This is a genomic window from Roseobacter sp. OBYS 0001, assembly GCF_019654895.1.
GTDB classification, from domain to species: Bacteria; Pseudomonadota; Alphaproteobacteria; order Rhodobacterales; family Rhodobacteraceae; genus Roseobacter; species Roseobacter litoralis.
On sequence record NZ_BPES01000003.1, the window covers coordinates 343,571 to 399,564 of the forward strand.

Here is a 55,994-nt window from a genome sequence, read left to right on the forward strand (position 1 = left end):
GCGTTCGTTGGTGCGCTCTTGCCGGATCTGTCGCTGTACCTGATGGCGGGGGTGTCCCTGTTTCTTCTGAGTATTCCGCCACAGATCGTTTTTGACGAGTTGTATTTTTCCGATGCATGGCAGACCGTTTTCGCAATCGATAACTCGTTCATCTTGTGGGGGCTTTTGCTGGGCGGCGCCATTTGGAGGCGCGCGCCTTGGGCTGTGGCCTTGACGGGTGCTGCGTTCTTACATCTCTGTCTTGATTTTCCGCTTCATCATGATGACGGGCGGCCGCATTTCTGGCCCTTGTCCGGTTGGGTGTTTGAAAGCCCGTTCAGCTATTGGGATCGTGATCACGGTGCAATGTGGCTGGCCCCCATTGAAGGGGCCGCAGCAAGTGCCGCTGCGGTGATCCTCTGGCAACAGCGCCTTGGTGTGGTTTTGGGCGCTTTTGTTGCGATTTTGCTATTGGCGGAGCTTTGGATCGTGCGCCAATGGCTGTTTTTCTTCATTGACGCATAAAAAAACGCGCCCGGGATCAGGCGCGTTTTTTATCAAAGCCAGGGGGGTGCCTAGGCTGCTTCTGCCTGCTGTGCAGCGTTGCGCCGTTCGGATTCTTCGCGGGACAGCGCGACAGATGTCCGAACACCTTTGCCAACAAAGTCCATCAGGCCTTCGACCACCCGTTCGTTGGGGTCGATCCCAGCACAGCTGAGCACTTCGCGTCCGTCACGCGAGCGCGCCCACCGCGCGATTTGTTCAGGGCCATTGCCATATTTCTTGTCGTCGGCAATTGCATCATCCAGTGCAGCGAGTACCACAGCTGCAAAAAGTTTACGCGCACGATTACCTTGCTCGTTATTGAAGGCCGTGCCGTCAACGAAATCTTTCATCCCGTCGTCCTTTCCATTATTCTTGCTCTTGTCTTTTCGGCGTGAAGTCCCTTATGCAGGAACCTAGGTGATTCGGATACCCTGTTTTTGCATACCTTCTATGCAAATTTTGCATGACTTTCCGGTGTTGACCACGACATATCGTTGGCTTGTCACCCTCCAGCCTCCCATATATAGGAGCGGGTAATTATTCATCAACCTTTTACAACGGTTTAGACACATGCCCAAAATCAACGGAAACGAAATCCGGCCCGGAAACGTGCTTGAACATAACGATGGCCTTTGGGCTGCGGTAAAGGTCGATCACGTAAAACCGGGTAAAGGCGGGGCCTTTGCGCAGGTCGAGATGCGCAACCTGCGCAACGGGTCCAAATTGAACGAGCGGTTTCGGTCTGCGGACAAGGTGGAACGCGTGCGGCTGGAACAAAAAGATCAGCAGTTTCTCTATGAGGATTCAGGCATGTTGGTCGTGATGGACACAGAGACATATGAGCAGGTGCAATTGCCTGCGGAGCTTTTGGGCGAGCGGCGGCCTTTCCTGCAGGACGGCATGACCATCGTCGTTGAGTTCTACGATGAAGAAGCGCTCAACGCGACCTTGCCCCAAAAGGTGGTCTGCAAGATCGTTGAGACCGAGGCAGTGGTAAAAGGCCAGACAGCGGCGAAGTCATTCAAGCCGGCCCTGTTGGACAATGGCGTCAAGGTCATGGTGCCGCCTTTCGTCGGGCAGGATGAGGACATCGTCGTCAACACCGAGACCATGGAATACTCCGAACGCGCCTGAGCGTTTTGATACAGTGTACCGTCAGGCGATGCGGTGTAGTTCCGCCGCACCCGCCTGCATCGGCCCCGTTGCACGGTCATAGCGCAGATAGGCCAGTGCCTTATCCCCCGCGCGGCTTTGCAGCACACCGGCTGCTTTCCCGTTCGCAGTGATTTCCGCGCCCGGCTCGGCGGGACCCGTGATCGAAACCTGTGCAAGGCCTTTGCGCAATTCGGTCTTGTGCTTCATGCGCGCGGTGACTTCCTGACCGACGTAACAGCCCTTGCGAAAATCAACGCCCGCGATGCGTTCAAATCCGACTTCTAGGATGAAGCTGTCTGGGGTCAGTTCAATTCCGGTTTCCGGGATCTGATGTGCCACGCGCAGGGCGGTCCAGTCGGTTGTGTCATCTGTCTGCGGCGTGTCAGCATAGCAGCGCCAGCCAAGGGCCGGATGACGCGGATCGGGCAACGCCCCCGCGGGCGGATCGCCGATGCCACGGTGCAGATGCAGATCGGTCATTTCGATGGAGACATCAGCGCGCAATTTATACATGCTCAACCGCTGCGCCAGCATGTCCCCATGGCTTTCGGCGACATCGATCAGAATAGCGTCGCCCGATTTGCAGATAAAGAAATCGGCCAGATACTTCCCCTGTGGCGTCAACATCGCCGCATAAACCAGCCCCGTTTCAACGCCTTTGATATCGTTTGTAATCAGGCCCTGAAGAAACTCGGTAACATCTGTTCCGGTCAGTCTGAGGATGCGACGTTTGGTCATGGGGGCCTCTTTGTTAACGTATGACAGGCATATAACCATGCAGCCGCAAGTTTGAAGAGGTAGCGTAATGCGTGCACCGATTTCGGTGATAATTCCGACGTTAAATGCAGAAACCTGTCTTGGTGCCTGTTTGGCCTCGCTGATGCCGGGGGTGGAAGCGGGATTGATCCGTGAGTTGATCGTGACGGACGGTGGCTCGACAGATGCAACGGTCGAGATTGCCAAGGAATGGGGCGCTGAGGTTCTTGAAGGGTCGGCGTCGCGTGGTGCGCAGCTGGCACGTGGATGTCGGGCGGCGCAAGGGGATTGGTTGTTGGTGCTCCATGCAGACACGCGCCTGAATGAGGCTTGGGTCGGCCCGGTGGCAAAACATCTGCGCAGTCCTGACGCCGCGTGGTTCAGGCTTGCCTTTGAGGATGGTGGCGGGGCAGGGCGCATGGTTGCGGCCTGGGCCAATTTGCGCAGCCGTATGGGGCTGCCTTACGGAGATCAGGGGTTGCTCGTGCCTGCAACGTTGTACGCGCGTGTCGGTGGCTATCCCAGTCAGCCGCTGATGGAGGATGTCGCGATTGCCCGCGCGCTCAAGGGGCATCTGATCGGTCTGGATGTGATCGCAACGACCAGTGCCGCGCGGTATAAGAAACAAGGGTGGCTGCGCCGGGGCGCGCGCAACTTATGGACGCTGATACGCTATTTTGCGGGCACGCCGCCGCAGCAACTCGCTCAAAGCTATCGCGGCTAGTTTGTGAAAAACCCGCCGATCCGCTGAAGAAGGTTCGCCGGTGCGTCCGTTACGGTTTTTTGTTTCTTTTCGGGGCTGATGGAACGTGTGTCCGCAACGAGCTTGCCATCCTGAAACTGGAGGCGATAGAGATCGGCATAGGTGCCGCCCCGGGCAAGCAATTCCTCATGTGTGCCTTCGTCCACGACGCGGCCACGGTCCATCACGATGATTTTGTCGGCATCACGCACCGTGGACAGTCGGTGTGCAATGACCAATGTGGTCCGCCCCGACGCAAGCTTGTCCAATGCTTTTTGCACCACGGATTCAGATTGTGCATCAAGGGCTGAGGTGGCCTCGTCCAACAGCAGGATTGGCGTGTCACGCAGCAGAGCGCGCGCGATTACGACCCGTTGTCGTTGCCCACCCGAAAGGGCAGAGCCACGTGGCCCTACAGGTGTGTCGACACCTTTGGGCATTTGCTTGAGGAAATCACTGACGTGCGCTGCATCAAGGGCTGCGGTCAGTGCCTCTTCACTGACGTTTTTGCGCCCCATCACCACATTTTCCCGGATGGTTTCGTCAAAGAGCAATGCCTCTTGCGTGACCACGGAATACAACCGTCGCAGGTCGGGCAGTGCCATCTCGTTTGTTGCGACACCGCCGACGCGCACCACCCCTTCCGTGGGGTCGATCAACCGCGTCAAAAGGTTAAAGATCGTGGATTTGCCTGCCCCGGATGCCCCAACAAGTGCTGTGGTCTGGCCTGCGGCAGCGGTCAGGGACAATTTATCCAGAACTTCGGTTTCGCCATAGCTCAAGGACACGTTTTCCAGTGTGATGCCGGGGGTGCCGGTTGGAGCAGGCTTCGGGTTCTCGGGAGAGACCAGTTTCACGGGCATTTCCATAAGCTCTTTCAACCGCTCGATTGACGCGGAAGCGATCTGGATCTGGCCACTGATGCTGGCCAACCGCCGCATCGGGTCAAACGCAAAGCCCATGGCCGTGAAAAAACTCATGAACTGACCGACGGTTTTTTCGCCCGAAATAATCTCGCTGCCCCCATAGAGGATTACGGCCATGAAGCCGAAGCCTGACATCACATCGACCATGGCCGGTAAAGCTGCAGAGCCTTTGACCGTGCGCATGTTTGTCTTGATATACTTCTGGGTTGTCTCGCGGTAGCGCCGGCGCTCGTAGTCTTCGGCATTGTTCAGTTTGATCTGCACGATCCCGTGAAACACCTCATCCAGACGGGTGGCCAAACTGGCGGCCAGATCGCGGACCTCACGCGCGCGCCTGCGCACGAAACGTTGTGCGACCACAGCGGGCAGCACGATGATCGGAACCCCGAAACAGGCGAGCAATGCCCATGTAACATCGACATTGATCGCCACGGCCAGCAGTACGAAGAGCCCGATAAAATCACGCCCGGCACCCGTCAGGAGGCTGCGCCAGATCTTGTTCACAGACCCAACATCGCCTTGTACCCGCTGGATCAGGTGGCCCGGCGGATGTGTCTGGTGGAATTCGCCCCCTTGCTTCATCATTTTGGCCAGAAGATCCTGCCGTACCTCAGACGCTGTCAGCATCGCGACCCGTGACAGCAGAATTTTCTGCACGACGCCCGACAGTGCCCTGACGAGGAAGATGCTAATCACCACAGCGGCGATGACATAAAGCATCCGGCCGTCGCCTTCCAAGAAGACATTGTCGAACATCGGCTGCATCATATAGGCGAGCGCGCCCAGCATTGAACCCTCAACGAACATGAAGACCAGCGCCACGGCGATCAGCTTTGCGTGCTTGCGCAAATATCCACGCCAGAGCCATTTGAACAAAATGCCTGAGGATACGCTCTTGCTGCTCATGTAATGCCTATTGTTCCCGAGTTTGACGACGCGTTGTCTATCCACTCATCTATGCCGCGCGACGCTAAGCTGCAAGCACGCTGGCAATTGACGCTTGGTTTCAGACCGCTAGTGTTGCCGAGAAACAAAAAGGGCAGTCTTGATGACCCAAAAAACCAATCTGTCCGCCGGGCGGGGATACCTCGCCATACCGGGGCCTTCTGTCATTCCTGATGCAGTGTTGCAGGCCATGCACCGTGCAGCGCCGAATATTTACGCGGGAGAGTTGCCGGATATGATGCCGGGCATCGTAACTGACCTGCGCCGCGTTGCGCGTACTAAACATGACGTTGTGATCTATATCGGCAATGGGCACGCGGCATGGGAGGCGGCACTGGCCAATGTGATTGGCGAAGGGGATCGGGTGCTGGTCCCTGCCACGGGCAGTTTTGGTCATGGATGGGGGGATATGGCCGCGGGGCTTGGGGCGCTGGTTGAAACGCTCGATTTTGGGAAGTCTTCCGCGATGGATATGGCGCGGATCGGCGAGGCGCTGAAGGCGGATACCGCGCATACGATCAAAGCGATTCTGGCGGTGCATGTGGATACATCAAGTTCGGTGCGCAATGATATTGCAGCCCTGCGCACGGTGATGGATGAGGCGGTGCATCCTGCGCTGCTTATGGTTGATTGCATCGCCTCACTGGGCTGCGACGTGTTCGAGATGGACGACTGGGGTGTGGATGTCATGGTCACTGCCTGTCAAAAAGGGCTGATGGTGCCACCCGGTATGAGCTTCGTCTTTTTCAACGAAAAGGCCGCTGAGGTTCGGCGGCACATGCCACGGGTCAGCTGCTACTGGGATTGGACCCCGCGCGCAGCACCCGAACTGTTTTACCAATACTGGAACGGGACGGCTCCGACGCATCATGTCTATGGGCTGCGTGCCGCGCTCGACATGATCCACGCCGAAGGGATGGAGGCGGTCTGGCGGCGTCATGATGTGCTGGCACATGCGATCTGGGCGGCCTGTCATGCATGGGGTTCCGCCGGCAGTCTGGCCTTTAACGTGGCCGATCCGGACTCGCGAAGCCGGGCCGTCACGTCACTGAGGCTTCAAAGCCCAAATGCCACGGCGCTGCGCGACTGGACCGAAAACCAGCTTGGCTTAACGCTTGGCATAGGGCTGGGCATGGCCGCACCGGGCGATCCTGCGTGGCATGGTTTTTTCCGGCTCGGTCACATGGGGCATGTCAACGGGCATATGATCATGGGGATGCTTGGCGGGATTGATGCAGGGCTGAAAGCGCTGGATATTTCGCACGGGAAAGGCGCGCTTGAAGCCGCGTCCGAGGTCATCGCAACCGGTCAGGTGTCGCCGGACACGTCGCCATAGCGCTGATCGGCAAGCTGTTTGCGATGTTCGAGCCAGGAGACCCAGTGGTTGACCACCAGTCCCAGAAAGATCGCTGCGACAAGGCCATAGACCGCAAAGAGTAATAACAGGATCCATCCCAGATTGACGCCAAACATGACGATGCAGGCGCCTGTGAAATTCGGGGCCCGACCAAGCTTGTGACCTTCCATATCACACCTCGCTGATCACTCTTCCAAAAAGAGTATAGAGCGGACAGGTTTGACGTCAGCCTTTTTCTGCGCGCCGCAGCGCCTCAGGCAAAACCTCGGCCAGAAGGTCAAGGTCTGCCGGTGTGCCGCAACTGATCCTGACGCAGCGGTTCAGGGGGGCGACCATGGGCATGCGCACAAAGATGCCCTGCGCCAGCATCTCTTCCATGACCCGGCTGGCAAAGGCGTTGTCGCGACAGCAATCAATCGCGACGAAGTTTGTGGCTGATTTGATAGGTTTCAACCCGCAGGATGTGGCGATTTTCCCGATCCGCAGCCGGGAAGAGGTGATGCGCGCAACCACCGAGCGCAGCCATGTCTGATCAGACAGCGCCGCCAGTGCGCCCTCCTGAGCGGAGCGGTTCATCCCGAAGTGGTTTCTGACCTTGTTGAACGCGGCGATAACGTCTGCATGACCAATGGCATAACCAACGCGTGCACCTGCCAGTCCATATGCTTTGGAAAAGGTGCGCAGCCGGATCACGCGCGGATCGTCATAGGCGATGGGCACCGCGCTGGTTTCAGGGGCACATTCGAGATAGGCCTCATCCAGCACAAGCAGGGTTCCGGAAGGCAACGCGTCAAGCGCTGCGGCGATGTCGGACCCGCTGTGGACGGTGCCCATGGGGTTGTCGGGGTTGGACAGGTAGACCAGTTTGGCATCCACCTCGCGGGCCTTATCGAACAGGGCGGCGAGATCCTCGAAGTCCTGCTTGTAGGGCACTTTATGTACGATTCCGCCAAAACCGGCGACGTGGTAGTTGAACGTAGGGTAGGCTCCGTCCGATGTGACAACCGCATCGCCCTGAGCCACGAAAAGCCGCACCAGATTGGCGAGCAGGCTATCGATCCCCTCGCCGACCATAATTGTATCGGCAGAGGTGCCAAGATGATGCGCCAGAGCGTGCCGCAAGTCATAGCTTTCGGGATCGCCATACATCCACTGGGGTGTCTCTGCCATGGCGCGCACGGCACTTGGTGAGGGTCCAAACACGCTTTCGTTGGCGCCCAGTCGTGCATCAAAGCGCAAGCCGCGTGCGCGCTCCTGCGTCTCGGGGCCGACAAACGGAACGGTTGCAGGAAGGGATTCAGCGATTTTGGTCAGGCGAAAACGAATCATGCGGCGTGATAGGCCAAGCCATACGTTGTGGGCAAGTCCGCTGTGCCGTAACGTTGCGCTGGTAATAAAATGTGTGTCAGGTTTTCTACAGTTGTCCAAAAAAGGAGATCTGCCGTGTCGCGTGTTCGCGTAACCCATCGGGATCATATCGCCCACGTCATTCTGACCCGTGCGGAAAAGAAAAACGCGATGGATGATGAGATGATAGATGCCATCATCGCAGCGGGTGAAGCTGTTGCGGCGTCTTCGGCCCGTGCTGTGATCTTGTCGGGCGAGGGCAGTTGTTTCTGTGCTGGTATTGATATCTCCGGACTGTCCAAGATGGTTGGGCAGGATATCGAAGAGCTGATCATGCCACGCACCCATGGATTGGGCACAACGAACCGCTGGCAAGAGGTGGCGATGGTCTGGCATCGCCTTGATATTCCAGTGATTGCGGCGCTGCATGGTGTCGTCTTTGGCGCGGGGCTGCAATTGGCGCTGGGGGCGGATATACGTTTTGCCGCACCGGAAACGCAGCTTGCCGTGATGGAGATGAAGTGGGGCCTCATCCCCGATATGGGCGGCATGGTGCTATTGCCACGTCTGGTGCGGGATGATGTGATGAAACGCCTGATTTACACGGCTGCCCCTGTTTCGGCGCAACAGGCCGCAACATGGGGGCTGGTCACCGAGGTTGTCGCTGACCCGCTTGAGGCGGCGCAGCGGCTGGCCTCGGAAATCGCGGGCAAAGGGCCGAACGCCATTCGTGCGGCAAAGAACTTGTGCGCCTTTGCCCATACCGCCGCCCCTGCCGATGTCCTGAAAGAAGAATCGCGGGTGCAGGTGGACTTGTTGGGTAAGCCCGAGCAGATGGAAGTGATCGCGGCGCAGTTTGCCAAGAGGGCGCCCGTGTTCAAATAGCGCCGGGGTTTGGGGCTTATTGCATGAACTTCTGGCGCGCTTCACGGGCGATCTGGTACCGCAGGTCGAGGTCGGCCAGATGCGCCATGGCCTTTTTGCGCGCGGCCTCTGTTGTGCAGGCCGCATAGGCGGCGCGGGCCGCATCCAGTTGCTTTTTCAAAGCAAATTCTTCCGGCAGCACGCCAGCTTCGGCCATAATACGCATGCCTGCGGACAGGGCGGCTGCCTCCTGTGTTTCGACGGGGCGGTCGGGCAGGGGTTTGCCTTGGCCCTCAAGCCCGTCCAGCTTGCCTTCGGCGCGTGCCTTGGCAATCTGGCGTTCTGTGAGGTTTTGCAAACGTCCCATGGCGCGCAGTTTACCCCAGTTCGGCCAATCGCGCGAGCGCCTCGTTCAGCCGGGCTTCTTCCTCTTCGCGCAGGGCGAGATTGGCGCGAGTTTCCTCGACCACTTCGGGCGGGGCGGAGGCTGCGAATTTCGGATTGTTCAACCGCCCGCGCAGCCCACCGAGTTCTTTGGCCAGTTTGCCCAAGGATTTTTCGAGCCGCGATTTTTCCTCAGCGATATCAATGATGTCGGCCAGCGGCAGCCCAAAGGACGCGCCCCGCACGGCAAGCGATACTGTGCCTTTGGGGAAGCTGTCTGCGTGCGCAAGTGCTTCAACGCGGGCGAGGCGTTTGATCATCACTTCGTTGCGGTCCCAAGCGGTCTGTCCGGCGGCGTCGATCTCGGTGACGATCAGCGGGACATATAGGCCTGCGGGCACATGCATTTGTTGGCGGGCAGAGCGGATGGCTTCGATCAGGCTGATGACCCAATTTACCTCTGCGTCAGCAGCTTCATCCACCAGTTCTGCTGTTGTGTATGTGGGCCAGTCGGCGTGCACGAGCATCTTTTCGCGGGTGCCGGTGGCGGCCCAGAGTTCCTCGGTGATGAAGGGCATGACGGGGTGCAGCAGGATCATGCATTGATCGAGCACCCATGCCATCGTGGCGCGTGTCTCGGCGGCGTATTCGGCGTTGGTTTCGTCCTGCAACAGGGGTTTGGACAGTTCCACATACCAGTCACAGACCTTGCCCCAGACAAAGGCATAGGCCGCGTTGGCCGCGTCGTTGAAACGGTAGTTTTCGAGCGCTGCGTCGATCTCTTGCCGGACTTTTGCGGTCTCTCCGATGATCCATTTGTTCACGGCCTGTTCGACGTCGGCAGGAGGTCGGTTTTGCGTCGGTATCACGTCGGTGCGTGCCGCGCGCTGGGCAAAGACTTCGTTCATCTCCGCAAAGCGACATGCGTTCCACAATTTGGTGCCGAAATTGCGGTAGCCTGCGATGCGCTGGGTGGAGAGTTTCAGATCGCGCCCCATGGCGGCCATGGCGGTGAGGGTGAAGCGCACGGCGTCCGCGCCGAACTCGTCGATCATGTCGAGCGGGTCGATGACGTTGCCGAGGGACTTGGACATCTTCTTGCCCTTTTCATCGCGCACGAGCGCGTGGACATAGACGGTCGAGAACGGCTTTTGCCCCGTCACCGCGTATTGCATCATCATCATCCGGGCGACCCAGAAGAAGATGATGTCAAAGCCAGTGATCAGCGTGGAGGTGGGGAAATATTTTTGCAGCGCGTCGTTCTGCGCGTCTGTTTCGGCGTCTCCCGTCCAGCCGAGCGTGCCGATAGGCCAGAGACCGGAGGAGAACCATGTGTCTAGGACGTCGGGATCGCGGCGCAAACGCACTTCCAAAGTCTTTTCGCCCGTATCTTTGTTAAAGTTCGAAGAAAATTGCCAAGTACGCGGGTTTTCGAGACGTGTCTCAGGATATGCGTTTTCTAGTTCCGTACCTACCATCATCTGACGCAATTGCGCATACTCTTCATCACTCGTCGGCCAACTATTTTCAGGCTCCTCCAGTTGCTCACAAACGGTGACCTTGGTGTCCGGGAAAATTGATTGGTAGTGCTCTGTGGCATTTTTTCTTGCTGCTTCAAAGTTAGGGAAGCAAAACTTCTGATCTGGCAACAAGCTACCAACTTTCTTCGAACTAAACCCGGGACCAAACCAAACTGGAATTTGATGCCCCCACCACAATTGCCGCGAGATACACCATGGTTCGATGTTTTCCAGCCAGTTGAAGTAGACCTTCTTGTCCTGCTCGGGGAAGATCGTGACATCGCCATTGCGCACAGCGTCAATCGCGGGCTGCACGATTTTGGAGGTCTCGACGAACCACTGATCGGTCAGCATCGGTTCGATGACGACTTTGGAGCGGTCGCCAAAGGGCTGCATGATCTTTTTGCTCTCGACCAGCGGCTCAAGGAAGGGTTCGTCCACGGGCAAAAACGCGTCTTCGGGGTCGGGGTTGGCGACGGGGACCATGACGGCCAGCCCTTCGGCGGTGATCTGTTTCACGACGGCTTTGCGGGCCTCGAACCGGTCGAGGCCGCGCAACTCATCGGGGACGAGGTTGACCGCGTCGGCTTCGGCCTCGCTGAGCGTGCGCTCGCCTTGGGCCACGGCCATCGCAATCGCGGCAGCCTCGGCGTAGGGCGCGCCGTCGTCGCGCATGGCGGCTTTGGTGTCCATCAGGCGGTAAAGCGGGATGTCGTTGCGTTTGGCCACGGCGTAGTCGTTGAAGTCATGCGCGCCGGTGATCTTGACCGCGCCCGAGCCGAAGGTGGGATCGGGGTATTCATCGGTGATGATCGGGATCAGGCGGCGGTGTTCCTTGGGCCCAACCGGGATTTCGCAGAGCTTTCCGATGATTGGTGCATAACGTTCATCTGACGGATGCACGGCAACCGCGCCGTCGCCCAGCATGGTTTCGGGGCGGGTCGTGGCGATGGAGATATAATCGCGGGTTTCGCGGAGGGTCTCGTTTCCGTCCTCGTCCTTTTCGACGTATTCATAGGTGGCCCCCCCGGCGAGCGGGTATTTGAAGTGCCACATGTGGCCGTCGACTTCGATATTCTCAACCTCGAGGTCCGAGATCGCGGTTTCGAAATGCGGGTCCCAGTTGACCAGCCGCTTGCCGCGATAAATCAGGCCCTTGTTGTACATATCCACGAAGACCTTGATGACCGCGTCGTGGAAATTCGGGCCGTTGCCTGCGTCAGGGTCGCCCGGTGCGCCGCCCATGGTGAAGGCTTCGCGTGACCAGTCACAGGACGCGCCGAGGCGTTTGAGTTGCCCGATGATCGTGCCGCGGGATGCGACCTTTTGCTGCCAGACACGGTCGAGGAACTTTTCGCGCCCCATCTCGCGGCGGGTCGGTTCGCCATTGGCGGCCATTTCGCGTTCAGTGACCATTTGCGTGGCGATGCCTGCGTGATCCGTGCCCGGCTGCCAGAGCGTGTCGAAGCCGCGCATGCGGTGCCAGCGGATCAGGATATCCTGCAGCGTGTTGTTGAAGGCGTGGCCCATGTGCAGCGATCCCGTCACATTGGGCGGGGGGATCATGATCGAAAAGGTTTCAGCAGCTGCCCGGGCATTGGCCCCGGCCTTGAATGCGCCCGCTTGTTCCCAAGCGGCGTAGAGGCGTGCTTCGGCCTCTTTTGCGTCGAATGTCTTGTCCAGCGCCATTACATGCGTCCTTTACCCTTGCTTGCGCGATGATCTAGCCGAGGTCGCCGCAAAGGGAAAGGTCGGGCGTGCGGTTTATGTGCTGATCAGCGGTTCGCGTGCGCCGGGGCGGATGATGGCCGGATGGTAAGGCGTGCGGGCAAAGACGGCGCGCACCCGGTCGACAAAGTGGTCAATCGGCAGGGTGTCATAGGCGGGATCAAAGCTGGACTGGTCCCAGCGTTCGCAAAACTGCGCGCAGTCGTCAAAATAGGCGCTGTCGCGGTAGGCGTCGCGTTTGTGCGGGTTCGCGCCGACGTGGTGGCCGTAGTAAATCATTTGGAAGTCACCGTGTTTTTCCACGACCCACGTGCATTGCTCGCGCACGAAGGGGCGCAGGATGGTGGCGGCGTATTCGTCGTGGTTGTAGGGCGCAAAGATGTCGCCGATGTCATGCAGCAGGGCGGAGACGATCCAATCCGTGTCAGCGCCATCGCGTTCGGCGCGGGTGGCCGATTGCAGCGAGTGGCCAAGGCGGGTGATCTGGTAGCCCGAGAGGCTTTCATCAAGGCTGACCAGCGCCTTGAGCAGGCGGTCGGCGGTGCCTTTAGTATAGGCAGTTTCGTGTTCGGTGAGGAAGTCGTAGTCTTCCTTGGTGCCGTCTTTCATCTGGGTAAAGCTGACGCGGTCGATCATCCGTAGAGGGTTCCTTGTTCCCTGGCGCCGGACATCATCGCCTTGGCCTGTGCGGCGCGGATTTTATCATACTGCGCGAGGGCATCGGGGGCAAAATTCGCCGATGGCGCGGGGAAGCTGGCGAAATGGCCGTGCCTGTCTGCGCCACGGGCGAGGAGGGCATAATCGACCTCGGCCACTTGCTGTTTCACATCCGGCGTGCAGTAGCGGATGACGGCGGCAATGCGGCGATCATCGGTGGTATTGGGGCCGGAGCCGTGGATCGTCAGCCCGTGGTGGAGCGAGATCTGGCCGGGGTGGATTTCGATGGGCACCTTGTCTGCGTCCGCCACATCGACCTGTACTTCCTGCCCGCGCGACAGAAGGTTATTCTCGGCAAAGGTGTCTTCATGCGGCAGGATCGCGTTTTTATGTGAGCCGCGCACGAAATCCATGCACCCGGAGGCAGGCGTCGCAGGCGAGAGCGACAGCCATGCGGTGACCAGCCCGTCAATCGCGCCGAGGCCCCAATAGGTCAGGTCCTGATGCATGGAGACGATCTGGTTGGTGCGGGGTTCCTTGATGAAGAATTCCACCGCGTAGATCATGATGTCGGGGCCGAGGATACCTTCGACGACGTCCAGAATGCGCGGGTCGGACCCGATGCGGTGGGCCATGGGCATCACGCAATGCGAATTGACACGCTTATAGGTGCTGAGCGGCAGGGGCAGGCCCGCATCGAGGTAATCCGCCTCGATCTGTTCAAGCTCGGCGCGCAGGGCGGTCGCCTCACGCGCGGGCATCACCTGCAGCGGGAAGAGATAGCCGTCGCGCCAGTACTGATCTGTCTGGGCTTGCGTCAGTCGGCCCTGTTCCAGTGGCAAGGGGTGGGGCATCTGATCCTCCGGGTCGTGTGGTTGAATGATCGCGCTGGTGCGGGCGGGCTTCTGTTCTGTTTGCGACATCAATCTGCGTGCCGCAAAACGGCGCGTCGGTCCGTTGGTGCCGGCGATCATGTTATGACAGGTCTCAGCACTGGACAAGCGGGTCACCACCGCTACTGTCCCAATGACAGAGGTCGGTATGCAAGGAGGCATCGCATGGAAAAATTTGGCAAATCACAGCCCGTAAAGCGGGTTGAGGATGTTCGTTTTCTCACAGGTGAAGGTCGCTATGTAGATGATATCGCACCTGAGGGTGCGCTCTTTGCTTTTGTGTTTCGCGCGCCTGTGGCCCATGCGGTGATCACCGGTCTGGATGTAGCGGAGGCGCGCACCGCGCCAGGCGTGCACGCGGTGCTGACGGCGGATGATCTGAAGGCTGCCGGGATTACCAAATCGATGTCCGCCCAGACGGTCAAGAACCTCGATGGCAGCATGGGTGCGGCCCCCCGCAGACCGATCCTCGCAGAGGAGCGTTTGCGTTTTGTGGGCGAGCCTGTGTCGTTCATCGTGGCGGAGACGCTCGACCAGGCGCGCGATGCGGCGGAATTGATAGACCTGTCCTATGATGAGTTGCCCGCCAAGATGGATATTCAGGCCGGTGGCGCGCCATTGCACGCCGAGGCCCCTGACAACGTGGCCTTTGACTGGGGCATGGGAGATGAGGCCGCCACGGACGCCGCATTTGCCGCCGCTGCGCACACGGTATCGCTGGAGGTGCCAGACAATCGCATCATCGTCAATTCGCTTGAGCCGCGCGGATGTTATGCCGAATGGAAGGGCGAGCGGGTCCATGTTTCTGTGGGCGGGCAGGGCGTCTGGGCGCAGAAATCAGAGATCGCGGAATTGCTGAACATCGACGCAGAACGCGTGCGGGTCACCAACCCGGATACGGGCGGTGGGTTCGGGATGAAGGGGTTCCCCTATCCGGAATATGCGCTGGCCGCCCATGCCGCCAAAACTGTCGGCAAGCCCGTGCGCTGGATGTCGGAGCGTACCGAGGCGATGTTGACAGATAACGCCGGGCGCGATCTGACGAGCTTTGCCGAATTTGCCTTTGATGAAAACCACAAGATCATCGGATATCGCGTGCATACGCGCTGCAACCTTGGCGCTTACAACAGCATGTATGCGCAGTTCATCCAGAGCCAGCTGTTCAGCCGGGTGCTGATGGGGGTCTATGATGTGCAGGCCACATGGCTGCGGGTCGAGGGGATTTACACCAACACGACCTATGTGGACGCCTATCGTGGCGCAGGGCGACCCGAGGCGATTTACGTGCTGGAGCGGTTGATTGACCGCGCGGCCCGGACCCTCGGTGTGGACCCGCTGGAATTGCGGCGGATCAATTTCATCAAGCCTGATCAGTTCCCCTATCAGAACTCGACCGGTGAATTGTATGACGTCGGCGATTTCGACAAAGTGCTGCGCCGCGCTGAACTTGAGGCCGATCTTGCGGGCTTTGCGGCACGCAAAGAAGCCGACGCGGGCCGGGGTCTGCTGCGCGGACTGGGGCTGTGTTACTATATTGAAAGTATTTTGGGTGATCCTAGTGAAGGCGCAAAGATTGCGTTCAATGAGGATGGCACCGTGAGCATCTATGTCGGCACACAAAGCACAGGACAGGGGCATGAAACCGTCTATGCCCAGTTTCTGAGTGATCAGACCGGGATACCGGCGGATCAGATTTTTGTCGTGCAGGGCGACAGTGATCAGATTGCGCAGGGCGGCGGCACTGGCGGGTCACGCTCCGTCACCGTGCAGAATACGGCGACGCTGGCCACGGTTGAGGTCATGACCACGGCATTCACGGCCTTTCTGGCCGATGAAATGGGCGTGCCAGCATCTGAGATCAGTTTTGACGATGAACGCTTCCGCGCGGATGGCAGCAATATGACGCCGACCATGTTGGAAGTGGCCGAACTGGCCCGTGAAAAGGGCCGCGATGATCTGTTGAGTCACGCGGCACGCGCGACCCTGCCTGCGCGCAGTTTCCCCAATGGCTGCCATGTGTCCGAGGTTGTGATTGACCCCGATACCGGCGTTGTCAGCGTCGATCGCTATACGGTGGTTGATGATTTTGGAAATCTTATCAACCCGATGCTGGCCGAAGGACAGGTGCATGGCGGTGTCGCACAGGGCATCGGGCAGGCGATCAGCGAACATGTGGTTTTTGATGAGCAGGGCCAGTTGCTGACCGCGAGTTTCATGGATTACGCGATGCCGCGGGCGGATGGTGTGCCCAACATCAGCTTTACCTCTGAACCCGTGCCCTCAACGGCGAATATCATGGGGATGAAGGGGTGTGGAGAGGCCGGCACGGTTGGTGCCCTCGCCGCTGTGGCGAATGCAGTTCAGGATGCGCTTTGGGAGCATGGCGTGCGGCAGGCGGATATGCCGTTCACACCGCTGAAGGTTTGGGAGTTGTTAAACAGTGAGGCTATCGCGGCCGAATAGAAAAACGTGGCACTGGCTGCGCCGGGCGATCTGGCGGCGGCCAGCGCAGGATTTTGGGCCCCGCCGCGGGCCGGTCACGCATGTTATTATTCTCGACGGCACGATGTCGTCGCTCAATCCCGGTCAGGAGACGAACGCCGGGATCGCCTATCATCTGTGCCGCGAGATGGGCGCGCAACTGTCGATTTATTATGAACCCGGCCTGCAATGGACTGACTGGCGGTCCGCGCGCGATGTGATGATCGGGCGCGGGATCAATCGGCAGATCAGGCGCGCCTATGGCTACCTAGCATCGCGCTACAGGCCGGGGGATCGCATTTTCCTCATGGGATATTCGCGCGGGGCCTATGCGGTGCGCAGCCTTGCGGGTGTCATTGACATGATGGGGCTGTTGCGCGCTCAGGTCGCGACGGAGCGGAACATTCGTGATGTTTACCGCCATTATCAAGGCAACCCGGAGAGCGACGTGGCACGCGCCTTTTCCCGGGCAAAATGTTTGCAGAACGTCGAGATTGAAATGATTGGTGTGTGGGACACGGTCAAGGCGCTGGGCCTGAATATGCCCGTGCTGTGGCGGTTGAGCGAAAAGGCGCATGCGTTTCACAGCGATGCGCTGAGCCATAATGTCAAGGCGGGGTTTCACGCGGTGGCGCTGGATGAAACCCGCGCGGCCTATGCGCCGGTGATGTGGAACACGCCCGATGGTTTCGAGGGCCGGGTGGAGCAGCTTTGGTTTCCCGGAACCCATGGCGATATCGGCGGGCAGCTGGGCGGGTTCGAGGACGCGCGGCCCCTGTCCAACATCCCGTTGGTCTGGATGCTGGAGCGCGCGCAGCTGGCCGGGTTGCCGCTGCCCGAGGGCTGGGCCAGGCGGTTTCCCTGTGATCCGAACGCCCCGATGCTGGGCACCTTTCGCGGGCGCGGCAAGTGGTTCGTGACGCGCCGTGCGCGTGTGGCGCTGACGGACTCCTCCGAGCGGATGCATGACAGCGTGCATTTGCGCGCGGCCGCGCGTCCCGCACCCCGGCGCAGAATGGCGTTTGGCAGGGCAGTCTAGCATCAGCGTGCGCGGCTATTCGAGCGACCCGGCTTGCAATTCATTGGGAGTAATGATGCGCGGCCACCATCTGCCGCGGCAGATATGCATGAGATCCTGAAGCGTCATGCGAAAAACCTGAATCACGTAACGCTGCCTGAAATCAAAGATTTCAACGCGTTACGTGATACTTGATGTCTCAGGTATTTCGTCAGACGCTTTAAAACGCCGTTGCGGCATTTTTCAAGACGTCGCTCGGCACACCAAATACACCGCGACTGGTCGAAATGCCGCTGCCCCCGACGCAGTAGTCGGCCCTGTCGTAGGATTTGAAATCGTCGATGGAACGATCTGACATCAGCGCGTCAGACACGTTGACCGCCGTCTGAGATCCGCCGCCCCGCCTGATGCGTTCCGCTGAAAGCAGTTCTTTTTCCTCCGCATCGAACCTCTGCGCGGTGTCGCGCCACGCACCGATGGGCGTCAAACGCACCATCGAGACCACGGTGCTGCCTTCCCTTAAGTGGGTCGCTGTCAAATTGATGGTGGCTCTGTGGTGTTTCAGATCGATGAACGCGGTCGTCGCATAGAATGACCAGCCCATTTCGCAAGCTTGCGCCGAAGATCGCGTTTCGATGATCTTGCAGTCTGAGACGGTTATTCTCTTGGTGTCCCAGCTGGATTTCAAGTTTGGATCCTTCGCCGAAAGGGCGCGCTGCACTTCAGCTTCTGCGGCAGCAAGGTTGTAGGTTTTGAAATCCGGCAATTTTACCATGGATTCGACCGTCGCTATTAAAAACGCCCCCAAAACAAAGGCAACTGCGACGAGCACGTATTTAAATGTTGTCCATCTACTCGGTATATCGTCTTTAGCCCGGTTTCATAATGATGCAGGTCGTTGATCCGGTTGCGTAGAGCTTGCCATCCTCGGCGCCGCGAATTTCGCCATGTGCCACGCTGGTGGTGCGGCCTGCGTGATCCACCACGGCATCGCAATGGACGAACATGCCGAGGGGAATGGCGCGGGTGATATTCACCTTATACTCCAGCGTCGTATAGACCGAACCCTGCGGCACTTTGGTCATCACAGCGCAGCCCAGTGCCGAATCGAGCAAGGCCCCATACCAGCCGCCATGGACGGCACCGCTGGGGTTCATGGCGCTGAATTCCGGGGTGCCGCAAAAGCGCACGCGGCCCTCTTCGACCTCAAGCAGGTTGAAATTGAGTGTCGCCGCAATGGGAGCGCCTGCGATCTCTCCTTTGAGCACGCGCTGCATGAAGGTCAGCCCCGACATGCCAAGGATTTCAGAGCGGGGCAGCAAATCGTCAGGGGTTTGGGCAGCGTAGGGCATCTGGTTCTCCGCAATAAGTGTTGTTGAGACACTAAGCGGCTGGTGCGCGGCTTCAAGGTTTACGCGACGTCCATAACACCTGTGACGGCCTGTGTGACACCCAATGCATGACATATTTCGCGCGTCAGTTCCGGGCGGTTGAGGGTATAGAAATGCAAACTGTCGACGCCTTCGTCCACCAGATCCGAGCAGAGTTCGGTGCATAACGCACGGGCCAGCAGGTCGTGTCGGTCATCCCGCAGGGCCGCGTCAAACGCCTGATCGAGCCACGCGGGGATGGATGTCCCGCAGCGCTGCGCGAATTTGCGGGCGTTCGTCCAGTTGGTGATGGGCAGGATGCCGGGTGTGATTGGGACGGAGATGCCCGCGCGCGCGCAATCGTCGCGAAACCGCAGAAAGGTATCCGCCTCAAAGAAGAACTGCGTGATCGCCTCGCAAGCGCCTGCGTCAACCTTGGCCTTGAGCCAGTCGATATTGGCCTGCTGGCTTGCCGCTTCGGGGTGTTTTTCTGGGTATGCACCGACGCGCAGCGTGAATTGACCGCTGCGTGACAGGGCCTCTATCAACTCAACCGAGTTGGCGAACCCGTCCGGATGCGGGGTGAAGCCAGTGCTGCCGTCGGGTGCATCGCCGCGCAGGGCAACGATATCCGTGATCCCGGCCTGGGCGAAGCGTTGCGCGATGGCGAGGGTTTCGGCCTTTGATGCGCCCACGCAGGTCAGATGCGCGGCGACCGGCAGTCCGGATGATTTGTGCAACGTATAGGCCGCATCATGGGTCAGATCGCGTGTCGTGCCGCCCGCGCCGTAGGTGACTGAGAAAAAGCGTGGGGCCAAAGGCGCAAGCGCCTGCGCGGTATCCCAAAGCTTGAAAGACGCATCAATGGAGCGGGGCGGGAAGACTTCGAATGAAACGGCTGGGATGGGCATCAATGTATCCTCGGATTTTTCATGACTTGTGCCACAGAATTAAAAATGAGACAAATTCATAACTTTCATCTTTAACATGAGTTCTGTATGCATATTGAGTTTCGCCATCTGCGCACGATTGAAGCGATCCATGAGGCGGGGGGGTTGGCGCATGCGGCGGACCAGTTGCATATCACGCAATCCGCCTTGAGCCATCAAATCAAGGGCTTGGAGGATCAGGCGGGGGTTGAGCTTTTCGTGCGCCGGTCCAAACCGCTCAAGCTGTCTCCGGCGGGGATGCGTTTGCTGAAACTCGCGCGGCAGGTTTTGCCGCAGGTCAAGGCATTGCAGGATGAATTCACCGGCTTGCGCGCGGGCAGCACGGGGCGGATGCATATCGCCATTGAATGCCACGCCTGTTTTGAGTGGCTGTTTCCCGTGCTGGAACAGTTTCGCAAAGCCTGGGGGGAGGTCGACGTGGACATCCGCCCCGGTTTGGCCTTTGACGCGCTGCCCGCGCTGCTGAAGGAGGAAGTCGATCTGGTGGTGTCGTCTGACCCCGAGGATCTGCCCGGTGTGGAATTTGTCGAACTCTTTGATTATGCACCGGTTTTCGTGGCGGCCAGCACCCATGCCCTGGCCCAGAAACCCTATATCGAGGCGGGCGACTTTCGTGGCGAGACCCTGATCACCTATCCGGTGGAGCGTTCGCGTCTGGACGTGTTCAGCCAGCTGCTGATCCCGGCCAAGGTCGAACCTGCGGCGATCCGGCAGGTGGAACTGACGGCCGTTATTCTGCTGTTGGTGGCGTCCAACCGGGGAGTGGCGGTCTTGCCCGATTGGGTGGTGCGCGAGGTGAAGTATTCATCCGACTACGTCACGCGCCCCCTGACGGCCCAAGGGATCACGCGGCGTCTTTATGCGGCTGTGCGCAGTGATGATCTGGACAAGCCGTTCATGCAGCATTTGCTGGATCTCGCAGGGGCAGAGGCGCGGAAATTGCAGTCGGCGTAAGTATAGCGTGATGGACCCGCCCCATGCCCTTGTCACAAATGTGCACAAGGGTGTGGGGCGGGTATCTGGTCGCCTGTTGGGTCTGATGACAGACCAGAACCATCACGTAACGCTGCCTGAAATCAAAGATTTCAATGCGTTACGTGATGCTTGATGTTTCAGATATTTCGTCAGACGCTCTAGTTGATGTCGGAAATCAGGTCCGGGTTCACGACGAGGTTGCGCACGCCGTGAGCTTCGCCCTCACTGAAAATATTGTCGGACAGCCATGTCTCGACGCTGGTGATGGAGACCTTCATCACCTCAGGTCGCACGCTCCATGAGACCTGCAGGGGCGATCCTTGTTCGTTGAAAGAGGGGCCGGTTGTCGATCCGTTGTAGGCGATCGGGGTGCCGGTGTCGGTGGGAATGTTGACCGCCTGATAAAGGCCATCGACCTGTTCCACTTGGGTCAGGGTCACGAAATCTGCCGCTTCCGGATCGTTGACGAGCACATAGACCTGCGCCTCGACACGCAGCTGGGGGTTGCCGATGGACTCGGCAAGACAAGCGCCCAGCGTTGGGCCCGGCGCGACCTGCGCGGTGGTGTGCACGTAATGCAGTTCGATTGTGTCACCCGGTGCCAGATCGCCGTATTTTCCTGCGCCGATTGTGCGTCCCAAGGGTGTAAGCTCAGCCTCGGACAGGGTGCCATTGTATCTGAACCCCGTTCCTGCGCCCGCCCCATCGCCGTTCCCGGCAAATGCCGTGAATTCGCCGCCACGGTGTTCGGCGTTTTCGTGAAAGTGGATGTTGCACAGGTTCATTTGCGTAAATGCGGGGGCCGTGCCGAAGGCGCGCGCGTTGTTGCCGCTCAGCGTTTCGAGGTCACGCGGGGATTGTGGCCCAAAACCGGCGCCTTGCGTATTTTTGGCCAAGGCCGCCCGTTGTGCGGCGATGACATCATCCCCGACAGCGCCGTGTCCGTCCGCAAGGGTGGATCCGGCGGTGAGCATCAAGACGCCAAAGGCACCGAAGCAAATTCTGGTAGATTTCATATGTCGCGTTTCCCTGTTTTGACATTAAAAAAGGCAGCGTAAACCCGCTGCCTTGCACGTCATAGATGTGCGCGCGGGTGGCTTTATTCAAGATCGCTTTGGTGTGTTTCGTCGGGTGGTAACCGGTCCGGATATCAGGCCGTCACATGGGCTGACCGGTCAGCGGGCCAACCGTGCGGCCCGTCCGCCGCGACGTTTGGTGAGCAGCCCTTGTCTGCTTGGCAATTCGTCCATCACCATGCGCCGCGCGTCGGGTGAGAGTTTGGACCACATCGTGATTTCATCGATGGAGCGCAGGCAGCCCGTGCACAGGCGTGCCTCGGGGTGGATCACGCAGATTTTGATGCAGGGGCTTTCGACTTCGTCCCGCTTCCAGATGTCACTCATTTTTGATCCTGTTCTGCGCGTATCACGCGGATGCGGTCCAACGCGCCTTGCAGGATATACCCTGCGGCGACGTGGTCAATGACCTCTGCGCGACGTTTTCGAGACGTATCCGCCTCAAGCAGGGCGCGTTCGGCAGCCACGGTGGACAGGCGCTCATCCCAAAAGGTGATGGGCAGGTCCGACCCGATGGTTTTTTCCAGATTGCGGGCAAAGGCGCGGGTGGATTGGCAGCGCGGCCCTTCCGAGCCGTCCATATTGCGCGGCAGACCCAGCACAAGCCCGCCAAGCCGCCGTTCGGAAGCGATTTTCACCAGACGGGCGGCGTCCAGCGTGAACTTACGCCGTTTGATGGTTTCCAAAGGCGTGGCCACCGACAGGAACGTATCGCTTACGGCGACACCGATGGTCTGGGTGCCCAGATCAAGGCCCATGAGGCTGCGCATCGGCGCAAGTGCCGCGAGAAAGTCAGCGGTATCTTCAAGGATCATTCGGCCACTTGCGCCCGTTGTCCGGCGCGCAGCAGCAGATCAAGCGCGCGGGTGTCATCGGCAAAGACCTGAATGGCGTTTTCATAGACGCTGCGCGCCGCCCCCGTCTGGCCCAAGACGCCAAGTGCGGTGATCAGCTGTGCCCAATCCTGCACCGGGCCGCCCTCGGTACCAAGCCGGTCTGAAAGGCCCTGCACCATACTCTCGATCATCTCGAGGCGTTCGGACGGGCTCATCTCACCTGCGGCCTCGATGTCGGCAGCGCTCGGGCCGCCGGGAGCGTCAAGACCGGGGCCGATTTCGGGCAGTTGGTAGTTGACGCCAGCCCGGAACGCGAGGTCTTCGATCTGGGCGAGGACAGGTTCGATCCAGGCGGCCTCGCGCGGGCCTTCGCGCAACAGCTGGTCCCAGATGCGGAACGCATTGTCGGGCCGTCCGGTTTGCGCCAGCATCAGGCCGATATAATAGCGCGCCGCCCCATTGGTGGGGTCCAGAGCAAGCACCTGACTCAGCACGCTTTCCGCCTCCGGAGAGACATAGCCACCCGCTGCCAGCACCAGCATATCAGCGTAGTTCGCGTAGTCTTCACTGGTGGCGTCATCGCCGCGCAGCCGCAGAATTTCTCCCTGCGCGCGGGCGGCGGCGCGGAAATTGCCGAGGTTCCCCTCGTTTTGCGCCAGAAGGGTCAGACCCTGAATATCTTCGGGGCGCGCCGCCACGGCTTCGCGCAGCCGTTCCACCAGCGCGACGTAATCGGGGCTGATGTCCGGCGGGGCCACATAGGCGGGCAGGCTGTCTTCGGCTTCTTGCTGGCTGGGGCGATTTTCGCGGGCTTCTTCGGCCAGAACGATGCGATCCTTGAGCGCCAGATCGCCGTAGCCCGGCGCGCCGATGGTCATGTACAGCCACAGGCTGCCACCGATCAGAACCACCGCCAGAATGGCCCCGACAAGACTTGGTGCGCCTTTGTTTGCGTCCGCTTCAAGCGCATCGGTTTGCAAGGCGGCATCAGCCGCGAGGATGCGGCGCGAAATCTCGGCACGGACCCGGTCTGCATCTGCGGGATCCACGACGCCACGCGCCAGATCCTTGTCCACTTCGCGCAACTGATCGCGGTAAACGCGCAGGTCATAAGCCGCCGCTGGTTCGGTTGCGCCGCGTTTTGGCGCGCGCAGGGCAAGGATCAACAAAAGGGCCACAACAATCGCCAGTCCAGCAGAGATAATCCAGAACGTCATAAAGCCCTCTTGCAGCATTGAAGTACTCATGTAGCGATCAAATGGGCCGCGCAAAAGGGGCAAACGATCAAGAGCAGAGGTGTTACATGCGAGATGATGTCGCGCGTGGCCGGTTTACGCATGAAGGCGGTGGGCAGAGCCTTCAGGTCCACCATCCGCTTCTGGCGTACTGCGCGTTTATTCAAGGACTGATCAAGGGTATATTACGCCGCGATGACATACCACGCGCGCCTGCCCCTGCCACCCGCACGGCATGCGTTAGCGTTTTGATAACGTGCGTCTGGCCATCGCGCATGATGAGGGGGGCAGGTACCTGCGACGTGATGACCGTGCGGGCGCGCACCGGAGTTCTGATGGTGCCGAGCTTTTTTTCGCAAATGACTTTCAGCGCTTATTTTGACGCGCCATCCGACTTTTTGTTCTCGCCTGCGGCAGAGCCGAATGCGATCAGATTGCTGACATCTACTTCACGTCCGCCACGCGCTGCTTTGCGTTTGGCGATGCCGCGCCGTTCCAGCACGAGTAAGACGATGGCAATCGCGCCGATGCTGCCAAATCCGAGTACTGCCAACATTTGTTCGCTCATGAAGTTTCTCCGTTCTCTCAGTTCACATTTAGTATAGCGCAAGTTCCCGGACGGGCCAAATGCGCGGTGCTCAGCCGATGGGGTTGGGGCGCAAAGGCTGTCACCCGCCGAAAGCTGTCGGGGATTTCCGCTTATATTGCAGCGCGCCGTGTACCCGTCATCATGAAATTCTCAGAAAAGGAGAGAAGATCATGTCAGACTACTCACAGCACAACCAAGGCATCGGTGGCAAAGGTATTGTTGTCGGATTGCTTCTCATCGGGCTCTTTGTTGCAGGACTTGCGTTTCTCGGCGCAAACGGTTCGGAAGTTGAACCGGGCACAGCCGTCATAGACCCCGCCAATCCGGTAGCTGAGCCTGAACCGGCACCGGCCATCACTGAATAACACCAGAACATCAGGGGCAGACAAATGGGGGCGGGTGTCTTATGGCATCCGCCCCTTTTGCCCGAAATCCAATGCGACCTGGACCGGTTTGTCGCGATTGGCCCCATTTGCAGTGGGACATGTCTTGGTGCCCGCCAATGATAGGCGCCGGACGTGCGTCAATTTCTTCCACCGGTCGTCCAAAGCCTTTTCGGCAGGTCATTTGTTCAGCGTAGCTACGCGCGAGGTTGAAACCACTCTTTGAGCAAACAGAATTTCCCTATCGAACTTTTCGTCTATCTGGCCCAATTGAAACGAGTGGCGCTAGGGCGGTACCTGTTTCTACCTTTTCTTTACGTCAGCTTTCTTCTAACCTCGAGCGTGAGAATTCTATTAAAACAGGTCAATGTAATGAAGAAATTTTTGGTTACCACAGCTGCACTTGCAGCCTTTGCATCCCCGGCCGTGGCACTGGAGTATGTGTGTGACGTTCGAGGGAATGGCGAAGGGTTTGTAAGTAGTGTTGTGGCCCTGCAATTTGAGCCGGGGGCTGGCACCGCTATGGTCTACGACGCTGTCATCGACGCCGTGCACGGCGAACCAATCGAGGTCGACCTGAAAGACCGTGGAAGGGGCAGATATCGCATGACCTACCGCGTCAGTAATATTCCCGCGAGACCACGACCGTTGACTATCCTCTACACGATTAATCTGGATGCCGAAAAGAACACGGTTGTCATTCGGGGGACCATGCCCGGATATTCCAACTTGGTCGGAGGCAAAGGCACCTGCAAGAAACGTTGAGCGGCTGCAGGATCGCTTTTGTCTATATGCTTGGAACTTTTTGCGCGCCCTGATACTTGAACTGCGAGCGTGTAGCGCTTCATTGCACTACACACCGCATTGAATAACCTAGAGGGGGCCCGACAATGGCTTTTGAACTTCCTGATCTTCCTTACGCGCACGATGCTCTGGCTGGCAAAGGCATGTCTGCTGAAACGTTGGAGTACCACCACGACCTGCACCACAACGCCTATGTGACCAATGGCAACAAGGCGATTGAAGGCACCGAATGGGCAGGTAAGTCCATGGAAGACATCATCACGGGCACCTATGACGCCTCTTCCGTGGCGCAGAGTGGCATCTTCAACAACATCAGCCAGTTGTGGAACCACAATCAGTTCTGGGAAATGATGGGCCCGGGTGAGAGCAAGATGCCCGGTGAACTGGAAAAAGCGCTGACCGAGAGTTTCGGGTCTGTTGATGCCTTCAAGGAACAGTTTTCCGTCGCAGGTGCAGGCCAGTTCGGGTCAGGCTGGTGCTGGTTGGTGAAAAACGCTGACGGTTCGCTGTCGGTGACCAAGACGGAAAACGGCGTGAACCCGCTGTGTTTTGGACAGACTGCATTGCTCGGATGCGATGTGTGGGAGCATTCATACTACATTGATTTCCGTAACAAGCGCCCTGCTTATCTGACGAACTTCCTCGACAACCTTGTCAATTGGGAGAACGTCGCGTCCCGCATGTAATCATGTGACTGACGACGATTTAAAGCCCCGTGTCATCCCTGATGGCGCGGGGCTTTTTTTGTACCGTGCGACTGCCAGCGCAGCGCAGTCTACGCCAGCGCGCGGCGCAGCTCTTTTCGGCAGGCTTCGGGATCGGGGACGGTGGTGTAATACCCATGCAGCGTTTCATCGGCAAAGCCATGGGCGGTCACATGGTTCAGGAGCGACACCAGAGGGTCCCAGTATCCATTTGTATTCAAGAGAAAGATCGGCTTTTGATGCAAGCCGAGTTGCCGCCATGTCAGGGCTTCGAACATCTCATCCAACGATCCCGCACCACCGGGCAGCACCACCACGGCATCGCAATTCATGAACATGACTTTCTTGCGCTCATGCATGGTTTCGGTGATCACATAGGTCGTCAGGTCGGTCTTCCCGATCTCCCAATCCACCAGAAGTTGCGGGATTACACCAAAGGTGTCAGCGCCCGCCGCCTGTGCCGCGCGCGCCACCGCGCCCATCAGTCCGACGTCGCCTGCGCCATAGACCAGACGCCATCCTTCTTCGGCGATCATTTGGCCCATGTTTTGCGCATCGCGCATGAAGTCGGGGTCGGTTCCGGGGCGGGATCCACAATAGACACAGACGGATTTTGGGGGCATCGGCGTGACTTTCTTGTTTCAAATCGCGGATTTATGACTGCATTCGTTTTGACCAGTGATAGGGCAGTTGTTATGTAGGCTCAACGTCTGCAACGCATTTCTGCGCGTGAACCCGAAAAGTAGAGATCAAAATGAACGATAATGGGTCTGCCAACCCATCCAGAAGCACAGGTCTGCTGACGGCGGGCCTTGTGATTGCGGGGCTGATTGCGGCTGCCGCTTTCCTGTCGCTGCGCGATTCCGGTCGCCTGAGTGAAGAGGCCGTGGCGGTTCTTGAGGCCTCCGAGAGAGCAGGGGCCAACACGGTCGTGACACCAGGGGAACCCGCCGGTGAGCGCCAGGGTGTGCCAGATGCCGCTGCCAGTGGGACGGACCCTGCGACGGCTGACGAGACGGTTGCGCCTGCCGAGACTGCCGAAACAGTCACCGCGACCGTCCCCACGATTGACGAAGTGAGGGTGGATACGGGCGGCACGATGGTGATCGCCGGGCGTGCAGAGCCGGGTGCCGACGTCGATGTGCTGGTGGATGGAGAGGTGGTCACCTCGGCGCAGGCCGATGCCAGCGGTGCCTTTGCCGCGGTCGGTTCCGTTTCTGCGAATGAGAGCGCCCGCAGCCTGACCCTGCGCAGTGGAACTGGCGATAGTGCCGTCGCATCAGCGGATGAGATCATTCTCACCCCCATCGCCCCGCGTTCCACAGCGCCCGCAGACACGCAGGCACAGCAGCCCGAAGCAGAGACAACTCCGGCACAACCGGATATCGCGATTGCGTCAACGGGTGCAAGCGACGACGCGGGGGCATTTGCTGAACCCGCAGCCCGTAGTGATGCGTCTGCGGATGCGACCCCCGAAGAGGCGCAGGAAACGGCCGCGAGCGCTGCACCAGCGCCCGATGCCACGCAAAGCGGTGCCGAGGTTGCGCAGTCAGCGGATGTTGGAGGTCTGGCGGATGCGCCGCGCGCCAGTGATGACGTGAGCGATGCACCGCGCGGGACAGACGTCGCGGTTTTGCGTTCAGATGAGCAGGGGGTTTCCCGCGTTCAGACGGCACCGGTGTCGCGGGTCATGCTCGATACGATCAGCTATTCTGACGACGGTGCCGTGCAGCTTGGCGGGCGCGCTGGCGCCGATGCTGTCGAAGTGCGCGCTTATCTCGACAACAGGGCAGTGGCGCGCATGAGTGTAGACCCTGATGGTCTGTGGCGCGGTGTCATCATAGATGTCGCGGCGGGTGTCTACAGGTTGCGCGTTGATGCGCTCGGACAGGATGGCGCGGTGACAAGCCGGCTGGAAACGCCGTTCAAGCGCGAAGCCCCGGCGGTTCTGGCGGCGGCCACGCAAGCCGCAACCGGGTCGATTCAGGCGATCACAGTTCAGGCGGGTGACACACTTTGGGCCATTGCACGCGACAGATATGGCGAAGGCCTGCTCTATGTGCAGGTCTTTGAGGCAAATCGCGGTGAAATTCGCGACCCTGATCTGATCTATCCGGGGCAGGTATTCGACCTTCCTGCAGACTAATTGGGGCGGCGTACTGGCCAAGCTGTGTCCGGTGTCTTAGGTAACGGCTTCTAAGACGTGACAGGACCTTACATGCCAAGTGATACCGCCGCCGATCAGACCACTGACAGCGCCGAGCAGAACATCGAAGAAACAGAACGCCGGTCGGGTTGGCGTACCATTCGAAAGGTGGCCCCATACCTGTGGCCGCAGGATCAGGCTTGGGTCCGTCATCGGGTGCTGATGGCGCTTGCGCTGTTGATTTTGGCCAAGCTGGTTTCGGTGGCGACGCCGTTTTTCTACAAGGGCGCGGTCGATGCGCTGGCCGAAGAGGGCGTGCCGCTTTTCGCCCTTGGCGCCATCGGTATGACCGTGGCCTATGGCATGGCGCGTCTGATGACGGTGGGCCTGCAACAGCTGCGTGATGCGGTGTTTGCCAAGGTCGGGCAACGCGCGCTGCGCATGCTGGCGCTTGAGACCTTCAACCACATTCACCGCCTGTCCATGCGCTATCATATCACCCGCAAGACCGGGGGCTTGAGCCGGATTATTGAGCGCGGTGTCAAGGGCGTTGATTTCCTTTTGCGATTCCTGCTGTTTTCCATCGGGCCGCTGATCTTTGAACTGATCCTCGTGGGGATCATCTTTGCGCTCTATTTTGATTTTTACTACCTGCTGGTCGTGGCCGTCGTGATTGTTTTGTACGTCTGGTTCACTTTTGCGGTGACGGAATGGCGCGTCAAACTGCGCCGTGAGATGAACAATCAGGACACGGATGCCAATCAAAAGGCCATCGACAGCCTGCTGAATTTTGAAACCGTCAAATACTTCGTTGCCGAAAAACGAGAAGCGCAGCGCTATGATATGGCGATGGAAAAATATGAGGATGCCGCGATCAAAACCGCGTTGAGCCTCACGTTCCTGAACTTTGGGCAGTCCTTGCTGATCACGTCAGGCTTGATTGCGGTGATGGTCATGGCGGCGATCGGGGTGCAGAACGGGACGCTGACGGTGGGCGATTTCGTGATGGTCAACGCCTATATGTTGCAGATCACTATCCCGCTGAATTTTCTGGGCACGGTGTACCGCGAAATCCGGCAGGCGTTGGTGGATATGGGCGAGATGTTTGATCTGCTGGAGCAACCGGCAGAAGTGGTCGACGCCCCCGATGCCAAGTCCCTGCGGGTCGAAGGCGGACGTATTGAGCTGGATGACGTGCACTTTGGTTACAGTACGGATCGCGCCATCCTGAAGGGGGTTTCGATCATGGCGGACCCCGGTCAGATGGTGGCGATCTGCGGCTCGACCGGGTCGGGCAAATCCACCATCGGGCGGCTGCTGTTTCGGTTTTACGATGTGACCAGTGGCGCGTTGCGCATTGACGGTCAGGACGTGCGCGATGTGACCATGGAAAGCCTGCACCGCGCGATTGGCGTCGTGCCGCAGGACACGGTGCTGTTCAATGATACCATCCGCTACAACATCGCCTACGGTAAGGACGGCGCAACCCAGGCGGAGATTGTGGCGGCTGCACAGGCCGCGCAGATCCACGATTTCATCATGTCCTTGCCTGAGGGTTACGAAACGGCTGTTGGCGAACGCGGACTGAAGCTGTCGGGCGGGGAAAAGCAGCGGGTCGGCATTGCGCGCACGTTGCTCAAGGACCCACCCATCCTGTTGCTGGACGAGGCGACATCGGCATTGGATTCTGAAACCGAAGCCGACATTCAAGACGCGCTGATGCAAGCTGGCCGTGGGCGCACCGTGATTACAATCGCGCACCGGCTCAGCACAATCGCCGAGGCGGATCAGATCATCGTGTTGGAAAAAGGCGTGGTTGTCGAACGTGGCACGCATGACGCGCTGTTGGCGCGCGAGGGCCGATATGCGCAACTGTGGCGTCGCCAGCAGTCTGAAGAAGAGGTTTGAACGCGGTTACTCAGGCTTTTTGTCGCGCGCGGCTTTTTCTTCGCGGGTCAGCTTCTGGTTCCATACATTTTTGCTTAGCCCCAACTCGCTGGGCGGCGGTTTGGTTTTGCCGACACTGATTTTTCCGCCCTTGTTCAGAAATTCCTGAATGAGCGCGTCATCGGTGGTTTTCTTTGGAACAGTTTTCATTTCTTACACCTACCGCCTGCATCTGCTTTAGGCAACGACGGGTTTGCCAAATCATGCGCGCAGACTGTGTTTGACCAATTGCCGCCAACGGGCCTAAGCTGGACAACCGACATCAAGGGGACAGCGCGTGGCAATCGAGACCTATCTTCTCTATCTCACCGCGGTGGCCATTTTCTTTGCGACGCCGCCCGATACGAGCCAGCTTTTGATCATTTCGAACAGCATCCGCTATGGTGTGAGGCGCAGCCTGTTCACGATTGCGGGCGATTTGACGGCCAATTGCCTGCAAATGACCGCTGCCGCCTTTGGGCTGGCGGCGATTATCGCGACATCGGCAAGTGCTTTTACGTGGATCAAATGGGCCGGGGTGGCCTATCTTGCTTGGATCGGTGTGCAGTTGATCCTGTCCAAGGCGCAAGTGCCTGAGGTCGAGGCCAATACCACGGGCCAGTCTTTCCGACTGTTTCGGCAAGGGTTTTTCACCTCCATGGCCAATCCGTTTGCGGTGGTGTTTTTCGGGGCCTTGTTCCCGCAATTCATCGATCCCACGATGCCGGTCCTGCCGCAGCTTTTCATACTGGGCGCGACTTATATCATTGTCGATGGCTCGATTTTACTTCTTTGGGGCTGGACGGGCGCACGTGCGATGCGCAGGCTCAAGCGCGTGTCTTTTCAACGGGTGAACAGGCTTTGTGGGGGGCTGATGATCGCAGCGGCGAGCCTGCTTGCGACCCGCGATTTGAACCCGCAGCCTTGAAGGCTGCAGGCTGAAAACCATGCGTTTTTCTATTCGGCGGCGATGGCCTTTGACGTCAGCTTGTCCAGCGCGCCGGTCATCATCTGGATGTATTTCGCATCCGCAGGCAGGCCGTGGGTCGCGGCGAGGGTGGCCGGATCGTGATAGACCACATGCACGACACCTGCGTCATCCTCATAGGCCAGAACCCGCAGGGGCAGATCAAGCCCAGCCGTCGCACCGCCCTGCATTGCGGGCGTGCCCAGTTTGGGGTTGCCAAAGATCAGCAGTTGCGAAGGCGCAAGCTCCAGATCGACGGATGCAGCACCGGCAGCGTGGTCCACGCGCGCGAAAACCGTCGCCCCGGCCCCGGTGACAGCCGCCTCAAGGCGGTCCATTGTGAAACCCACGGCATGGGGGCTGGTCTTTTCGATCAGATCGGACGCAAAAGCGCTGGTTGCGCTGACGATCGTGATCAGTCCGGCGATGGCGGCAGTGTTCGGCATTGGTATTCTCCTTTGATATTCGCGCGCAAGCTAGCACGGCGCTGGCAAGATGTCCGTCACAGTGCTGTGAGGTGCCTCACTCGGCGGCTTTCAGCGTTGCGTCCGAGGGGCGGAGGGCAGGCGTGTCATCCCAGATCAGCTCGGTGTTTGAGACGCGGTTGGCATCGCGTTCCAATGCCCAGTCGCGTGCCGCCCGTGAGGCGCGCCCCAGTGACAGCTTGGCCAGCAACGTGGCGACCCAGCGCACATAGGTCGTGGCCCAGACGCGGATGGCCAGCATCGACGGTGTCACCACCAGCGTCAGCACCGTCGCAATGCCGAGGCCAAAGACCACCGCCGTGGCGAGTTGCTTCCACCACAGCGCTGTCGGGCTGTTAACTGTGTACCCACCATCGGCAAAGTTCAGGCTGAGCCCGAGCATCATCGGCGCAAGACCTGCCATTGTGGTGATCGTGGTCAGCAATACGGGGCGAATGCGGGCTTGGGCGGTGCGAATGATCGCCTCGATCCGGGGCATGTACTGGCTGTATTCCTGATAGGTGTCGATCAGGATGATGTTGTTGTTCACCACAATGCCTGCCAGCGCCACGATCCCCGTACCGGTCATGATGATGGAGAACGTCTGATCCATCACCAGCATCCCGATCAACACGCCCGTGGTCGACAAAACCACGGCCACAAGCACGAGGACGGCGTTGTAAAAGCTGTTGAACTGGGCCAGCAGGATGATGAACATCAAACCGAGCGCGGCGGAAAAGGCGGTTTGCAGGAACGCCGCACTTTCGGCCTGTTCTTCCTGATCGCCGGTCCATTCCCATTCAACACCATCAGGCAGGGGATTGGTGTCAAGCCACGCCGTCAGAACCGCGATACGTTCGTTTGCATTCACGGGCACCAGCCTGAAGCGCCCCTCGTCCAACCCGGACTGCAGCGCGTCGCTCTCGATATCAGCCCGAAATGTCCAGCTGTAGCCTGTGCCGTCCGGTCCGGTGACATCCGCCACAGCGCCGGCTGGACGCAGCATGGCGAGGGTAAGCTCGCCGCCTGTGCCATCGGGATCGCCCACCACCTTAACCAGCCCCGGTGCCACATCCGCCTTCACATCAAAGTACCGCTTTTGAGCGATCCGGTTGATTTCGGCCAGTTTTGGCACCGGCGTGCGGGTGATGAAGTTGCTGAGCGGGACCAGCCCATCGGTGGTGCGCACTTTGAGCGTGTCGAGGGTGGACAGGAAGCGATCCTCAGCCGGGAGGCGGACGCGGATGTCGATTTCTTCGTCCGAACTGTCGATGCGCATGGTGTCAAGCAGCAGACCCCGTGTCACAAGCTGCACCATCGCGCCCACGATCTGCACGTCAGCGCCGTAGCGGCCCGCTTTTTCCACATCTACGTCGATTTGCCAATCGATGCCGGGCAGGGGGAGCGTGTCTTCGATCAGGGTCAGGCCGGGGGTGGCGTCGAACTGTGTGCGCGCGACTTTCGTGGCCTCTGTCAGGGTGTCAAAGCTGTCTGCCTTGAGGCGCAGATGGACGGGTTTGCCCGATGCGGGGCCTTGCGCCACTTCGAGGATTTCGGTTTTGATGCCGGGCAGTTGCGCTAATTGCTCGCTGAGTTCGGCAATCACGATATTGCCGTCAAGTTCTGGCCGGTCTGCGCGATCACCCCAGGGGATCGTCTCAAACTGAACCTGCCCGATCATGTCGTTCGGGGAGGCGGCACCGGAGGTATCCGTGTTCAACCCGCCTTCGCCTGCGAAAGAAAACGCGTTCATGACGCCGGGATGGGCCAGCACAATGGTTTCGGCGTCTTTGACCAGCACGTCTTTTTCCTCAAGCGACAGGTTGCCGCGCGCCAGCACATAGACAATGCCCTGTTCGGGTTCGGATTCCACAAAGAATTCAACGCCGTTGTTGTTGTTTGTGAAGTAGATCAGAACCGTGCCGACAAAGACGAAAACCGCCCCCGCCATCACCAGCGGCATGGCCGGGTTCCCGACGATTGCCGCCATCACATGGCCAAAGCCGGAGCGGCGATAGCCTGCGGTGATCTGCTTAGGCTCGGCGCTGAAGAGCCGCGCCGCCAGCCAGCGGCCCGCGCGTCCCATGCGCGTCAACAGCGCGAAGGTTGAGACCAGCAGCACCAGAAAACCGCCGATGGCAATGGCCACACAGGCCGCTGCCGCCACAAGCAACAAGAAGACCACAAAGAAGGTCGGGATCACGGAGCCGAGCAGGTTCAGCCCTTCCATCGCCGCAAACCGTGCGCTGATACCGTCAAACACCGGCGACAGCCCGGCCAACGTCGTCAGCATGAGGGCGGCAATCGGGAAAAGTGCGAGATGCAAATACCACACAAGGCCCGCAACCTCTTGCATGTACTGCGAAATCCAGCGTTCAAGCCGACCCGTAACGCCGCCCATGACCGGCAGATAGATCAGTGCCACGACCAGCGAGGCCGAAAGCACAAAGATCAGTGTGACGGGCAGCATCCCCATGAATTCGCCCGGCACGCCGGGCCAGAAGAGCATCGGCAAAAAGGCACAGAGCGTTGTGGCGGTGGAGGACACGATGGGCCAGAACATCCGTTTGGCCGCCTCCACATAGGCCTGCATGGGCCCCACGCCTTCTTGCTGGCGCTTGTCGGCATATTCAACGACCACGATGGCGCCATCCACCAGCATCCCCACCGCAAGGATCAGTCCGAACATCACGATGTTCGAGATGGAGATGCCCATCACGGCGAGAAAGGCGAAACACAACAGGAAAGACGTGGGGATCGCAAAACCCACCAGCAGGGAGGCGCGTATGCCAAGGGCCGCCAGAGAGACGATCATCACCAGCGCAATCGCCGTAAACACGGAGCCCTGAAGCTGCTGCACCATGCTGTCCACGATGCGTGACTGGTCGTTTGACGTACCCACATGCACCGCCGAGCGCAGCCCCTCCGGCCAGCGTTCGCTTTTCTCGGCCACGAGATCTTTGACCAGTGCGGCGGTGTCGATCAGGTTGAAGCCTTTGCGTTTGACCACCTGCAAGGCGACCGTGGTTTCCCGGTCAAAGCGCGCGGTCCCTGAGCGGTCTTCGAAGGTGAGGTTGATCTGTGCGAGATCGCCCAGCGTCACGACGCGGTCGCCATTGGTCTTGACCGGCAGGTTGTAGACATCGCGTGGCTCATCGAACGACGAGGGGATTTTGACGGCGAATGTGCCTTGGGCCGAATCCACCTCACCGGCGGCAATCAGCTGGTTGTTGTTCTGTACGGTCGAGATCAGCTCACTGGCGGTGACGTTGTAGGCCTCAAGGCGCAGCGGGTCGATCAGCACCTCCAGCATCTCATCGCGCGACCCGGCGATACCTGCCTCCAGCACCGCATCCAGCGTTTCAATATCGTCCTGCAAGTCCTTGGCAATGCGCACCATTGTGCGTTCCGGCACGGGGCCCGACAGGTTCACGATGATGATCGGAAATTCGGAAAAGTTGATTTCATTGATCGAATATTGCTCTGCCCCATCGGGGAATTTCGCCTCGGCCTTGCCCATGGCGTCGCGCACATCGGCGAGGATTTTCGTCTTGTCCCAGCCAAATTCGAACTCAAGCGCCACGCCCGCGTAGTTTTCGGCGGCGGTGCCGCTCATGTCTTTCAGCCCGTCAAGGTCGGCAAGCTCCGTCTCCATCGGCTTGACCAGCAAGGTTTCGCTGTCTGCGGCGGAGATGCCGGGAAAGGGCACCGAGACGAAGAGGGCCGGTATCTCGATGTCCGGCTCACCTTCTTTCGGCAGCGTGGTGTAGGAGTAGGCGCCGACAACAATGCTCAGCAGGATAAACGCCACGATCATGCGTGCGCGCCCTGCGGCCCAGTCGACGACGCCGGTCATTGCACAAGATCCCGGTAGGTGGGGGCAACGCGCACGCCCGCAATCACATATTCCTGACCCAGAACGATCACATTAACGCTGTCCGCCAACCCGGTCAGCCAGACGCCTTGTGCAGTATCGCGCAGCAGTTGCACGGCATGAAATTCGACGATGGCGTTTTCGTCGATGCTGCGAATGCCCAGCACACCGTCATCGTTCAATGTCAGGGCGGATTGTGGCAGCAGGTGGGCCGTGGCACCTTCGCCCGCGACCATAATCTCTGCGGTCTGACCGTCCGAGATGTTCATGCCGGTGTTCGCAACCTCGATCTCAACGAGGAAGGTGCGCGTTGTCTCATCTGCGGCGCGCGACAGAAATGTCACCTGACCGGTGATGTTGTCTTGACCGGTGGCGAGCGTCGCGCGGGCTGACGCGCCGACCTTGACCCGCGCCACCTCGGTTTCCGGCACGAAAGCCACCAGCTTGACGGGATTAAGCTGTATCACCGTCGCGCACAGATCACCGGCTTGCAAAAGGGTGCCGAGTTCTGCGGTATCGCTTTCCAAAATACCCGAGAAGGGCGCGCGGATCATGAGGCGTTCCAATTCTTTTTCGGCCGTTGCAACACCGGCTTGCGCGCCTTCGATTCCGGCCTGTGCCGCTTGCACACCGGCACGTGCAGATTCAACCGACGCCAAAGCGGTTGCGACATTGGCCTCCGCATTTGCCACGCGCGTTGTTGAGGCAAACCCGCCTGCGCTGAGCTTGGTCGAAGCATTTTCATTGATGCGCGCCTCGGCCAGTTGGGCAATCGCCTGATCGAGGCGTGCCTTGGCTTCAGGCGCACGGGCGCGGGCCTCGTTCAGTTGCGCATTGGCCTGTGCCAATGCCGTCCCACGGGTGGATTCGTCGAGCCGACACAAAAGCTGCCCCTCATCCACATTTTCACCTTTGCGCAGAGGCTCCGAAACGACGGTGGCGGATGTTTCCGATTTGACGTCCACAACCCGAGCAGCGCGGGTTTCTCCGCGCAGTGAAACGGCTGTGTCGATTTCCTGCGCTATGGATTTTTGCACGACCACCTTGACCAGATCACTGGCCGCCGCGTTTTCCTCAGCACCCGTGTCCTGCGAATCGTCAGTGTCTTCCGCTGACGCATCCTGCCCGAACAAAGCAAGCAAAGCACCGCGATCAACGATGGCAAAGTACAAAGCTGCCGCCACTGCAATCGCTGCAATGATGGAAAAAATACGCATGAAAACTGCCTCGTTATGAACTTCCAGCCGTCAATGCGCCGCATCGGGTATATTCTGTGACGTTTGAAAACTGGTTTTTGCGCTAAACCGATCAGTTCAGTTTAAAGATTTTTCCGACTGAGTGCAATGGCGCGCGCGGATAGAAAGTGCAGGGTCTTGGCTTGCCCGTCCGGTCACTGTAAGAGGAGCGACAAGCGAGCTTTGGCGGGGCAATATGAGCGACACAGACAGTTTCATCGATGAAGTCAACGACGAGGTCCGTCGCGACAAGTTTTACCTGATGCTGCGCCGTTATGGCTGGGTTGCGGCCTTGGTCGTGGTTTTGATCGTTGGTGGCGCTGCATGGAGCGAGTACCGAAAAGCGCAGACGCGTGCTGAGGCCGAACGTCTGGGCGATCAGATTTTGAACGCTTTGTCGTTGGGCGAACCCGCGACGCGTCAGGCTGGCCTTGACACCATTAATGCCGAAACACCCACGGCCAAAGCCGTTGTGCGCCTTCTGGCAGCCGCCGAGGCGCAGCAGGCCGGTGAGACCGACACAGCCTTGCAAGCGCTTGAGCAAGTGGCCGTAGACGGTGATGTGCCTGAAATCTACCGTCAGATTGCAGCCTTTAAATCGATTGTCCTGCAGGCCGACACGATGGATCCGTCAGAGCGTCGCCAGCAACTGGAAGCGCTGGCCGTACCCGGTGCGCCGCTGTCGTTTCTGGCACAGGAACAGATTGCGCTGATGGAGGTCGCAGCTGGCAACACGGATGCCGCCCTCGCACAGTATCAGTCCATACTGCAGGCAGCGGGCGTGAGCGCGGACTTGCAACAACGCGCCTTACAGGTGATTGTGGCGCTCGGTGGGACGCCCGAGCTGGATAACCTTCCTGATTTGGGGAACTGAACCGGCATGGCGCGCAGCTTGGGGATAGCCGCGCGCAGACTGCAGCGGGTAAATGGGGCGGAATGAAGTTTATGTTTTTTGCAACCCAAAAGCGTCTTTTTCGACCTTTGTCTGTGTTACTCGTTGCAACGGTTTTCCTCTCCGCCTGTGCGGAGGATGACTTCATATTGCCCGGCAAACGCGAAAGCGTCGACTCAGTGCTGAACGGGGTGGATGCGTCTGAGACCCTCGCGATTCAGAATGAGGCGCGTGCCATCTCTCTGCAGGCGGTGCAATCAAATGCCAGTTGGCCCCAGGCGATGGGTAGCCCGGAATTCCGTACGGCGCATCCCGCATTGGCGTCGCAGATCACCGAGATCTGGTCGGCGGATATCGGGGCCGGCGATGGGCGCAAACAGAGAATTGTCGCAACGCCGGTTGTGGGCGGTGGGCTGATTTACACCCTTGATGCCGAGGCGCTGGTCACGGCGACATCCCCATCGGGACAAACGGTCTGGCAGTCAGATGTGCGCCCCGCAAGGGATCGCAGCGGACAGGCAACAGGCGGTGGTCTGGCCTTTGACAGCGGGCGCGTTTTCGTGTCGCTTGGATATGGCAACTTGGTCTCTCTTGATGCGGCAACCGGTGCCGAGCTTTGGCGTCAGCGCCTCGACGGAACTGCCTCCGGGACGCCCACGGTATTCGACGGTATCGTCTATCTGACCGCTGGTGATGATCGCGGCTGGGCTGTGACGGCGGATGAGGGGCGGCTTTTGTGGCAACTCACGGCCTCGCCGGATGTTACCAATGTGCTGGGTGCACCGGCCCCTGCCGTGGCAGGTGATCTCGCCGTGTTTGCCTTCGGCTCCGGCGAGGTTCAGGCCGTGTTCCGTCGTGGCGGTTTGCGGCGTTGGGATGCGTCCGTGCGCGGCGAGCGGCTCGGCACTGCACTTGGGAACATTGGCGATGTAACAGCGCCCCCGATGATCGTAGGAAACCGCGTTTATGTGGGCAACCAGTCGGGACGTCTTGTGGCACTTACGCTTGATGCCGGTGCGCGGGTGTGGACGGCCAACGAGGGGGCTGCGGGTAATATCGTGGCTGCGGGCGACAGTATTTTTGTCCTGTCTGATCTGAATGAATTGCTGCGCCTTGATGCCTCTGACGGCAGCCGGATCTGGGGCGTGCCCCTGTCGCGTTTTGTAAAAGACAGGCCAAGGAAACGTGCAGAAATATATACCCACCATGGGCCGATATTGGCCGGTGGGCGGCTCTATGTTGCCTCTAATGACGGGTTCCTGCGCAGCTTTGATCCGGCCAGCGGGGCCTTGGTGAACAGCATTGAGATCGCGGGCGGTGCGACGACCAGCCCGGTGGTTGCGGGCGGCGTTCTTTATGTCGTGTCGTCAAATGGCCGATTGCATGCTTTCCGTTGACGCGGCTTTGGGGTAAAGCGCAGGATAATCCCTGACATCCGGAGCTTTTGCCATGTCTTTCACGCTCGCCATCGTAGGGCGGCCCAATGTGGGCAAATCCACGCTGTTCAACCGTTTGGTGGGCAAGCGCCTTGCCCTCGTGGACGATCAGCCCGGCGTCACGCGAGACCTGCGCGAAGGGGCGGCGCGGCTGGCGGACCTGCGGTTCACGGTGATCGACACAGCCGGGCTTGAGGATGTGACCGACGACAGCCTGCAGGGCCGGATGCGTCGCCTGACCGAGCGCGCGGTTGATATGGCAGACATCTGCCTGTTCATGGTGGATGCGCGGGTCGGCATTACGCCGACCGATCTGGTCTTTGCCGATATTCTGCGCAAACGCGCGGGGCACGTCATTCTGGCGGCCAATAAATCCGAAGGTGCGGCGGCGGATGCCGGGGTGATTGAGGCCTATAGCCTCGGTCTGGGGGAGCCGATCCGCCTGTCTGCGGAACATGGTGAGGGGTTGAATGATCTCTATACCCATCTGATGCCATTGGCGGACGCCTATGCCGAGCGGGCTGCCGAAGATGCGCCGGAGATTGATGTCACCCTTGACGAAGACAGTGGCGACATGGAGGCAGCCATCCGCATGCCGACCGCCAATAAGCCGTTGCAGGTCGCGGTTGTGGGGCGGCCAAACTCGGGCAAATCCACGCTGGTCAATCAGATACTGGGCGAGGATCGTCTGCTGACCGGTCCCGAAGCCGGGATAACGCGCGATGCTATTTCCCTGCGTATGGATTGGGTCGGACCTGAGGGGGACGTCATCCCCATGCGGATATTCGACACGGCGGGCATGCGTAAAAAGGCCAAGGTGCAGGAAAAGCTGGAAAAACTTTCGGTCGGTGATGGTCTGCGTGCTGTGAAGTTTGCAGAAGTGGTCGTCGTGCTGCTGGATGCCGCGATCCCCTTTGAGCAGCAGGATTTGCGTATTGCTGATCTGGCGGAGCGCGAGGGGCGCGCCGTCGTTGTCGCTGTGAACAAATGGGACATTGAGGAAAACAAACAAGCCAAGCTGAAAGACCTGCGCGAAAGTTTTGAGCGGCTTTTGCCACAACTGCGCGGTGCACCCCTGGTCACGGTCTCGGCGCGGACCGGGCGGGGGCTTGATCGGCTGCACACGGCAATCCTGCGCGCCTATGAGGTCTGGAATCGCCGCGTGACCACTGCGCAGCTGAACCGCTGGCTCGCGGGTATGTTGGAGGCGCATCCACCGCCCGCACCGCAAGGCAAACGGATCAAGCTGCGGTATATGACGCAGGCCAAAACCCGCCCGCCGGGGTTTGTCGTGATGTGTTCGCACCCTGATAAAGTACCCGAAAGCTACAGCCGGTATCTGGTCAATGGATTGCGGGTTGACTTTGATATGCCCGGCGCACCGATCCGTTTGTGGATGCGCGGTCAGAACGACTCCAACCCCTATAAAGGGCGCAAGAAAGCGCCGCCCTCAAAGCTGCGCAAACACACGGACGGGCGGCGTAAGGACTAGGTTTGCGCGGCGTTTCCAGCGCGCCATGCTTTCCAGACCGGCAGGATCAGGGCCAAGGCACCCCCACCGGCAAGTGCTGCAACGGTCGGGTAGGTGGTCATATTCTGCACAACGATTGCGACCAGTGCCCAGATGACGGCGATGCCATAGCTCGGGGCGCGTCGCAGCTGATTTTGCACGGCTGAGGCAATAAGTAACGCCATGAATATAAACACAAATGCAGCCGTCTCATCGCCAAGGTATCCATAGCCCGCTGCAACCAGCCCCAGGGCGACACAGCTCGCAGCACTCAGCCAGCCCGCATAAAGGCCGACCGGCCCCAGCGCCCAGCCCCGATCATCGCGTGGCGCGCGAAACAGCGCGATCAGCGCGGGGATCAGCATGGCCCAGATCAGAATGGCGGCCCAGACCGGGCTGACAACAGCCACCGGCAACCAGATCGACCCGACCGCCAGAGACACACAGAGCGGGGCGCGCATGGCGTGCCACGTTGGGTCCTCGCGTCGTTTCCACAGGCCAAACCCCATCCCCAGCAGCAACCACAGATAAATGATGCCCCAGATCGCAAAGGCATAGCCTGCGGGCTGCACCGGCGGGTCCATTTGCGGAATGGGAAACTGGTCTGCGTCAAAACCGCCAAAGTCAGGCACCCAGAGGGTGGACCCTGCAAAGGTCAGGCAGAGCAGCACAGCAAGAAAGGCAATTGGTTTTGTCATCATTCATCCCTTTGCACGCGAAAACGCCCCACTGAGATTAAAGCAGCGCGCGGTGGCGTAACCGGCCCCCAGCGTTTCGAGGGTAGGTCTAGAGCTTTCATGAGGAGAAGCAAATGGCCGTGATTGCGATATTCTGCGATGGCACATGGAGCACGCTGGAGAGCGGCGCACGCACGCATGTGGCGCGACTGGCCGGGGCCTGCGCCGACTCCAAAACGCAAAAGATCATCTATGTCCCCGGCGTCGGCACCGGCACCGGCATGGTGAGCGGGCTGGGGCGATGGCTTTCCAAGGTGGGGGGCGGGTTTTTCGGCTGGGGTCTGAACCGCAATATCAAGATCGCCTATCTCGCCCTGTGTGAGGTTTATCAACCGGGTGACAAGATCATGATATTCGGGTTTTCGCGTGGGGCATATACCGCGCGATCCTTGGTCGGGATGATCCGAAAATGCGGTATCTTATCCGATCCGACGCCGGAAAACCTGGCGTCTGCCTTTCGGCTCTACCGCTCACGGGGGCCACGCAATGCGCCTGATATGCCTCATGTGCGGGCCAAACGGCGGCGGTTGTCGCCTGATTACGCGACCAGTGCGGTCGATGTGATTGAACGTGCCGATCACAGCTATCTGGTGCGCATCACATACCTTGGGGTGTGGGACACAGTGGGGGCGCTGGGGATTCCGAGTATGGTTCTGGGCCGTCTCGCCACCTTGTGGAATAAGCGCCATGCGTTTCATGACACGTCGCTGTCGCATCTCGTGGAACAGGCCCGTCATGCGCTGGCCTTGGACGAAAAACGCAGGCTGTTCACACCAAGCCTGTGGGATAACCTTGACCCGTCAGAGGCAGGTCCGGGGCTCAATCGCGGTGATCAGAGTGATACGCGCCGCTATCAACAGGTTTGGTTTGCGGGCAATCACAGCATTGTTGGAGGCTCGGTTGCACCGCAAGGTCTCGCGGCTGCATCGCTGGGTTGGATATTTAAGGCGGCATCCGGCGCGGGATTGGAGCTGAAGCCGGGGCATCAAATTCCGGACGCTGCGATTGACGCGGTCGCCGTGGCGCCGGACGTGTACCGCCTGAACCGGTTGTACCATCTGTTCCCCTGGCTTGTTGCATGGCGAGCGGGGCCGTGTGATGCCGGCAACCTGCACCCGACCGTCAGGCTGCGCGCTGTTTTGATGCGGTCCTACCGGCCAAAATCATTGCGCACGGCGCTGCCAAGGCTTTTTCGCAAGGTCTGAATCCGATTGCGCTTGTGAGGCATAGGGCTTGCACGGTAGGAACTGCGCCAGTCACAGACAAGGCGCAGGCATGGCACACCAAACCGAAGACGAAGTTCTGGCACGTGTTGCACCCTCCATGGGGCGACGTATTCTCGGGATCGGCATGCTGTCTTTTCTGGCGGTCCTCGTGATTTACGTGGCCATCGTTTCGCCGCCATCGTTGGGGTGGCAGGTGTTTTTGATCGCGCTTGGTGCGGGCTCGCTCACGGTTGCGAATGCGATGCGCAAATCGACCCGGCAAACGCTTGAATTGACGCGCACCGAACTGCGCGATGATGCGGGCACCGTGTTGGTTCGCATCGAAGATATAGCATCAATCGACCGGGGGGCTTTTGCCTTCAAGCCGTCAAACGGGTTTTTACTGCGGTTGACAAAACCGCATACGCGCGACTGGCGGCCCGGTCTTTGGTGGCGCTCTGCGACGCGTGTCGGCGTCGGGGGGATGACCCCGATGCGTGCGACAAAATACATGGGCGAAATCATTGCGATCATGTTGGCCGAGCGCGAACAGAAAGACTGACGCCGATTACCCGGTGGTCACGGGAGGGATTCACGTCCCTTTAAACCGTCATCCTGTATATCTTGATGATGCCTAAAAAACTGGCAATTCCACCAGTGCGGGCATAGTGTCGCAGACATGTGACCGTCGGCGCATGTCCGTATTGCAGTTCAACAGGAGAACGAACGTGAATAACCCCGCCTCAGAGCCAAGCTTTCGCGAAAGCGTCGACCAGATGTTCAACCGGGCTGTCAGCCTCATGGATTTATCGCCCGGATTGGAAGAAAAGATCAGGGTATGCAACGCGACCTACACGGTGCGTTTTGGCGTGCGGCTGCGGGGCGAGATCAAGACCTTTACTGGCTATCGCTCAGTTCATTCCGAACATATGGAGCCTGTCAAAGGCGGCATCCGGTTTTCCCTTGGGGTGAACCAGGATGAAGTCGAAGCGTTGGCCGCATTGATGACCTATAAATGTGCCTTGGTCGAAGCGCCCTTTGGTGGTTCAAAAGGGGGACTTTGTGTCGATCCGCGCGAGTATGATCCGCATGAGATGGAGTTGATCACCCGCCGCTTTGCCTATGAGTTGATCAAACGCGATCTGATCAATCCCAGCCAGAACGTCCCGGCACCGGATATGGGAACGGGCGAACGGGAAATGGCGTGGATTGCGGATCAGTACAAACGGATGAATACGACAGATATCAATGGCAACGCCTGTGTGACCGGCAAGCCGTTGAATGCGGGGGGGATTTCCGGCCGGGTGGAGGCAACGGGGCGCGGCGTGCAATATGCCCTGCGTGAGTTTTTCCGCGACGGTGAAGGGATGAAGAAAGCCGGGCTGAAGGGATCGCTTGATGGCAAGCGCGTGATCGTTCAGGGGCTTGGCAATGTGGGCTATCACGCCGCCAAATTTCTGAACGAAGAAGACGGTTGCGACATCGTCGGGATCATCGAACATGATGGTGCGCTTTATAACCCCAAGGGTCTCGACGTTGACAAGATACGTGCATGGATTTCCAAACACGGCGGAATTGCGGGATATTCGGACCGCCATCAGGTCGCGGATGGCAACAAGGTCCTTGAGGAGCCCTGCGATATTCTGATCCCGGCCGCGCTCGAAGGGGTCATTAACCTTGAAAATGCCAAACGCATTCAGGCGCCGCTGATCATCGAGGCGGCAAATGGACCGGTCACAGCGGGCGCCGATGAAATTCTGCGCGAGAGAGGCACTGTCATCATCCCGGATATGTATGCCAATGCAGGCGGCGTGACCGTCAGTTATTTTGAGTGGGTCAAGAACCTCAGCCATATTCGATTTGGCAGAATGCAGCGGCGTCAGGAAGAATCGCGCCACCAGCTGTTGATCAACGAGTTGGAGCGTTTGTCGAGGGACAAGGAACTGAATTGGGAACTAAGCCCGAATTTCAAGGACAAGTATCTGCGCGGCGCGGATGAGCTTGAATTGGTGCGTTCCGGTCTCGATGACACGATGCGCATTGCCTATCAATCCATGGCGCAGGTCTGGCATGAGCGCGATGATGTGGAGGATTTGCGTACGGCGGCCTATCTGGTCTCGATCGGAAAAGTGGCTGCGAGCTATCAGGCCAAAGGTCTGTAGGACATCAGGCGTCTGGCTCAACGTCCAGAGCATTCCAGCCAGACGCCACCAACCCATCTAGCTTTGTCCATTGTGCTGGTCCTTTCAGGGCTAGACTATAGTCTTTGGCCGTGTGTTAGACCGCCCTCGCCGGGCTTGATCTCGATTGATACCCGTAGTTTTCAGGCTGAAATACGCGCGATATAGGTGTGATTTACCTCGTGTTCTCAATGATCCAAGGTTTTAGTGATCGTGATCCCTGTCAGCGCCTGGGTTTGCAAAAAGCGACATGTCACGTCGTGTTCTTTCTATTACCAACCTTCTTGCGTTGTTAATCTGCCAGTGCAGCCTGTCCGCTTCAGGCGCAGATACAGAGGTTTTGATGCGTTTTTCCGGTCTGCGTGTCCTGCGCGAAGGGCTAACAGGGAATAAGGGCTGGGCGCCGCACTGGCGCGACCCTGAGCCCAAGGCGGAATATGACGCTGTCATTATCGGGGGCGGCGGGCACGGTCTGTCCACCGCATTCTATCTGGCCAAGAACCACGGCATGACCAACATCGCCGTGCTGGAAAAAGGCTATATTGGCGGGGGAAACATCGGGCGCAATACCACCATTGTACGCGCCAATTACTACTTGCCCGGCAATCAGGAATTCTACAGCCATTCGCTCAAACTCTGGGAGGGGCTGGAGCAGGATCTGAACTATAATGTCATGTTTTCCCAGCGTGGCATCATCAACCTGTTTCATTCCGATGGGCAGCGCGATGCTTTCGTGCGGCGCGGCAATGCGATGCGCGCGCAGGGCGATGATGCCATCCTGCTGGATCGCGAAGGGGTGCGCGCGCATCTGCCTTATCTGGATTTTGATAACAGCCGCTTTCCGATTTATGGCGGGCTTTTGCACGCCCGTGGGGGCACTGCGCGCCATGATGCGGTTGCATGGGGCTATGCGCGCGGTGCGGACGAAAGAGGCGTCAATCTGCTGCAGAACTGCGAAGTCACGGGTATTGACATTGAAAACGGCGCGGTGCGCGGGGTGCAGACATCGCGCGGTGTGATCCGCGCCAAGAAGGTCGCCATCGTGACCGCCGGACGTTCTGGTCAGGTGGCCGCAATGGCTGGTATGCGACTGCCGATCGAAAGTCATGTGTTGCAGGCTTTTGTGACGGAAGGGCTGAAACCCTGCATTGACCATGTGATCAGCTTTGGGATGGGGCATTTCTATATCAGCCAGTCCGACAAGGGCGGGCTGGTTTTTGGCGGCGATCTTGATTTCTACGCCTCCTATGCGCAGCGCGGCAATCTGCCCATGGCGGAACACGTGATGGAGGCGGGCATGACCCTTATGCCGATGATCGGCAAGGCAAAGGTGTTGCGGTCGTGGGGGGGGATCATGGATATGACACCAGACGGCTCACCCATTATCGATACGACGGATACCGCCGGGCTCTTTGTCAATTGCGGCTGGTGTTATGGCGGATTCAAGGCGGTGCCAGCGTCTGGATTCGCGCTGGCGCATCTGATGGCGACGGGCGCGCCGCATGAGACCGCGGCAGGCTTTCGCCTTGACCGGTTTCGCACCGGGCGCGGATTGATGGATGAAGAGGGCACGGGCGCCCAGCATAATCTGCACTGATGAACGAGGCTGGATGGATGCATATGAAAGGTCGTGAAAGATGAGGCTGACCTGTCCGCTGTGCGGCCCGCGAGATCGGCGGGAGTTTTATTATCAGGGGGCGGCGCGTGCCTTGGACCGGCCCGCGCCGGATGCGGGTGCCCACGTTTGGGACGATTACGTACATCTGCGCGACAACCCGGCAGGCGAAACCAGAGACCTGTGGCATCACGAAGCAGGCTGTGGCGCATGGCTGGTCGTGACGCGCAATACAGTGACACATGACGTGACGGACGTGCGCCTCGCCCGCGATGAAAGAGCAACGCCGTGAGGATTGCGGGAAAAGGGCTGATCGACTGCAGCACAAAGATACGGTTTCAGTTCGACGGTGTTGGACATACCGGTTTTGCGGGCGATACGGTGGCATCTGCGCTATTGGCCAAGGGCCAGCGGTTGATGGCGCGCTCCTTCAAGTATCACCGCCCGCGCGGCGTGATGACAGCCGGGAGCGAAGAGCCAAACGCGCTGGTCACCGTGGCGCAAGGTGCTGCGCAGGACCCCAATGTGCGCGCGACCGTGCAAGAGATTTACCAAGGCCTGCAGGTGCATAGCCAGAACGCATGGCCGTCGCTGTCTTTCGATGCGATGGCGATCAACGACTATTTGTCGCCGTTTCTGGGGGCTGGGTTTTACTATAAAACCTTCATGTGGCCGCAGAGCTTTTGGGAGAAAATTTACGAGCCGGTCATCCGAAAGGCTGCTGGGTTGGGCGGGTTGAGCGGTTTGCCCGCCGAAGAGCGTTACGAAAAGACTTTTGCCTTTTGCGATGTCCTTGTGATCGGGGCTGGGCCAACAGGGTTGATGGCGGCGCTGAGCGCAGGTCGGGCAGGGGCAGATGTGATCCTCGCTGACGAAGACAGCCTGCCGGGCGGGCGGCTGAATGCTGAAACCCATACGGTTGACGGGATGCCGGGCCATGCTTGGGCGGCGGCGATCTGTGCTGAATTGGGCAGTATGCCCAATGTGCGCGTCATGACCCGCACAACTGTGACCGGGGCCTATGATCAGGGGACCTATGCCGCTCTAGAACGCTGGCCCGGTGCGCCGATGAACGGACATCCGCGCGAGACATTCTGGCGCATCGCAGCGCGCCGCACCATTCTTGCAGCAGGTGCGCTTGAGCGGCAGATCGCCTTTGCCAATAATGACCGCCCCGGCATCATGACGGCCAGTGCCGTGCGCGCCTATCTTAACCGCTGGGGGGTCGCGGCGGGAAAACGCGTTGTGGTGTTTGGCAATAACGATGATGCGCATCGCACGGCGTTTGATTTGTCTCATGCCGGGATCGAAATCGCGGCGCTGGTGGATGCGCGGGAGGATGCAGACGTCGGCACGGCGGACTTCCCGGTAATTACAGGCGCGGTGGTCGAAGATACCAGCGGCCGACTGGGCCTCAAATCCATCAATGTCAGAACGCGCGGTGGCGTTCGGCATATCGATGCGGATTGTCTGGCGGTTTCGGGGGGGTGGAACCCGACGGTGCATTTGACATGTCATATGAATGGCCGCCCGACATGGGCTCCTGACATCGCCAGCTTTGTCCCAACGCCGGGTGCTGTTCCCGGATTGGTGGCGGCGGGCGCTTGTGCCGGCACTTTTGGCACGGCAGGGTGCCTCGCGTCGGGCGCGCAAGCTGCCGCTGAGGTCTGCAAAGCCTTGGGGCTTAAGGTCAAAACAGCAGATATCCCACCCGCAGAAGATGCCGCATATGAGATTAAACCGCTCTGGGCGGTGCCCGGTACAGGGCGGGCGTGGCTTGATTATCAAAACGATGTTTCAGTTAAGGATATCAAACAGGCGGCAACGGAAAACTTCCGGTCTGTTGAGCATATGAAACGCTATACCACGCAAGGGATGGCAACCGATCAGGGCAAGAATTCCAACGTCAGCGCCCTTGCCGTGCTGGCGGATGCGACCGGTCGCGGTATCCCTGAGACCGGCACCACGACGTTTCGACCACCCTATAGTCCCGTCGCCATTGCCGCGATGGGGGCCGGGGGGCGTGGCATGGGCTTTGCGCCGCGCCGGTTTACCACGTCGCATGCGGCAAGCGTGGCGCGCGGCGCCCCGATGATCGAAGCGGGTCTTTGGTACAGACCAAGCTATTTTCCCGCAGCGGGAGAGGCCACATGGCGCGAAGCCTGCGACCGCGAAGTACAGATGGTGCGCGATCACGTTGGCGTCTGCGATGTCTCGACCCTTGGCAAGATCGACATTCAGGGGCCAGATGCGGGCCGCTTCTTGGATTTTGTCTACACCAACACGTTTTCCACGCTTAAAGTGGGGCGCGTGCGGTACGGCCTGATGCTGCGTGAAGATGGCCATGTGATGGATGATGGCACGACCGCACGACTGGCAGAGACGCATTTTCTGATGACAACAACGACGGCGGCGGCAGGTCCGGTCATGCGGCACCTCGAATTCGTGCATCAGGCCCTGCAGCCTGAACTTGATGTGCGCTTTACCTCTGTGACCGAGCAGTGGGCGCAATTCGCCGTTGCGGGTCCGAAGTCGCGCGATTTGCTCAATGGCGTTTTGTCTGAGCCGATAGACAACGCGGGCTGGCCGTTCATGTCCTGCGGCCCGGTCCGCATCGGGGATGTGGCGGCGCGGCTGTTCCGGATATCTTTTTCGGGGGAGCATGCCTATGAGATCGCCGTTCCTGCCCGCTTTGGGGCCAGCCTGTTTGAGGTGCTGGTTGCACGGGCGCAGGACATGCAGGGCGGTGCCTATGGTATGGAGGCGCTGAACGTCCTGCGTATCGAAAAAGGACATATCACCCACGCGGAAATCCACGGGGCAACAACGGCCTTTGACATTGGGTTTGAGCGGATGATCAGCGCGAAGAAAGATTGCATCGGCAAGACCATGGCCGCCCGGCCCGGTTTGGTGGGAGCGCAGCGCAGCCAGCTTGTCGGTGTCAAACCCGTTCACCCGGCGGATGATCTGACGGCGGGTGCGCATCTTTTTGCACGCGCATCAGCGGCCACGCGAGAAAACGACGAAGGCTATATGACCTCCGTCGCCTATTCGCCCGCGATGGGTCACCCGATCGGCCTTGGGTTCTTGGCCAATGGCCGCGCGCGTCACGGCGAAATTGTGCGCATGGTCGATGCTTTGCGCGCCAAGGATCTTTTGGTTGAGATCTGCGCGCCGGTTTTCATTGATCCGGAAGGAGGGCGCTTACGTGGTTGAACTAAAGGTACAATCGCCGTGTTTCGACATGCTGCCTCTCAAGGTTGGGCATCTCGCGCTTGCCGAAATCAACCCAGGTGTGCTAACGTCCGTAACCCCGTTTGCCGGTCAGCAGGATGCCGTCTCTGACGCACTGACGCAGGCGTATGGTCTGGCGTTTCCGGCCCCCAATCGCATGTCAGCTGCGGCCAAGGCCCGTGCGATCTGGTTTGGACTGGACGCAGCCCTTTTGATTGGTCCGCCTGCTCCGTCCGGGTTGGATCGCATCGCGGGGATTACCGATCAGTCCGACGCGTGGGTTTGCGTTGACCTGTCTGGCCCCGGACACGAAGATGCACTGGCACGGCTTGTGCCGGTTGATATGCGCATCCAGAATTTTCCTGTGGGTCAGACGGTGCGCACTCTTTTGGGCCATATGAACGCCTCTATTACGCGCACAGCACAGGACGCGGTGCTGATCCTCGTTTTCAGATCCATGGCCGTCTCACTGGTGCATGACCTCAAAGAAGCTATGGAAGCCTGCGCGGCGCGCGGTTAACATGACAGGCGTCACATTAAAGGAGTTCGAAAATGTTGCGTCTTACACTAGCTGCCCTTTTGGCCTGCACTGCGGTTCCTGCTCTGGCGGATGTGGACAAAACGGAATCCTGCGGTTTTCAGGCGCAGGTCGTTTCGGCGGTCCAGCAAGCGCGGTTGGATAAGGTCAAGGAACGCAATGTGGAAAAAACGATTCTCGCTGCAGATCCGACGTGGCCTGCGAATTACAGCAATGCGATCCCGCTCATCACGCCTTGGGTTTACGAATTGCCGATGAAACAAGTGCGCGACAATGATCTGAGCGAAATCTGGAACCAGAATTGCCTCGGTCAGTGAATGGTCTTGTGGGGTTTTGCGCTGCGTAATGCCGCGACGCTGACTCCGCTGGACTCTCTGCGTGGCTGGCCTGATAATTGAGTCATGAGCCTGCCGCCCGGATTTTTAGATGAATTGCGTACCAGATTGAGCCTCACACAGGTGGTTGGGCGCAAAGTCATGTGGGATGCGCGCAAATCCAATCAGGGCAAAGGTGACATGTGGGCGCCATGCCCTTTCCACCAGGAAAAATCCGCATCGTTTCATGTAGATGACCGAAAAGGGTTTTACTACTGTTTCGGGTGCCACGCGAAAGGGGACGCGATCTCTTTTGTGCGCGAAACCGAAAACGTCGGCTTTATGGAAGCGGTGGAAATTCTGGCGGGCGAGGCCGGAATGCCGATGCCGGAACGAGACCCGGAGGCGCAGCAAAAAGCGGATCGCCGCACGCAGTTGGCCGAGGTCATGGAACTGGCGGTCAACTATTTCCGGCTGCAGCTGAACACCGGTGCTGCCGCTGAGGCGCGCAGCTATCTGGAGCGTCGCGGTCTGAGGTCAGAGACACTGGAGCGATGGGAAATCGGTTATGCGCCGGATCAGTGGCAAGGCCTTTGGGATCACCTGAAAGCCAAGAATGTTGAGGATGAACTGATCCTTGCAGCAGGGTTGGCCAAGCCTTCCACCAAAGGTGGCAAACCCTATGACACGTTCCGTGGGCGCATCATGTACCCCATTCGCGATGCACGCGGGCGGGCGATTGCGTTCGGCGGTCGGGCGATGGATCCGAATGATAACGCCAAATATCTCAACTCGCCCGAGACTGAGCTTTTTGACAAGGGCCGCAGCCTTTATAATCAAAAAGAGGCACGCACCGCTGCGGGCAAAGGCCAGCCCCTGATCGTGGCGGAGGGGTATATGGATGTCATTGCCCTTGATTCTGCCGGGTTTAACGCCTCAGTCGCGCCTTTGGGAACAGCCATCACCGAAAGTCAGTTGCAGATGCTGTGGCGCATATCACCCGAGCCGATTGTCGCGCTGGATGGCGATGCTGCGGGGTTAGGGGCGGCGATGCGGTTGATTGATCTCGCCCTGCCTTTGCTTGAAGCGGGGCGGTCCTTGCGATTTGCGATTATGCCGGCTGGGAAGGACCCGGATGATTTGCTGCGTGAACAAGGGGTTGCGGCGCTGCAAAAGCTACTCGATGAGGCCATGCCGATGGTCCAACTTTTGTGGCAACGTGAGACAGAGGGTGGTGTCTTTGACAGCCCAGAGCGCAAAGCGGCCCTTGAAAAAGCCCTGCGTGACAAAGTGATGCTTATCAGGGATCCGTCGATCCAAAGCCATTATGCTCAGGCATTGAAAGATATGCAGTGGCAATTGTTTCGCCCACAGCGGAAAAATAATCCGGTCTGGCAAAAAAACAGGCGGCAATGGGGGAGCTCCCCTGCCACGCCGCTAACCTCGACCAAAGCCTCTGCACTGGCCAGCGCACAGACGATTGACGTGACCGAAGCCCTGCGTGAGGCGGTTTTGCTTGCTGCTTTCGCGACGTGCCCCTCGGTCATCGAAGACTTTGAAAGTGATCTGGAACGTATGAACTGCACGGACCGCACCCATCAAGCGTTGCGGGACCTTCTTTTGCGCAACATGTCTGCTACGGAATCCGAAATCCGTGCCTTAGTTTCTGAAACTCTTGGGCCGAACACCCTTGAAAATCTATTGGCTCAGAGCCATGTCGCTATCGTGCCGTGCATCCGAACGCCCGGCGATGCGGAAAAGGTCCGGATGACGGTTGCGGAAGAGTTCGCAAAGTTGAGCGCAACCCGTGGATTAAACGCAGAAATCGCAGAGGCGTCGGAAGACATGAGTGGTTTGGCGGATGAAGGGCTGACCTGGCGGCTGTCGCAAGCGGCCAAAGCAGCTGAAAATGCCCTGAAAAGTGTTCATGAGGACCGGGCAGAATACGAAACAGGTGCAAATGGGGCGCGAATCAGTCGGGATGAAAGAAACACTCTGGACGCCCTGCTGGAGTCGATTAAATCCCAAAAACCGCATGGTTAACCATATTTGAAGAGTAAAGCGTGAAATAGTGGTGCTTAACGGGTGGTCGAATCACCCAAAACGCTAGATGATTCCCTTATGATTCGGGCAAGCGAATCAACATATTCTGTGAGGAGCAGCGCATGGCCGCCAAAGATACCAACGACGACGCAAAGCCAGACGATCAGGATGCGGGACATTCGCTTGATATGAGCCAGACTGCGGTCAAGAAGATGATCGCTGAGGCGCGCGAGAAAGGCTACATCACCTACGACCAGCTCAACACTGTGCTGCCGCCCGATCAGGTGAACTCCGAACAGATCGAAGATGTGATGTCGATGCTGTCTGAAATGGGCATCAACATCATCGAAGACGAAGACGCCGAAGAAGAAGAAGCCAAAGGCTCGACCGAGCTGGCGACCACTGAAGGCACCCGCGAAGTCACGCTTGGGTCCGGCACGAGCGAGAAACTGGACCGCACGGATGATCCGGTGCGCATGTACCTGCGCGAAATGGGGTCGGTTGAACTGCTGAGTCGCGAAGGCGAAATCGCGATTGCCAAGCGGATCGAAGCTGGTCGGAATACAATGATTTCAGGGCTTTGTGAAAGCCCGCTGACCTTTCAGGCGATTACGATCTGGCGCGACGAACTCTTGTCTGAGGACATTCTGCTGCGCGATGTGATCGACCTCGAAGCGACATTTGGCAACCAGTTGGACGAAGACGTCAGTGTTGGCGAGCCGGTTGTCGCGACAGAAGGGGCGGCCCCTCAAAAAGAAGAGGCGAGCCCGGAGCTTGATGCCGATGGCAATCCGATTGCCAATGACGACGACGATGATGAAGACGAACAGGCCAACATGAGCCTCGCGGCAATGGAGGCGGCGTTGAAGCCGCAGGTGCTTGAGGCGCTCGACATCATTGCCGACGACTATACCAAGTTGAGCGAGATGCAGGATAGCCGGATTTCGGCGACATTGAATGAAGACGGCAGCTTTAACGCAGGCGATGAGGCTTTGTATCAAAAGCTGCGCTCAGAGATTGTTCTGTTGGTCAACGAATTGCACCTGCACAACAACCGTATCGAAGCGCTTATCGACCAGCTTTACGGCATTAACCGTCGGATCATGCAAATCGACTCTGCGATGGTGAAACTGGCGGATCAGGCCCGTATCAACCGGCGCGAGTTCGTCGACGAATACCGTGGGTATGAGCTTGATCCCAATTGGATGGAGCGGATGGCCGAAAAATCCGGTCGCGGCTGGCAGATGTTCATCGAACGCTCCAGCGACAAGGTCGAAGAGCTGCGCACGGATATGGCCCAGGTTGGTCAGTATGTGGGCCTTGATATCTCCGAATTCCGCCGGATCGTGCAGCAGGTGCAAAAGGGCGAGAAAGAAGCGCGTCAGGCCAAGAAAGAAATGGTCGAAGCCAACCTGCGGCTCGTCATTTCCATTGCCAAAAAATACACGAACCGCGGCTTGCAATTCCTTGATCTTATTCAGGAAGGCAACATCGGCCTGATGAAAGCCGTTGATAAATTCGAATATCGGCGCGGCTACAAGTTCTCGACCTATGCCACATGGTGGATTCGTCAGGCGATCACACGCTCGATTGCGGATCAGGCGCGGACAATCCGTATTCCTGTGCATATGATCGAGACGATCAACAAACTGGTGCGCACGGGTCGCCAGATGCTGCATGAGATCGGGCGTGAACCGACACCGGAGGAATTGGCCGAGAAGCTGCAGATGCCGCTTGAGAAAGTGCGCAAGGTGATGAAAATCGCCAAGGAACCGATTTCCCTTGAGACGCCGATTGGCGATGAGGAAGACAGCCAGCTTGGTGACTTCATTGAAGACAAGAATGCCGTTCTGCCTTTGGACAGCGCCATTCAGGAAAACCTCAAGGAAACTACCACCCGCGTGCTTGCATCCCTTACCCCGCGCGAGGAACGCGTGCTGCGCATGCGCTTCGGCATCGGCATGAACACCGACCACACGCTCGAAGAGGTCGGCCAGCAGTTCAGCGTGACCCGCGAACGCATCCGCCAGATCGAGGCGAAGGCGCTGCGGAAGTTGAAACACCCGAGCCGAAGCCGCAAGCTGCGGAGTTTCTTGGATCAGTAGCGATCACCCAGAACTCGATGAAAACTCGCCGGATGTTCGTGTTGTCCGGTGGGCTTGGAGAAGTGCATCTTGGCTGTATGTACTAGGCTTTGCGGGCTTCGTTACGGTTTATCTCTTCCCAAGAATACAGTTCGTCGCATCCAATGAATGGTTAGCTGCGATCTGATGGGTCACTGGTCCCTTACTATTCATGATTGGCGGCCTGCAAATTCTAGCGCTCTTTCATGATCCAACGCAATACGATGAATTTCAAGCACGCCGATGGAAACGAAAGAAAAAGAGTAGTGACCCGCCTTCGGTCACTGGGAAGCCGTTTTTGTTAGCGTTCGCTTACGTTGCTGGTCCATTTTGTCTTAGGGTTTTTTACCTTTTCATTTTCATTATTTGGCTACCCATCCTTACGACCCTGGTTTCCCGAGATGCTGTTTCCCATAACTTCAAAGTATTGGAACTGAGCGAAGGCGGGTCAAAACATCCGGACACTATCAGATTCGAAGGTCATGCTTGGATGATCGGAGGGCTGCATCATCCGCCAACCGCAGTCTGGGATGCAGTAGAAATCGGTGACACGATCCGCCTTTCTGGCACAGGCAACCGGTGGGGCGTTTTCTACGACGAGATCGAGTTGATCAAACAGCAATGACACAGTTCGCCGTTATCAGTCTTTTCCCTGCACCGCCGCCACGTTAAGCTTGGGCAAAGCCAAAAGGGGAGCGCGCATGTCATTTCTCAAAAAACTATTCGGCGGTAGCGGTGGCGGTGGGTCTGAGGCCAAAGCCCCGACTGAAACCCATGAGGGCTTTCTGATCACGGCCACACCAATGGCCGAAGGCCCGTCCTATCGCGTCTGCGCAACCATAGAAAAAGAAATCGACGGTGAGACGTGCAGCCATAAGCTGATCCGTTCAGATATGATTCAGGGGCTGGAAGACGCACAGGCGGCTAGTTTTCGCAAAGCGAAACAAGTCATCGACGAGCAGGGCGAGCGAATTTTTCGGTCTTAGAAACGCTCTGACGATTGGCCTTTCTGTGACAGATGTGTAGCGTCAGCACAGAAATTGGAATGGGTTAAATCGTGATGCTTCGCGCTATTCTGACAGGGCTATGCTGTGTATTTTTTTCCGTGCCCGCTGGGGCACAGCCCTACCGTGCGATAAACTGGCTGTATGTCGTCCCGGTGAGCCAGAACAGCTTTGAGGTCATCGATGACGGCAGGTCAAGCGCCAAGGACTTTTGGTGCGCGGGTTCGGACTATGCCCGCGCGTTTGGCTTGGATGGCGTGCGAAAGCGGCTTTATATCCTTGATCCCCTTGGAGATTCTAAAACAACGGCCGGTGCCAAGGGCGTGATGTT

General features: G+C 58.8%; 53 protein-coding genes (2 of these 53 running past the window's edge). 30 read left to right on the forward strand and 23 right to left on the reverse strand.

What is annotated here, in order from left to right:
• Window positions 1–504: the 3' portion of a cobalamin biosynthesis protein CobQ gene (locus K5Q35_RS09410; RefSeq protein ID WP_259650507.1), read on the forward strand. Its footprint begins 6 nt before the window's first position; the window shows 504 of its 510 coding nt (coding positions 7–510); the start codon falls outside the window, past its left edge; the stop codon is at window positions 502–504.
• Between the two features lie 50 nt (window positions 505–554).
• Here the strand turns inward: K5Q35_RS09410 and K5Q35_RS09415 are convergent, their stop codons facing one another.
• Window positions 555–875 carry a DUF6280 family protein gene (locus K5Q35_RS09415; RefSeq protein ID WP_011567985.1) on the reverse strand — a complete coding sequence of 107 codons (321 nt, stop codon included), beginning with the start codon at window positions 873–875 and terminating at the stop codon, window positions 555–557.
• Between the two features lie 220 nt (window positions 876–1,095).
• On the opposite strand from K5Q35_RS09415, the gene efp reads away from it, so the two are divergent.
• Window positions 1,096–1,659 (forward strand): elongation factor P, encoded by a 564-nt coding sequence (efp, locus tag K5Q35_RS09420; RefSeq protein WP_013962842.1) that lies wholly within the window; start codon window positions 1,096–1,098, stop codon window positions 1,657–1,659.
• Window positions 1,660–1,680: 21 nt separating this feature from the next.
• On the opposite strand, the gene K5Q35_RS09425 is transcribed toward efp, so the two are convergent.
• Window positions 1,681–2,418: a folate-binding protein YgfZ gene (locus K5Q35_RS09425; RefSeq protein ID WP_220799372.1), complete on the reverse strand. Its 738-nt coding sequence runs from the start codon at window positions 2,416–2,418 to the stop codon at window positions 1,681–1,683.
• 67 nt (window positions 2,419–2,485) lie between these two features.
• Here K5Q35_RS09425 and K5Q35_RS09430 point away from each other — a divergent pair, with 67 nt between their 5' ends.
• Window positions 2,486–3,160: a TIGR04283 family arsenosugar biosynthesis glycosyltransferase gene (locus tag K5Q35_RS09430; RefSeq protein WP_220799373.1), complete on the forward strand. Its 675-nt coding sequence runs from the start codon at window positions 2,486–2,488 to the stop codon at window positions 3,158–3,160.
• Here K5Q35_RS09430 and K5Q35_RS09435 read toward each other — a convergent pair.
• Window positions 3,157–5,010: an ABC transporter ATP-binding protein gene (locus tag K5Q35_RS09435; RefSeq protein ID WP_220799374.1), complete on the reverse strand. Its 1,854-nt coding sequence runs from the start codon at window positions 5,008–5,010 to the stop codon at window positions 3,157–3,159. The two genes, K5Q35_RS09430 and K5Q35_RS09435, sit on opposite strands and share 4 nt — an antisense overlap.
• Before the next feature lie 142 nt (window positions 5,011–5,152).
• On the opposite strand from K5Q35_RS09435, the gene K5Q35_RS09440 reads away from it, so the two are divergent.
• Window positions 5,153–6,385: an alanine--glyoxylate aminotransferase family protein gene (locus K5Q35_RS09440; RefSeq protein ID WP_220799375.1), complete on the forward strand. Its 1,233-nt coding sequence runs from the start codon at window positions 5,153–5,155 to the stop codon at window positions 6,383–6,385.
• On the opposite strand, the gene K5Q35_RS09445 is transcribed toward K5Q35_RS09440, so the two are convergent.
• Window positions 6,358–6,576: a hypothetical protein gene (locus K5Q35_RS09445; RefSeq protein WP_013962837.1), complete on the reverse strand. Its 219-nt coding sequence runs from the start codon at window positions 6,574–6,576 to the stop codon at window positions 6,358–6,360. The two genes, K5Q35_RS09440 and K5Q35_RS09445, sit on opposite strands and share 28 nt — an antisense overlap.
• A gap of 55 nt (window positions 6,577–6,631) precedes the next feature.
• The gene (locus tag K5Q35_RS09450; protein WP_220799376.1) at window positions 6,632–7,735 is read right to left on the reverse strand and encodes a pyridoxal phosphate-dependent aminotransferase; all 1,104 of its coding nucleotides are present in this window, start codon (window positions 7,733–7,735) and stop codon (window positions 6,632–6,634) included.
• Window positions 7,736–7,849: 114 nt separating this feature from the next.
• Here K5Q35_RS09450 and K5Q35_RS09455 point away from each other — a divergent pair, with 114 nt between their 5' ends.
• The gene (locus tag K5Q35_RS09455; protein WP_220799377.1) at window positions 7,850–8,638 is read left to right on the forward strand and encodes a crotonase/enoyl-CoA hydratase family protein; all 789 of its coding nucleotides are present in this window, start codon (window positions 7,850–7,852) and stop codon (window positions 8,636–8,638) included.
• 16 nt (window positions 8,639–8,654) lie between these two features.
• On the opposite strand, the gene K5Q35_RS09460 is transcribed toward K5Q35_RS09455, so the two are convergent.
• From K5Q35_RS09460 to K5Q35_RS09475, 4 genes are all read right to left on the reverse strand, one after another.
• Complete coding sequence (locus K5Q35_RS09460; RefSeq protein WP_220799378.1) at window positions 8,655–8,984, reverse strand: DUF1992 domain-containing protein; 330 nt, start codon at window positions 8,982–8,984, stop codon at window positions 8,655–8,657.
• Window positions 8,985–8,994: 10 nt separating this feature from the next.
• Window positions 8,995–12,210 (reverse strand): valine--tRNA ligase, encoded by a 3,216-nt coding sequence (locus K5Q35_RS09465; protein WP_220799379.1) that lies wholly within the window; start codon window positions 12,208–12,210, stop codon window positions 8,995–8,997.
• Window positions 12,211–12,285: 75 nt separating this feature from the next.
• On the reverse strand, window positions 12,286–12,885 hold the full coding sequence (locus tag K5Q35_RS09470) for an HD domain-containing protein (RefSeq protein ID WP_220799380.1): 600 nt from the start codon (window positions 12,883–12,885) through the stop codon (window positions 12,286–12,288).
• A complete protein-coding gene (locus K5Q35_RS09475; protein ID WP_220799454.1) occupies window positions 12,882–13,760 on the reverse strand; it encodes a phytanoyl-CoA dioxygenase family protein in 879 nt (292 codons plus the stop codon). Before K5Q35_RS09475 ends, K5Q35_RS09470 begins: the two co-directional genes overlap by 4 nt.
• Before the next feature lie 204 nt (window positions 13,761–13,964).
• Here K5Q35_RS09475 and K5Q35_RS09480 point away from each other — a divergent pair, with 204 nt between their 5' ends.
• Complete coding sequence (locus K5Q35_RS09480) at window positions 13,965–16,262, forward strand: xanthine dehydrogenase family protein molybdopterin-binding subunit (protein WP_220799381.1); 2,298 nt, start codon at window positions 13,965–13,967, stop codon at window positions 16,260–16,262.
• Complete coding sequence (locus K5Q35_RS09485; protein WP_052304804.1) at window positions 16,240–17,319, forward strand: DUF2235 domain-containing protein; 1,080 nt, start codon at window positions 16,240–16,242, stop codon at window positions 17,317–17,319. The genes K5Q35_RS09480 and K5Q35_RS09485 overlap by 23 nt, the downstream gene beginning before the upstream one ends.
• A 199-nt stretch (window positions 17,320–17,518) precedes the next feature.
• Here the strand turns inward: K5Q35_RS09485 and K5Q35_RS09490 are convergent, their stop codons facing one another.
• The 3 genes from K5Q35_RS09490 to metF form a co-directional block, all read right to left on the reverse strand.
• Window positions 17,519–18,073, reverse strand: a complete 555-nt coding sequence (locus K5Q35_RS09490; RefSeq protein ID WP_220799382.1) for a hypothetical protein — start codon at window positions 18,071–18,073, stop codon at window positions 17,519–17,521.
• A gap of 94 nt (window positions 18,074–18,167) precedes the next feature.
• Complete coding sequence (locus K5Q35_RS09495) at window positions 18,168–18,650, reverse strand: PaaI family thioesterase (RefSeq protein WP_013962827.1); 483 nt, start codon at window positions 18,648–18,650, stop codon at window positions 18,168–18,170.
• A gap of 59 nt (window positions 18,651–18,709) precedes the next feature.
• Window positions 18,710–19,579: a methylenetetrahydrofolate reductase [NAD(P)H] gene (gene metF, locus K5Q35_RS09500; protein ID WP_220799383.1), complete on the reverse strand. Its 870-nt coding sequence runs from the start codon at window positions 19,577–19,579 to the stop codon at window positions 18,710–18,712.
• An 87-nt stretch (window positions 19,580–19,666) separates the two neighbouring features.
• Between metF and K5Q35_RS09505 the strand changes: the two genes are divergently transcribed.
• Window positions 19,667–20,572 (forward strand): LysR family transcriptional regulator, encoded by a 906-nt coding sequence (locus tag K5Q35_RS09505; protein WP_220799384.1) that lies wholly within the window; start codon window positions 19,667–19,669, stop codon window positions 20,570–20,572.
• 179 nt (window positions 20,573–20,751) lie between these two features.
• On the opposite strand, the gene K5Q35_RS09510 is transcribed toward K5Q35_RS09505, so the two are convergent.
• The 5 genes from K5Q35_RS09510 to K5Q35_RS09530 form a co-directional block, all read right to left on the reverse strand.
• Window positions 20,752–21,609, reverse strand: coding sequence for a delta-class carbonic anhydrase (locus tag K5Q35_RS09510; protein ID WP_220799385.1), 858 nt, complete (start codon window positions 21,607–21,609; stop codon window positions 20,752–20,754).
• A 159-nt stretch (window positions 21,610–21,768) separates the two neighbouring features.
• On the reverse strand, window positions 21,769–21,996 hold the full coding sequence (locus K5Q35_RS09515; protein WP_013962822.1) for a DUF1289 domain-containing protein: 228 nt from the start codon (window positions 21,994–21,996) through the stop codon (window positions 21,769–21,771).
• Window positions 21,993–22,484, reverse strand: a complete 492-nt coding sequence (gene ruvX, locus K5Q35_RS09520) for a Holliday junction resolvase RuvX (RefSeq protein ID WP_220799386.1) — start codon at window positions 22,482–22,484, stop codon at window positions 21,993–21,995. Before ruvX ends, K5Q35_RS09515 begins: the two co-directional genes overlap by 4 nt.
• On the reverse strand, window positions 22,481–23,722 hold the full coding sequence (gene ccmI, locus K5Q35_RS09525) for a c-type cytochrome biogenesis protein CcmI (protein WP_220799387.1): 1,242 nt from the start codon (window positions 23,720–23,722) through the stop codon (window positions 22,481–22,483). Before ccmI ends, ruvX begins: the two co-directional genes overlap by 4 nt.
• Before the next feature lie 391 nt (window positions 23,723–24,113).
• On the reverse strand, window positions 24,114–24,308 hold the full coding sequence (locus tag K5Q35_RS09530; protein ID WP_013962818.1) for a hypothetical protein: 195 nt from the start codon (window positions 24,306–24,308) through the stop codon (window positions 24,114–24,116).
• A 191-nt stretch (window positions 24,309–24,499) separates the two neighbouring features.
• On the opposite strand from K5Q35_RS09530, the gene K5Q35_RS09535 reads away from it, so the two are divergent.
• The 3 genes from K5Q35_RS09535 to K5Q35_RS09545 all read left to right on the forward strand — a co-directional run bounded on the left by K5Q35_RS09535 (window position 24,500) and on the right by K5Q35_RS09545 (window position 26,202).
• On the forward strand, window positions 24,500–24,694 hold the full coding sequence (locus K5Q35_RS09535) for a hypothetical protein (RefSeq protein WP_044025363.1): 195 nt from the start codon (window positions 24,500–24,502) through the stop codon (window positions 24,692–24,694).
• Window positions 24,695–25,084: 390 nt separating this feature from the next.
• Entirely contained in the window at window positions 25,085–25,477 is a 393-nt protein-coding gene (locus K5Q35_RS09540; RefSeq protein WP_220799389.1) for a hypothetical protein, read from the forward strand.
• 125 nt (window positions 25,478–25,602) lie between these two features.
• Complete coding sequence (locus K5Q35_RS09545; RefSeq protein ID WP_220799390.1) at window positions 25,603–26,202, forward strand: superoxide dismutase; 600 nt, start codon at window positions 25,603–25,605, stop codon at window positions 26,200–26,202.
• A gap of 89 nt (window positions 26,203–26,291) precedes the next feature.
• Here the strand turns inward: K5Q35_RS09545 and K5Q35_RS09550 are convergent, their stop codons facing one another.
• On the reverse strand, window positions 26,292–26,843 hold the full coding sequence (locus K5Q35_RS09550) for a TIGR00730 family Rossman fold protein (protein WP_220799391.1): 552 nt from the start codon (window positions 26,841–26,843) through the stop codon (window positions 26,292–26,294).
• 131 nt (window positions 26,844–26,974) lie between these two features.
• Between K5Q35_RS09550 and K5Q35_RS09555 the strand changes: the two genes are divergently transcribed.
• Together K5Q35_RS09555 and K5Q35_RS09560 are read left to right on the forward strand one after the other, a co-directional pair.
• Window positions 26,975–28,366, forward strand: coding sequence for a LysM peptidoglycan-binding domain-containing protein (locus K5Q35_RS09555; protein WP_220799392.1), 1,392 nt, complete (start codon window positions 26,975–26,977; stop codon window positions 28,364–28,366).
• Between the two features lie 72 nt (window positions 28,367–28,438).
• Window positions 28,439–30,274, forward strand: a complete 1,836-nt coding sequence (locus K5Q35_RS09560; protein WP_259650508.1) for an ABC transporter ATP-binding protein/permease — start codon at window positions 28,439–28,441, stop codon at window positions 30,272–30,274.
• A gap of 6 nt (window positions 30,275–30,280) precedes the next feature.
• Here K5Q35_RS09560 and K5Q35_RS09565 read toward each other — a convergent pair whose 3' ends face one another.
• Window positions 30,281–30,463, reverse strand: a complete 183-nt coding sequence (locus K5Q35_RS09565; RefSeq protein ID WP_013962811.1) for a hypothetical protein — start codon at window positions 30,461–30,463, stop codon at window positions 30,281–30,283.
• 127 nt (window positions 30,464–30,590) lie between these two features.
• Here K5Q35_RS09565 and K5Q35_RS09570 point away from each other — a divergent pair, with 127 nt between their 5' ends.
• Window positions 30,591–31,220, forward strand: coding sequence for a LysE family translocator (locus K5Q35_RS09570; protein ID WP_220799393.1), 630 nt, complete (start codon window positions 30,591–30,593; stop codon window positions 31,218–31,220).
• 29 nt (window positions 31,221–31,249) lie between these two features.
• Here K5Q35_RS09570 and K5Q35_RS09575 read toward each other — a convergent pair whose 3' ends face one another.
• The 3 genes from K5Q35_RS09575 to K5Q35_RS09585 all read right to left on the reverse strand — a co-directional run bounded on the left by K5Q35_RS09575 (window position 31,250) and on the right by K5Q35_RS09585 (window position 36,814).
• Window positions 31,250–31,705 (reverse strand): DUF302 domain-containing protein, encoded by a 456-nt coding sequence (locus tag K5Q35_RS09575; RefSeq protein ID WP_013962809.1) that lies wholly within the window; start codon window positions 31,703–31,705, stop codon window positions 31,250–31,252.
• Between the two features lie 76 nt (window positions 31,706–31,781).
• Window positions 31,782–35,579, reverse strand: a complete 3,798-nt coding sequence (locus K5Q35_RS09580) for an efflux RND transporter permease subunit (RefSeq protein WP_220799394.1) — start codon at window positions 35,577–35,579, stop codon at window positions 31,782–31,784.
• Complete coding sequence (locus K5Q35_RS09585) at window positions 35,576–36,814, reverse strand: efflux RND transporter periplasmic adaptor subunit (RefSeq protein WP_220799395.1); 1,239 nt, start codon at window positions 36,812–36,814, stop codon at window positions 35,576–35,578. The genes K5Q35_RS09580 and K5Q35_RS09585 overlap by 4 nt, the downstream gene beginning before the upstream one ends.
• A 214-nt stretch (window positions 36,815–37,028) precedes the next feature.
• Here K5Q35_RS09585 and K5Q35_RS09590 point away from each other — a divergent pair, with 214 nt between their 5' ends.
• From K5Q35_RS09590 to der, 3 genes are all read left to right on the forward strand, one after another.
• Window positions 37,029–37,706, forward strand: a complete 678-nt coding sequence (locus K5Q35_RS09590; RefSeq protein WP_013962806.1) for a tetratricopeptide repeat protein — start codon at window positions 37,029–37,031, stop codon at window positions 37,704–37,706.
• 62 nt (window positions 37,707–37,768) lie between these two features.
• Window positions 37,769–39,121, forward strand: a complete 1,353-nt coding sequence (locus tag K5Q35_RS09595) for a PQQ-like beta-propeller repeat protein (RefSeq protein WP_220799396.1) — start codon at window positions 37,769–37,771, stop codon at window positions 39,119–39,121.
• Window positions 39,122–39,173: 52 nt separating this feature from the next.
• Window positions 39,174–40,652 carry a ribosome biogenesis GTPase Der gene (gene der, locus K5Q35_RS09600; protein WP_013962804.1) on the forward strand — a complete coding sequence of 493 codons (1,479 nt, stop codon included), beginning with the start codon at window positions 39,174–39,176 and terminating at the stop codon, window positions 40,650–40,652.
• On the opposite strand, the gene K5Q35_RS09605 is transcribed toward der, so the two are convergent.
• Window positions 40,649–41,368 carry a hypothetical protein gene (locus K5Q35_RS09605; RefSeq protein ID WP_220799397.1) on the reverse strand — a complete coding sequence of 240 codons (720 nt, stop codon included), beginning with the start codon at window positions 41,366–41,368 and terminating at the stop codon, window positions 40,649–40,651. The genes der and K5Q35_RS09605 overlap by 4 nt on opposite strands.
• A gap of 113 nt (window positions 41,369–41,481) precedes the next feature.
• Here K5Q35_RS09605 and K5Q35_RS09610 point away from each other — a divergent pair, with 113 nt between their 5' ends.
• The 13 genes from K5Q35_RS09610 to K5Q35_RS09670 form a co-directional block, all read left to right on the forward strand.
• Window positions 41,482–42,612 (forward strand): DUF2235 domain-containing protein, encoded by a 1,131-nt coding sequence (locus K5Q35_RS09610; RefSeq protein ID WP_220799398.1) that lies wholly within the window; start codon window positions 41,482–41,484, stop codon window positions 42,610–42,612.
• A 70-nt stretch (window positions 42,613–42,682) separates the two neighbouring features.
• Window positions 42,683–43,174 (forward strand): hypothetical protein, encoded by a 492-nt coding sequence (locus K5Q35_RS09615; RefSeq protein WP_220799399.1) that lies wholly within the window; start codon window positions 42,683–42,685, stop codon window positions 43,172–43,174.
• A 133-nt stretch (window positions 43,175–43,307) separates the two neighbouring features.
• On the forward strand, window positions 43,308–44,774 hold the full coding sequence (locus K5Q35_RS09620) for a Glu/Leu/Phe/Val dehydrogenase (protein ID WP_013962800.1): 1,467 nt from the start codon (window positions 43,308–43,310) through the stop codon (window positions 44,772–44,774).
• Between the two features lie 361 nt (window positions 44,775–45,135).
• On the forward strand, window positions 45,136–46,389 hold the full coding sequence (locus tag K5Q35_RS09625) for a sarcosine oxidase subunit beta family protein (RefSeq protein ID WP_220799400.1): 1,254 nt from the start codon (window positions 45,136–45,138) through the stop codon (window positions 46,387–46,389).
• Window positions 46,390–46,429: 40 nt separating this feature from the next.
• Window positions 46,430–46,699, forward strand: a complete 270-nt coding sequence (locus K5Q35_RS09630) for a sarcosine oxidase subunit delta (protein ID WP_220799401.1) — start codon at window positions 46,430–46,432, stop codon at window positions 46,697–46,699.
• Window positions 46,696–49,623 (forward strand): sarcosine oxidase subunit alpha family protein, encoded by a 2,928-nt coding sequence (locus K5Q35_RS09635; protein WP_220799402.1) that lies wholly within the window; start codon window positions 46,696–46,698, stop codon window positions 49,621–49,623. Before K5Q35_RS09630 ends, K5Q35_RS09635 begins: the two co-directional genes overlap by 4 nt.
• On the forward strand, window positions 49,616–50,161 hold the full coding sequence (locus K5Q35_RS09640) for a sarcosine oxidase subunit gamma (protein WP_259650509.1): 546 nt from the start codon (window positions 49,616–49,618) through the stop codon (window positions 50,159–50,161). Before K5Q35_RS09635 ends, K5Q35_RS09640 begins: the two co-directional genes overlap by 8 nt.
• Window positions 50,162–50,193: 32 nt before the next feature.
• Window positions 50,194–50,496 carry a hypothetical protein gene (locus tag K5Q35_RS09645; RefSeq protein ID WP_220799403.1) on the forward strand — a complete coding sequence of 101 codons (303 nt, stop codon included), beginning with the start codon at window positions 50,194–50,196 and terminating at the stop codon, window positions 50,494–50,496.
• Between the two features lie 84 nt (window positions 50,497–50,580).
• Complete coding sequence (dnaG, locus tag K5Q35_RS09650) at window positions 50,581–52,536, forward strand: DNA primase (protein ID WP_220799404.1); 1,956 nt, start codon at window positions 50,581–50,583, stop codon at window positions 52,534–52,536.
• A gap of 122 nt (window positions 52,537–52,658) precedes the next feature.
• Window positions 52,659–54,641: an RNA polymerase sigma factor RpoD gene (gene rpoD / locus K5Q35_RS09655; RefSeq protein WP_013962793.1), complete on the forward strand. Its 1,983-nt coding sequence runs from the start codon at window positions 52,659–52,661 to the stop codon at window positions 54,639–54,641.
• Window positions 54,642–54,831: 190 nt separating this feature from the next.
• Window positions 54,832–55,284: a hypothetical protein gene (locus tag K5Q35_RS09660; RefSeq protein ID WP_220799405.1), complete on the forward strand. Its 453-nt coding sequence runs from the start codon at window positions 54,832–54,834 to the stop codon at window positions 55,282–55,284.
• Window positions 55,285–55,360: 76 nt separating this feature from the next.
• Window positions 55,361–55,645, forward strand: a complete 285-nt coding sequence (locus K5Q35_RS09665) for an HlyU family transcriptional regulator (protein ID WP_013962791.1) — start codon at window positions 55,361–55,363, stop codon at window positions 55,643–55,645.
• A 74-nt stretch (window positions 55,646–55,719) separates the two neighbouring features.
• Window positions 55,720–55,994 carry the 5' portion of a hypothetical protein gene (locus tag K5Q35_RS09670; RefSeq protein ID WP_220799457.1) on the forward strand. Its footprint extends 142 nt past the window's final position, so the window shows 275 of its 417 coding nt (coding positions 1–275); it begins with the start codon at window positions 55,720–55,722; its stop codon lies beyond the right edge, outside the window.

What these genes read in the sequence shown, in the direction of transcription:
- K5Q35_RS09415 (WP_011567985.1), bottom strand. Translation starts at nt 875, where the DNA reads ATGAAAGATTTCGTTGACGGCACGGCCTTCAATAACGAGCAAGGTAAT.
- efp (WP_013962842.1), top strand. Translation starts at nt 1,096, where the DNA reads ATGCCCAAAATCAACGGAAACGAAATCCGGCCCGGAAACGTGCTTGAA.
- K5Q35_RS09425 (WP_220799372.1), bottom strand. Translation starts at nt 2,418, where the DNA reads ATGACCAAACGTCGCATCCTCAGACTGACCGGAACAGATGTTACCGAG.
- K5Q35_RS09430 (WP_220799373.1), top strand. Translation starts at nt 2,486, where the DNA reads ATGCGTGCACCGATTTCGGTGATAATTCCGACGTTAAATGCAGAAACC.
- K5Q35_RS09435 (WP_220799374.1), bottom strand. Translation starts at nt 5,010, where the DNA reads ATGAGCAGCAAGAGCGTATCCTCAGGCATTTTGTTCAAATGGCTCTGG.
- K5Q35_RS09440 (WP_220799375.1), top strand. Translation starts at nt 5,153, where the DNA reads ATGACCCAAAAAACCAATCTGTCCGCCGGGCGGGGATACCTCGCCATA.
- K5Q35_RS09445 (WP_013962837.1), bottom strand. Translation starts at nt 6,576, where the DNA reads ATGGAAGGTCACAAGCTTGGTCGGGCCCCGAATTTCACAGGCGCCTGC.
- K5Q35_RS09450 (WP_220799376.1), bottom strand. Translation starts at nt 7,735, where the DNA reads ATGATTCGTTTTCGCCTGACCAAAATCGCTGAATCCCTTCCTGCAACC.
- K5Q35_RS09460 (WP_220799378.1), bottom strand. Translation starts at nt 8,984, where the DNA reads ATGGGACGTTTGCAAAACCTCACAGAACGCCAGATTGCCAAGGCACGC.
- K5Q35_RS09465 (WP_220799379.1), bottom strand. Translation starts at nt 12,210, where the DNA reads ATGGCGCTGGACAAGACATTCGACGCAAAAGAGGCCGAAGCACGCCTC.
- K5Q35_RS09470 (WP_220799380.1), bottom strand. Translation starts at nt 12,885, where the DNA reads ATGATCGACCGCGTCAGCTTTACCCAGATGAAAGACGGCACCAAGGAA.
- K5Q35_RS09475 (WP_220799454.1), bottom strand. Translation starts at nt 13,760, where the DNA reads ATGCCCCACCCCTTGCCACTGGAACAGGGCCGACTGACGCAAGCCCAG.
- K5Q35_RS09480 (WP_220799381.1), top strand. Translation starts at nt 13,965, where the DNA reads ATGGAAAAATTTGGCAAATCACAGCCCGTAAAGCGGGTTGAGGATGTT.
- K5Q35_RS09490 (WP_220799382.1), bottom strand. Translation starts at nt 18,073, where the DNA reads ATGGTAAAATTGCCGGATTTCAAAACCTACAACCTTGCTGCCGCAGAA.
- K5Q35_RS09495 (WP_013962827.1), bottom strand. Translation starts at nt 18,650, where the DNA reads ATGCCCTACGCTGCCCAAACCCCTGACGATTTGCTGCCCCGCTCTGAA.
- metF (WP_220799383.1), bottom strand. Translation starts at nt 19,579, where the DNA reads ATGCCCATCCCAGCCGTTTCATTCGAAGTCTTCCCGCCCCGCTCCATT.
- K5Q35_RS09505 (WP_220799384.1), top strand. Translation starts at nt 19,667, where the DNA reads ATGCATATTGAGTTTCGCCATCTGCGCACGATTGAAGCGATCCATGAG.
- K5Q35_RS09510 (WP_220799385.1), bottom strand. Translation starts at nt 21,609, where the DNA reads ATGAAATCTACCAGAATTTGCTTCGGTGCCTTTGGCGTCTTGATGCTC.
- K5Q35_RS09515 (WP_013962822.1), bottom strand. Translation starts at nt 21,996, where the DNA reads ATGAGTGACATCTGGAAGCGGGACGAAGTCGAAAGCCCCTGCATCAAA.
- ruvX (WP_220799386.1), bottom strand. Translation starts at nt 22,484, where the DNA reads ATGATCCTTGAAGATACCGCTGACTTTCTCGCGGCACTTGCGCCGATG.
- ccmI (WP_220799387.1), bottom strand. Translation starts at nt 23,722, where the DNA reads ATGACGTTCTGGATTATCTCTGCTGGACTGGCGATTGTTGTGGCCCTT.
- K5Q35_RS09530 (WP_013962818.1), bottom strand. Translation starts at nt 24,308, where the DNA reads ATGAGCGAACAAATGTTGGCAGTACTCGGATTTGGCAGCATCGGCGCG.
- K5Q35_RS09535 (WP_044025363.1), top strand. Translation starts at nt 24,500, where the DNA reads ATGTCAGACTACTCACAGCACAACCAAGGCATCGGTGGCAAAGGTATT.
- K5Q35_RS09540 (WP_220799389.1), top strand. Translation starts at nt 25,085, where the DNA reads ATGAAGAAATTTTTGGTTACCACAGCTGCACTTGCAGCCTTTGCATCC.
- K5Q35_RS09545 (WP_220799390.1), top strand. Translation starts at nt 25,603, where the DNA reads ATGGCTTTTGAACTTCCTGATCTTCCTTACGCGCACGATGCTCTGGCT.
- K5Q35_RS09550 (WP_220799391.1), bottom strand. Translation starts at nt 26,843, where the DNA reads ATGCCCCCAAAATCCGTCTGTGTCTATTGTGGATCCCGCCCCGGAACC.
- K5Q35_RS09555 (WP_220799392.1), top strand. Translation starts at nt 26,975, where the DNA reads ATGAACGATAATGGGTCTGCCAACCCATCCAGAAGCACAGGTCTGCTG.
- K5Q35_RS09560 (WP_259650508.1), top strand. Translation starts at nt 28,439, where the DNA reads ATGCCAAGTGATACCGCCGCCGATCAGACCACTGACAGCGCCGAGCAG.
- K5Q35_RS09565 (WP_013962811.1), bottom strand. Translation starts at nt 30,463, where the DNA reads ATGAAAACTGTTCCAAAGAAAACCACCGATGACGCGCTCATTCAGGAA.
- K5Q35_RS09575 (WP_013962809.1), bottom strand. Translation starts at nt 31,705, where the DNA reads ATGCCGAACACTGCCGCCATCGCCGGACTGATCACGATCGTCAGCGCA.
- K5Q35_RS09580 (WP_220799394.1), bottom strand. Translation starts at nt 35,579, where the DNA reads ATGACCGGCGTCGTCGACTGGGCCGCAGGGCGCGCACGCATGATCGTG.
- K5Q35_RS09585 (WP_220799395.1), bottom strand. Translation starts at nt 36,814, where the DNA reads ATGCGTATTTTTTCCATCATTGCAGCGATTGCAGTGGCGGCAGCTTTG.
- K5Q35_RS09590 (WP_013962806.1), top strand. Translation starts at nt 37,029, where the DNA reads ATGAGCGACACAGACAGTTTCATCGATGAAGTCAACGACGAGGTCCGT.
- K5Q35_RS09595 (WP_220799396.1), top strand. Translation starts at nt 37,769, where the DNA reads ATGAAGTTTATGTTTTTTGCAACCCAAAAGCGTCTTTTTCGACCTTTG.
- der (WP_013962804.1), top strand. Translation starts at nt 39,174, where the DNA reads ATGTCTTTCACGCTCGCCATCGTAGGGCGGCCCAATGTGGGCAAATCC.
- K5Q35_RS09605 (WP_220799397.1), bottom strand. Translation starts at nt 41,368, where the DNA reads ATGACAAAACCAATTGCCTTTCTTGCTGTGCTGCTCTGCCTGACCTTT.
- K5Q35_RS09610 (WP_220799398.1), top strand. Translation starts at nt 41,482, where the DNA reads ATGGCCGTGATTGCGATATTCTGCGATGGCACATGGAGCACGCTGGAG.
- K5Q35_RS09615 (WP_220799399.1), top strand. Translation starts at nt 42,683, where the DNA reads ATGGCACACCAAACCGAAGACGAAGTTCTGGCACGTGTTGCACCCTCC.
- K5Q35_RS09620 (WP_013962800.1), top strand. Translation starts at nt 43,308, where the DNA reads ATGTCCGTATTGCAGTTCAACAGGAGAACGAACGTGAATAACCCCGCC.
- K5Q35_RS09625 (WP_220799400.1), top strand. Translation starts at nt 45,136, where the DNA reads ATGCGTTTTTCCGGTCTGCGTGTCCTGCGCGAAGGGCTAACAGGGAAT.
- K5Q35_RS09630 (WP_220799401.1), top strand. Translation starts at nt 46,430, where the DNA reads ATGAGGCTGACCTGTCCGCTGTGCGGCCCGCGAGATCGGCGGGAGTTT.
- K5Q35_RS09645 (WP_220799403.1), top strand. Translation starts at nt 50,194, where the DNA reads ATGTTGCGTCTTACACTAGCTGCCCTTTTGGCCTGCACTGCGGTTCCT.
- dnaG (WP_220799404.1), top strand. Translation starts at nt 50,581, where the DNA reads ATGAGCCTGCCGCCCGGATTTTTAGATGAATTGCGTACCAGATTGAGC.
- rpoD (WP_013962793.1), top strand. Translation starts at nt 52,659, where the DNA reads ATGGCCGCCAAAGATACCAACGACGACGCAAAGCCAGACGATCAGGAT.
- K5Q35_RS09660 (WP_220799405.1), top strand. Translation starts at nt 54,832, where the DNA reads ATGATTGGCGGCCTGCAAATTCTAGCGCTCTTTCATGATCCAACGCAA.
- K5Q35_RS09665 (WP_013962791.1), top strand. Translation starts at nt 55,361, where the DNA reads ATGTCATTTCTCAAAAAACTATTCGGCGGTAGCGGTGGCGGTGGGTCT.